Origin of the sequence: Actinomadura chokoriensis (assembly GCF_039529475.1) — a bacterium.
Taxonomy (GTDB): Bacteria; Actinomycetota; Actinomycetes; order Streptosporangiales; family Streptosporangiaceae; genus Spirillospora; species Spirillospora bangladeshensis.
On record NZ_BAAAMW010000001.1, the window covers coordinates 781,545 to 839,050 of the forward strand.

Sequence of the window (57,506 nt, forward strand, 5' to 3'; positions counted from 1 at the left end):
GCCGGTGCCGGTTACGCAGGGAGCGCTGGCGCTTCAGCCCGCGGTGCGGCCGGTGCGGGGGCCGGGGCTGCGGGTGGTGCGGCCCGGGGACGGGGTGGACGGCGAGGTCCGGGCCGTCGCCGACACCGCCGTACGGCTCGTCGTGGAGGTGCTGGCGGGGACGCGGCCCGCGCATCAGTTGTCGCTCGTGGCCGTCCCGGCGGTGTGCCGGGCGGTGTCCCCGCACGGCGGCGCGGCGGCGCGCGGAGGGCGGGTCGTCCCGCCGAAGGTGCTGTCCAGCAGGGTGCAGCGGCCGGCGCCGGCGGTGGCGGAGGCCGTCGCGGTCGTGGCCCTCGCCGGACGCGTCCACGCGCTGGCGCTGCGCCTGGAGCACGCGCGCGGGCGGTGGCGCTGCACCGCCCTGGAGACGACCGCCCCCTGACATGCGCGAAGCGGCCTCCCGGACGCCCGGGAGGCCGCTTCGCGGCAGTGCTGTCCGACTACTTGTTCTTGTTGCGCGGGTCGCCGTGGCAGCGCTTGAACTTCTTGCCCGAGCCGCAGGGGCACGGGTCGTTGCGGTTCACGCCCGCGTACTCGTCCTCGGTCTCCTCGCTGTGCAGCTCGACGCCGCCCTCGCCGTCCACGGTCGGGGCCGAGTACTCCAGCTTCTTCGGACGGGACGGCTTCTCCAGCCCCTTCGCCTTGATCACGGGGACCTCGTCGGCCTCCTCCACGTCGTCGGCGGCGGCCTCCTCGTCGTCCTCCGCGTCGGCCGCGGGGGCCGACTTGGCGACGGAGACGGGCGCGGCGCCGACGGTCGGGGCCTCCGGCTGGTCCTCGACCTCGACCTCGAGGTTGAAGAGGTAGCCGACCGACTCCTCCTTGATGCCGTCGAGCATCGCGTTGAACATGTCGTAGCCCTCGCGCTGGTACTCGACCAGCGGGTCGCGCTGCGCCATGGCCCGCAGGCCGATGCCCTCCTGGAGGTAGTCCATCTCGTAGAGGTGCTCGCGCCACTTGCGGTCGAGCACCGAGAGGATGACGCGGCGCTCCAGCTCGCGCATGACGTCCGAGCTGAGCTCCTCCTCGCGCTTGGCGTAGGCGGCCTGGGCGTCCTCGCGGATCCTCTCGGCGAGGGTCTCGGCGTCCAGCCCGGAGATGTCGCCGTCGTCGCCCTCGACCAGGTCCTCGACGGTGATGGAGATCGGGTAGAGCTGCTTGAACGCCTTCCAGAGCTTGTCGAGGTCCCAGTCCTCGGCGAAGCCCTCGCCGGTGGCGCCCGCGACGTAGCCCGCGACGACCTCGTCGATCATGCCGCGGATCTGCTCGGACAGGTCCTCGCCCTCCAGCACCTTGCGGCGCTCGGCGTAGATGACCTTGCGCTGCCGGTTCAGGACCTCGTCGTACTTCAAGACGTTCTTGCGCATCTCGAAGTTCTGCTGCTCGACCTGGCTCTGCGCCGACTTGATCGCGTTGCTGACGATCTTGGACTCGATCGGCACGTCGTCCGGGATGTTCAGCCGGGTCATGATCGACTCGACGCGGGCCGAGTTGAACAGCCGCATCAGGTCGTCCTCCAGCGACAGGTAGAACCGGGACTCGCCCGGGTCGCCCTGCCGGCCGGACCGGCCGCGCAGCTGGTTGTCGATGCGCCGCGACTCGTGCCGCTCGGTCGCGAGGACGTACAGGCCGCCGGCGTCGACGACCTCCTCGTGCTCGCCCTTCACGGCCTCCTTGGCCTTCTCCAGGGCCTCCGGCCAGGCCGCCTCGTACTCCTCGGCGTTCTCCAGCGGGTTCAGGCCGCGCTGGTGCAGCTCCAGGTCGGCGCGGAAGTCGGGGTTGCCGCCGAGCATGATGTCGGTGCCGCGGCCCGCCATGTTCGTCGCGACGGTGACGCCGCCCTTGCGGCCCGCCTCCGCGACGATCGCCGACTCCTGCTCGTGGTGCTTGGCGTTCAGCACCTGGTGCGGGATGCCGCGCCGCTTGAGCATCTTGCTCAGCTTCTCGGACTTCTCCACCGACGTGGTGCCGACCAGGACCGGCTGGCCCTTCTCGTGCCGCTCGGCGATGTCGTCGACGACGGCCTCGAACTTGGCCTGCTCGGTCTTGTAGACGACGTCCGCGACGTCCTCGCGGATCATCGGCTTGTTCGTCGGGATCGGCACGACGCCGATCTTGTAGGTCTTGTTGAACTCCGCCGCCTCGGTCTCGGCGGTGCCGGTCATGCCGGACAGCTTGTTGTAGAGGCGGAAGTAGTTCTGCAGCGTGATCGTGGCGAGCGTCTGGTTCTCGTCCTTGATCGCCACGCCTTCCTTGGCCTCGATGGCCTGGTGCATGCCCTCGTTGTAGCGGCGGCCGTGCAGGATGCGCCCGGTGAACTCGTCCACGATCAGGACCTCGCCGTTCATGACGACGTAGTCCTTGTCGCGCTTGTAGAGCTCCTTGGCCTTCAGCGCGTTGTTGAGGAAGCTCACCAGCGGCGTGTTCGCCGAGTCGTACAGGTTGTCGATGCCGAGCCAGTCCTCGACCTTCTCGACGCCGGACTCGGTGATGCCGACCGTGCGCTTCTTCTCGTTGACCTCGTAGTCGCCGGGGCCGTACTCGTCGACCTGGCCGGCCGTGCTGATCAGCTCGGCGCGCTTCATCCGCGGGACGATCTTGGCGAACTCCGAGTACCACTTGGAGTTCTGCTCGGCCGGGCCGGAGATGATCAGCGGCGTCCGGGCCTCGTCGATGAGGATCGAGTCGACCTCGTCCACGATCGCGAAGTTGTGGCCCCGCTGGACGCACTCCTCCAGGCTCCACGCCATGTTGTCGCGCAGGTAGTCGAAGCCGAACTCGTTGTTCGTCCCGTAGGTGATGTCGCAGTTGTAGGCCGCGCGGCGCTCGTCCGGGGTCATCTGCGGGAGGATGACGCCGACGTCCAGCCCGAGGAACTGGTGGACGCGGCCCATCCACTCGGCGTCGCGCTTGGCCAGGTAGTCGTTCACCGTGACCACGTGCACGCCGTCGCCGGACAGCGCGTTCAGGTAGGCGGGGAGCACACAGGTCAGGGTCTTGCCCTCACCGGTCTTCATCTCCGCGATGTTGCCGAGGTGCAGCGCCGCGCCGCCCATGATCTGGACGTCGTAGTGGCGCTGGCCGAGGACGCGCTTGGCGGCTTCGCGTGCGGTCGCGAACGCCTCCGGGAGCAGGTCGTCCAGGGACTCGCCGTCGGCGATGCGTTCCCGGTACTTGTCGGTCAGCTCGCGCAACTCGGCGTCGCTCATCTCGAGGAAGTCCTCCTCGATCGAGTTGACCTGATCCGCGAGCTTCTTGAGCTTGCGCAGGGTTCGTCCCTCGCCCGCACGAAGGATCTTGTCGATGACTGGCGGCACTCTCGAAGGCTCCTTGCAGATCGTGGTTCACCGCTCAAGGCGGCACGCACACCACACGTACGATGCCATCGTAGGCGAGACCCAGAATGGTCTAGGTCACTCCGCAGCGCAATCCACAGCGGGTTCCGTTTGACTTTCCGGGTCCCGGAGAGGATCTCTCACACCGCACAGGATGGGAGGCGCAATGTCAGAAGGGTCCCACGCCGGCCAGCCGAGCTCGTGGATCGCCGTCGGCATCATATTCGCCGGTTTCGTCGTCGGCGGCGTCGCGCTCTGCCTCGGCCCGATGTGGATCATGTTCTGGGTCGGCGTCGGCATCGTGGTCGTCGGTTTCCTGGTCAGCTGGATGGTCCACCTGTTCGCCGACGTGGTCGTGGACGCGCCGCGCGTCATCCCCGAAATCGTCGACTACTCGCTGTTCGGCGCACGCTCGGACAAGCGCCGCGGCGGCGACCAGGGCGAGATCCTCGACATCCCGGTCTCGACCGACACCGAGGACACCCCGCACGGCTGACCCCGGCGCCCCTCAGGCATCCCGTGGTGCCGCGCCCCTTTTTTCACGTTCTTTCAACACCCCTCCACCCCACCCGATTCCCCGCACAGCGCCCCCGAGGACGTCCAGCACCCCACGCCCTCGCACCGCCAGAGCACACCGCGACCGTGGGCCGCTGCCGGCAGGGAGACCGGGAACCCCAGGCCGCGACGGTCACCGGGCCGCCCGGACGAGCCGCCGACGGCCAGAACCCGGGAGCGATGGCGATCGCCGAGCGGCCAGCGCCCCAACGACCCAACGACCCAACGACCCAACGACCCCGACGTTGCCCACAGCACACGGCGACCGCGAGGTGCTGCCGCCGGCAGCTTGGTCGGCCCCAGGTTGCGACGGTCGCCGGGCGCCGGATGGGCTGTCGGCTGTCAGAACCCGGAGTGCTTGTGGTCGCGGGTGGTCGGGCGGGCTGCTGGTGGTCAGGCGGGGGTTGTGGCGGCCAGGGCGTTCTTCAGCAGGGCCGGGGGGAGGGGTGTGCGCTCTACGCGGACGTCGTCGCAGCCGACCCAGGCGGCGGCTCGCCAGAGGGCCGTGGCGAGGGCCGCCGCGGAGGACTCCGTGCGGGCCGCGGTTCGGGTGGCCCAGGGCTCCAGGGACGCCTGGCGGGCGATGAGGGTGCGTCCCTCGCGGGCGGGGTCGACGCGTCCGATGAGGCGGCCGCCGGCGAGGAGCGGCATCGCGAAGTACCCGTGGACGCGCTTGTCCTTCGGGACGTACGCCTCCAGGCGGTGGTCGAAGCCGAAGACGCGGGAGGCGCGGGCGCGGTCCCAGACGAGCGAGTCGAACGGGGAGAGCAGCGTGGTGGCATGCCTGCCCCTGGGCGGGCTTGAGAGCGCCTCAGGGTCGGCCCAGGCGGGCTGGGACCACCCGTCCACCCTGGCAGGGACGAGCCCGGTCGCCTCGATCACGCGGTCGACCTGGTCCTGCCTGATCCGGTAGTAGTCGGCGAGGTCGGCGCGGGTCGCGACACCCAGCGCACGTCCGGCACGGGCCACCAGCGCGGTCAGGCAGGCGTCGTCGTCCAGGTCCTGTGCGAGCAGTTCCGGCGGGACGGCGCGCTCGGCGAGGTCGTAGACGCGGCGCCAGCCGACCCGCTCGACGCAGACGACCTCGCCGATGTCCAGCAGCCACTCGATGCCGATCTTGTGGTCGCTCCAGTCCCACCACTCGGCGCTCGCCTTGGCGCCGCCCAGCTCCTTGGTGGTGAGGGGGCCGTCCGCCTTCAGGCGGGCGCGGACGTCGTCGCAGACGCCCTCCGGCACCTTGTGCCACCGCCACCCGCGCTCCAGGTAGGCGCGCCTCCGGAACGCGAACAGCGGCCAGTCGGCCATGGGGATCACAGACGCCGCATGCGCCCAGTACTCGAACGCCGGATACCCCGTGCTTCTGTCGGACGTGCCGGATCCACGCCTACCGCCTCCACCGGGCACGCCGCCGTTGATCTCGCCCTCAACGGACACGACACCGCCTCCACCGGGCACGCCTCCATTGGTCTCGCCTCCGCCGGGTGCGACACCGCCGCCGCCGGGCACGCCGCCGTTGCTCTCGCCTCCGCCGGGCGCGACACCGCCGTCGCCGGGCTTGGCTTGGCCTTGCTTCGGGCGGGCGCGTTCGCTCCGTCCGGCCCCGTTGGGGGCGCGCCGCTCGGTGGGGCGGGAGCCGTTGCCCCAGTAGGCGGCCTCGATGGCGGTGCGCTTCACCGGGCCCAGGCGCGCGTACGGCACCAGCTCGTGGGAGCGCGCGAGGACCGAGATCGTGTCGAGCTGGACGGCGCCGAGCCGCTCCAGCATCGCGGGGACCCCGCCCTTCGGGCGCGCGCCCAGGAAGCCCTGGGCGCGCAACTGGAGCCGCCGCGCGTCGTCCGCGCCGAGCCGGACCTCGTCGGACATACCTGTACCGGAAGCTGCCTCTACCACGCTCGCGATGCTACGGCACAACACCGACAAAACCGGATTGCCGGTCTCGCCCGCGTGCGAACGCCGGGCCGCCGCCCGGCCTGCGACGGGCCTCCGGCCGATCCCGCGGGGGCCGGCGGGGTGGTCAGGTGATCTCCAGGAGCTTCTCGCGGACGGCGTAGACGACGGCCTCCATCCGGGAGTGGAGCTGGAGCTTCTCCAGGATGTTGCGGACGTGGTTCTTCACCGTGTTCTCGGAGATGAACAGCTCGCGGGCGATCTCCCGGTTGCCGAGGCCGCGGGCGACGAGGCGCAGCACCTCCATCTCGCGCTCGGTGAGGCGCGGTGCGGGGACCTGCTGCGTCCGCTCCTCGCTGCGCTTGGCCAGCGCGGCGAACTCGGTGATCAGCTTGGACGCCATCGAGGGGCTGATCAGCGACTGGCCGCCGTACACCGCGCGGACCGCCTGCGGGACCTCGTCGATGGAGATCTCCTTGAGCAGGTAGCCGCTGGCCCCGGCCTTGATCGCCTCGAAGAGGTCCTCCTCCTCGTCGCTGATGGTCAGCATGACGATCTTCGCGCTGGGGGCGGCGTCCTTGATGGCGGTGCACGCCTCGATGCCGCTGCGGCGCGGCATCCGGATGTCCATCAGGACGACGTCGGGCAGCAGGTCGCCGGCCATCTCGACGGCCTCGTGCCCGTCGCCGCCCTCGCCGATGACCTCGATGTCGTCCTCGCCCTGGAGGACCATCTCCAGCCCCCGCCGGAACAGCGCGTGGTCGTCGACGATGAGCACGCGGATGGGGTCGGCCGCTCCGGGCGGCGGCGCCTCCCGGCCGGCGGGGGCGGCGTCGGCGCCGGTCGGACGGGGTACCGCCGCGGCGTCGCGAGGCTCGGGATTCTCGCTCACCAGAGTCGCGGCGTGGAGAAGACGCCGCTTCCCCCCTTCACTACTCAGCGATCTGGAATTACCGGAGGGTTGTCGTCCAACGGGATCGTCCTCGGGAACTTACGGGGTCCGGGGGCGATCCCGGGGGATTTCGGACCGGGGTGTCTCCCGATCAACCGCTGCGCGTCCCGGGAAGGTTCCCGGGACGCGCAGCGCCCGTGGATCGGCTGATGCGCCTTTTCAGATCATGACATGGTTCCGGCGGTGACGTGACGCGTCCACCCCATCACCGCGCCCTCCTCCGGCGGGCGGGAGGGCTCACTCTTCGACGAGCCTGATCACTCCGTAGTCCCAGCCTCTTCTCCGGTATACGACCGAGGGGTGCCCGGTGGCCTTGTCGCGGTACAGGAAAAAGTCGTGGCCGACGAGTTCCATCTCGAAAAGGGCCTGCTCGATGCCCATCGGCTCGGCCTTGTGGAATTTCTCGCGGACGACGAGGGGGCCGTCGCCGTCCATGGGGATCGGCACGAGGTTCTCGTCGCGGGAGACGGGCTCGGCCGGCGCCGGGGCCGCCTCCGCCGCTTCAGGGACGGGTTCGGGGAGCGCCTCGGGGAGCGTCTCCATTGTGGCGAGCTTGGCACGGCCCTTGCCGTTCTTGCCGTAGTTCTTCAGGCCGTGGCCCTTGCGCCGTTCGGAGCCGCGGCGCAGCCGCGACTCCAGCTTGTCGAGCGCGAGGTCGAGGGCGCCGTACCGGTCGTCGGCGGCGGCCTCGGCCCGGATCACCGGGCCGCGGGAGCGGATCGTGAGCTCCACCCGTTCGCGCTGGTCGGCCAGCCGCGGGTTGCGTTCCTCGGACACCTCCACATCAACGCGGATCACCTTCTGGTCGAGTCGTTCGATCTTGGCCAGTTTGTTGTCGACGTGCCGACGGAACCTGTCGTTGACCTCGGTGTGCCGGCCCCTAACGGTGATGTTCACGCGGGGACCCCCCTTCTCCCGGTTGCGCTGTCACCCTCCCCGGGACCCCTGCCGGTCCCGGACGGGCACCACAGGACGGTGGGTCGCACCCGCCCGGCCGACCTGGTCTTCGTCCCCACATCCGCCTGCTGAGGGGCTCGCGGCGCTCTCGCCACTACTGCCCTTCTCCCGGTTCGGGGGATGTCGGATCCCCCGATGGGGCAGGACTTACCTCTAAGGCGCACCGTGATCGGTCGACGAGAAGTCGCCTTACGTGGGCCGTTTCGCCTGCGCCTGGCATCGGCTAGCCGGACCGTCTGCCGTGCTCCTGACGAGCACTGCGATCCGACGCAACCACGGACCCGGGCGGGTGCCATGTCAGGAACGCTAACCCCTTACGCGACGAATGTCAGGGGGGTGGACGGAGGAAAAACTCACGGACCGTCATCGACGCCTGCCACAGCGGGTACCCCCACCCGCACCGGGACACCCCATCACCAGCCGTGAACCCCGGTGCGCAGGGCGCTCCCGCTCCCCGCACCCGCCCAGGTCAGCCCCGACTGGCCCCCAGGTGAGTTTGAGGAAAGCTCTACCCCCTCAACGACGCAATGTGACCCAAATAACCCCACCCACCCCCACAACCCTGACCAAGCCGGACACCCTCCAACTACTCCACGTAGCTAACCACCACCCCCCGCCTCAAAAGTGAAGAAAGTCACCATTCGCCCACCTCTACGGCTCACCTGGAACGGCGGCCGCTCACAGTCCGGCAAGACCGCCTGCACCCCTCGGCCACCCCAACGCCCCACCGGTAACGGCGCCACGGCGCGGCGGACGGCTCACCAGGGGCGGCGGCGGGGGGTGGCGGCGATGGTGGCCGCGCCGGTGATGGCCGCGCCTGCGGCTCGCAGGGCGCGTGCCGCTTCAGCCAGCGAGGCGCCGGTCGTGACCACGTCGTCGACCAGCACGACCTGGCGGCCGGCCACGTCGGCCCTCGCCTCGATGGCGCCGCGCAGGTTGGCCGCGCGCTGGTCTGCCGTGAGCCCGGCCTGGTCGGCGACACGACCGCGCTGCCGGAGGGCGTCCAGCATGGTCAGCGGCACGCCCTCCGCCCGCAGGCGCCGTACCGCGGCCTCGACCAGCCCCCGCAGGGGGTCATGTCCCCGCCGCCGCACGGCCCCCCGCCCCGAGGGCACCCACACCACGGTCGGCATTCGGACCGCGGCGTCGGCCATCACCGGCGCCGGCGCGGCCGGGCGGCCCCGGGGCAGTGCGTCGCTCGCAGCCGGAGGGTCGGGGCCCGGCGCGCTCCCGCGGCAGGCGCGCCGGTCCGGGGCGAGGGCGGCTTGGAGGGAGGTTGCCAGGGCCTCCCCCAGCGGGACGGCGAGGGACGTCCGGCCGCGTTCCTTGTAGGCGGCCAGGATCGCGCGCAGAGGGCCCTCATAGGCGGCCACCGTCCACAGAGGCGGGAGACCGGCCGGCGCGGCCCTGGCGGGCCGTGCGGACGCGCGGAGAGCCCTCCCGCACCCGTCGCAGAGCAGCACGGGCTGCTGCCCGCACCCCGCGCACCGCTCGGGCAGCAGCAGATCGATCAAGTCATCGAGAATTCCCACGCCCCCGACGATGCCGCCCCGCCCCGCCTCGCGTCCGTCACTCCCGCAACTGTGGATAACCGCCGTTATCCACAGTTGCGCACTTCGCTTCGCAAGCCCGGCGGACGGCACGATCCTGGATGCGGGTGTTCCGCCCGCGAGCGTTCAGCTCGGATTTCCGCTTCCCGCTCCGCCCGCTGCGAGACGGCTCGCGGGGTAGGTGGGGTCCTCAGCCGGGGTGGGGCGACCTGTCTCTCACCCGTCCGATGGGGGCGGCTTAGCGGGGATAGGCCGGGGTCCTTGGCTGGGGTGGGGTGACCCGTTTTCCGTGTGCTGGGGTGGGTTAGCGGGGGTAGGTGGGGTCCTTGGCGGGGGTGGGGCAGATCCAGGGGCTGTAGGAGTTGGTGGGGGTGCGTTGGCGGCAGATCTGGTCCTTGCCGGACGAGCGGGTGCCGATCAGGATCGGGGCGCCGGGGGCGGCGGCGATGGTGCGGGGTTCGCCGAGGGAGCCGACGCCCAGGGACGTGATGGCGCTGCCGCTGATCGGCATCAGGAACGGCAGGGTCTGCGAGTCGCGCTTCGCGCGGCCGAGGACGGCGAGGGTGCCGTAGTCGCGCCAGGCGAGGTCGACGGCGTCCTGGAGCTCGGAGCTGACCGGCAGGAACGAGCCGACGTCCAGGGAGCCGTCCGGGTCGTGGGCGATGCGGCCGAGCTGCACCTGGGGGCGGCCGTCGATGCCGGCGATCACGACGGCGCGGACGCCGTCGCGGGCGACGCGGAAGGCGAGAACCTCGCGGCCGCCGAGGCCCCAGTGGGCGGCGCGCACGAAGCCCTTGCCGGGGCGGCGCACCCACAGCCACGATTCGTCCTTCTTGGTCTCCACGACCCACAGAGTGCCGTCGCGGCTCCAGGACGGGGCGGTGAAGCGGGCGCCGTCGTGCGCGGTGAGCAGGACGCGGGGCGCGGGCGCGCCGGTGACGGGCGCGGCGACGAGGACCTGCGTCGCGTCGCTGCTCAGCCCGGCGAACTCCTGGTAGCCGGGCGAGACGGCGGGGCGGGACAGCCGCCCGGCGGGCCCGGTGACGACCGGCTGGGCGCGGTCGCCCTCCAGGGTGCCGAGGTAGCCGGACGGGCCGACGACGTAGGCGTTCTGGTGGGCGCCCTCCTGCGTCGCGCCGCCGTCCGGGGAGTTCTCCTCCCACGCGTTCACCGGCTGCGTGGCGTCCATGCCGTCGGGGACGACGGTCTCCCCCTCGATCCGCAGCCGCCACTGCTTGATCTCCGAGAGCTGCCGCATGGTCCAGCTGAGCTGCGCCGACATGCGCTCGACGTCGCCGCCGCGGGCCTGCCCGGTGAGGTCGACGGTGGCGACCTCCTTGTCGACCTGGACGCCGCGGCGCAGCCGGGTGCCCTCGGGGAAGGCGCTGTCGACGGCGCCCGACAGCCAGGAGGTGGGCCCGGCGAGCAGGGCCTGGACGAGCTGGGTCGGCAGCGACTGCCGGTTCGCGACCGGGAGGAACACCCCGTTGGGGACGAGGGTGTGCCGGTCCGGCGCGAAGAAGAAGAGGTTGACGGTGCGCATGGCGCGCTCCACGTCGTCCTTGGTGAGCAGCAGGCCCGACTTCTCGTCGCCGGGCAGGCCGGTGATGCGCCAGACGCCCTGCGGCGTCTTGGCGAGCTGGAAGGCGGCGTCGAAGGGCTTCGGGGCCGCGGTGTACTGGCCGTCGGCGGTGATCGTGCCGAGCTGGTCGCCGGTGATCCGGACGGTCGCCTGGTTCCCCGACTGCTTGATCACGTGCGGGTCGGTGACGCGGCTCGCGAGGACGGTCACGAAGGGCCGCAGCCCCGGGTTCCAGGACGTCTGCCCGCTCAGGTACATCTTCGCGACCTTGTGGCCGTCGTCGAAGCTGCCGGACGCGGCGAGGAACCCCGAGACGATCTCGGCGGGCCCCCAGTCGGGCCGCGGCTTGACCGGGATGAGCCGGACGTAGGGGTCGTCGACGCGTTCGGCGCGCTCGGCGGGCTTGCCGCTGACGACCTGCCCGCCGCTCGGCACGCTCGCGCAGCCGGCGCCGCCGAGGACGAGGACGGCCAGCGTCAGCAGGCCGGTGACCCGGTGGGCCCGGCGGGTCCGGCGGGCGCAGGCGCTCATTCGCCGGCCTCCAGTTCCGCGAACAGCGGCCGCGCGTCGCCGGCGCCGGGCGGGACGAGCGGCAGCGGCGAGCCGCGCAGCTCGGCCCCGGCGACGCGGGGCAGCGACAGGCGGAACTGGGAGCCCGCGCCGGGCTCCCCCCAGGCCTGCAGCCATCCGCCGTGGAGCTGCGCGTCCTCCCGGGAGATCGACAGGCCGAGCCCGGTGCCGCCGGTGGTGCGGGCGCGGGCCGGGTCGGCGCGCCAGAAGCGGTCGAAGACCATCTGCCCCTCCCCGGGCTTCAGGCCGACCCCGTGGTCGCGGACGGCGACGGCGACGGCGTCGCGGTCGGCGGCGACGGAGATGATGATGTCCTCCCCCTCGCCGTGCTCGACGGCGTTGACGACGAGGTTGCGCAGGATGCGCTCGACGCGGCGCCGGTCGACCTCGGCCATGCAGGGTTCGCCGGGCAGCTGCAGGACGACCTTGCTGCCCTTGCGCTCGGCGAGGCCCTGGATGTCGCCGACGACGCGCAGCACGAGGTCGCGCATGTCGAGGGACTCGGCGTCCAGCGTCGCGGCGCCCGCGTCGTGCCGGCTGATCTCCAGCAGGTCGGCGAGCAGCGACTCGAACCGCTCCAGCTGGCTCTGCAGCAGCTCGGCGGACCGTCCGACGGCGGGGTCGTCGAAGGTGTCGCGGTACTCGTAGAGCATGTCGGCCGCGATCCTGATCGTGGTCAGCGGCGTGCGCAGCTCGTGCGAGACGTCGGAGACGAACTGGCGCTGCACCTGCGACAGGTCCTCCAGCTCGCCGATCTTCTCCTGGAGGTTGGCGGCCATGTCGTTGAAGGAGCGGGCGAGGCGGGCCAGGTCGTCCTCGCCGCGGACCCTCATGCGCTCTTCCAGGCGTCCCGCGGCGAGTCTCTGCGCGCCCTGCGCGGCGAGCCGCACCGGGATGACGACCTGCCGGGTGACCAGCGAGGCGATCGCGGCCAAGAGCAGCACCAGGACGATGCCCACCCCGGCCAGGGAGCGGCTCACATTGGTGAGGGTCTGCTGTTCCTGCGTCAGCGGGAACAGGTAGTACAGCTCGAACTGGCCCGTCCGTCCGCCGACGATGAGGCCGCGCTCGTCGGCCCTGCCGCCGAGGTAGGAGAGCTTGCCGTAGGTGTACGCGCGCGAACCGGCCGGTGCCGTCTTGAGCTCTTCGCGAAGCCGCTTGGGGACGCTCTCCGGGCGCAGCTCGTTGGTCGTGTACCCGTCGAAGTACTGCTCGTTGGTGTCGCGGATGTAGACCTCATAGAGCCCGGACGGCCCGCTACGCGACTTCAACCGGTCGATCGTCGAGTTGAGCCTGCTGCCGTCCCCGGCGGAGTTGCCCAGGTCGCGCTGGACCTGCGCCAGGCCGTCGTCCAGTTGGAGCCGTGCCGCCTTGACCTTGCCGTCCATCAGCGCGGACGACATCTGCTGCATCAGGAACGCGCCCAGGATCGCCACCACGATCGCCGAGATGAACAGCGTGGAGGTGACGACGCGTACCTGGATCGACCGGCGCCAGCGCAGGTAGGCGGCGCCGATGGCGGAGCTCAGCACGCGCCGCAGCGCGATCAGCCCGCGCCGGACGTACCGGATCGCCCGCCTCATGTCGGCTTTCATGAGGGGTTCGCGAGGCGGCGGGCGGACCCACCCTGGGTCGGGACGTACTGGACGGTCATCGGCGTGTCACCGCAACGGGGAACGGGGCGCTGTGCCGGGGAAAGGGGAGGGAGCGGCGGGGGCTCAGGCGGGCCCGGCCTTGTAGCCGACACCGCGCACGGTGACGACGATCTCGGGACGCTCGGGGTCCTTCTCGATCTTGGCGCGGAGCCGCTGGACGTGCACGTTGACCAGCCGGGTGTCGGCCGCGTGCCGGTAGCCCCACACCTGCTCCAGCAGCACCTCGCGGGTGAACACCTGGCGCGGCTTGCGGGCGAGGGCGACGAGCAGGTCGAACTCCAGCGGGGTCAGCGGGATGTGCCGGTCGCCGCGCTTGACCGAGTGGCCGGCGACGTCGATGGTGATGTCGCCGATCTGCAGGGTCTCGGGCGCGGGCTCGTCGGTGCGGCGCAGCCGCGCGCGGACGCGGGCCACCAGCTCCTTGGGCTTGAACGGCTTGACGATGTAGTCGTCGGCGCCCGACTCCAGGCCGAGGACGACGTCCACGGTGTCGCTCTTGGCCGTCAGCATGACGATCGGCACGCCGGACTCGGCGCGGATCTGCCGGCAGACGTCGATGCCGTCGGCCCCCGGCAGCATCAGGTCGAGCAGCACGAGGTCCGGCCGGGTCTCCCGGAACGCCTCGAGCGCCTTGTCGCCGTCGTGCACGAACGAGGGTTCGAAGCCCTCGCCACGCAGCACGATGCCGAGCATTTCGGCGAGTGCGAGATCGTCGTCGACGACCAGTACACGTCCTCTCATGGCCCTCATCGTCACAAAATCGGGGTTCGGTGGAGTGGGGCGCGATGCTCCGGCGCCACCTTGCCAGGGAGAGATATACCTTGGCGTGCAAGGTTACCCGCGTTTGCGTCGTACATGGCTCCCCCGCATCGGGTGGGCGGCTCGGATCGTACAGGTGACTCCTCAAACCAGCGCAAGGTTGACATCCCGTACATGACAGGATGACCTGACCCGCTCAGAGACCGCAGGGAAACCGCACCGCTGGGAACGCAGGGAGCCGAGAATGCCGGGACCGGACGGCTGGGACGACGACGCCGACGCCACCGATGTGGTGCGGGGCGTCCCGTTCCGTCCCATGTCCGTCTCGGAGATGCTGGACGGCGCGATCGCCGGGATCCGCCGCCGGCCGCGCACCACGCTGGGCCTGTCGGTGGCGATCAGCACGGTGATCCAGGTGGCGAGCTCGGTCGCCGCGTACTTCTTCATCGGCGACGAGGCCCGCGACGAGGTCACCCCCGAGGTGCTGCTGGAGTCGCTCGGCGCGCAGGCCACCCTGACCGTGCTCGGGCTGGTGCTGTCGGCGTTCGGGATCCTGCTGATGGCGGGGCTGATGGCGCCGATCCTCGGCCGCGAGCTGGTCGGGCTGCCGATCGCGCCGCGGCAGGCGTGGCGGGACGCCCGCCCGCGCCTCGGACGGCTCGTCGGCACCGCGCTGGCCGTCATGGGCCTCTCGCTGGGCGCGCTGCTGCTGCCGGCCGTGCCGTTCTTCGCGCTGATCGCGGTGGACGCGCACCCGGCGTTCGGCGCGCTCGCCGGGATCTTCGGGTTCCCGGTCGGCATCGGCCTGATGGTGTGGCTGTACATCCTGTTCGTGCAGGCGGTCCCGGCGGTCGTCCTGGAGCGGCGGACGGTGACGGGCGCGCTGCGCCGGGCCGTCGCCCTGTCCAAGGGCCGCTGGTTCCGGACCTGCGGGACGCTGCTGCTCGCGCTGCTCGTGACCGTGTTCATGGGCTTCTTCGCGCTCCGCATCCCGTTCCTGTTCGTGCAGCTGGTCTTCTTCGGGGACGCGTCCGGCAGCGAGGCGACGATGGGCGCGCTCGCGGTCGACACGGCCGGCCGGATCGTCAGCTGGTCGGTGGTGCTGCCGTTCGACGCGGGCGTGATCGCGCTGCTCTACATGGACCGGCGGATGCGCCGCGAGGGCTTCGACCTGGAGCTGCGCAGCCGGGGCCGGTCCGCCGCCGCGATCACGGCCGCCGCCGCCGGAGCCGCCGGTGCCGCCGGTGCCGACCCGGGCGGCGCGCGCGAGGACGGGTTCATCGACCTCTGGCGGACCGATCCGGTGCCCGCCCGACCGTGGACGGGAGCGAACCCGTGATCCTCGACCCGATCGGCCGCGACGAGGCCCGCGAGCTGGCCCGCCGCGAGCTGGAGAAGCAGATCTACCAGCGCGACAGGCCGTCGATGCTGGAGCGCTGGTGGGACGAGTTCGCCGAGTGGCTGCAGGACCTGTTCAACCGGGCGCCGAACCCGGGGTCGCAGGGCAGCGGCGGCGGCTGGGTGTCCATCGCGATCATCGTGATCATCGCGCTCGTCGCGGTCGGGCTGGTGGTGTGGCTGATGTGGGGCCGGCGCAACCTCCGCTCCCGCACGGACCCGCTGCTGGACGAGGCGCCGTCCACGGCGCTCGACCACCGGGCGGCGGCCGAGCGGCACGCGGCGGCCGGGCAGTGGGCCGAGGCGATCCGCGAGCGGCTCCGCGCGATCGCCCGCGACCTGGAGGAGCGGGCGGTGCTCGCGGCGCGCCCCGGCCGGACCGCGGACGAGCTGGCGGCCGAGGCGGGCGAGGCCGTGCCGGAGCTGGCGGACGAGCTGGCGGCGGGCGTGCGGATCTTCGATGACGTCTGGTACGGCGACCGCCCGGGGACCGCGGAGGGGTACGCGCGGATGACGGACCTGGACGAGCGGCTGCGGGCGATGAAGCCGAAGCCGCTGGAGAGCGACGACCTCAGCCTGGCCGGGGCCGACGGGGACGGGGGCCCGCGGTGGTGACGCGGGCCCGGCCCGAGTCCGCGCCGGCCGAGCCGTCCGCGCGGCAGGTCGCGGGCCGCCGCTGGCGGTCGGCGCGCGGCGTCGTCGCGGTGCTGCTCGCGCTGGCCGTGATCGCGGTGATCCTGGCGGCGCTGCGCCCGTCGACGCCGCCGGAGGCGCTCGACCCCGAGTCGCCGAAGCAGGACGGCGCGCGGGCGCTCGCGGAGATCCTCCAGCAGCACGGCACCCCGGTGGTCGTGTCGCGGACCGTCCAGGACGCCCTCGTCGCCACCGAGCCGAACGACACCCTGGTCGTGACGCGCACCGAGCGGCTCACCGACGACGACCTGCGGATGCTGAGCGGGACGCAGGTCGATCTGCTCCTCGTCCGGCCGACGGCGTACGCGCTGGACGAGATCGCCCCGCAGGTGCGGCGCAGCGGCCCGAGCTTCGAGGAGACCGCCGCGCCGGGCTGCGCGCTGCCGGTCGCGTCCCTCGCCGGGACGGTCGCCTTCCACGAGTCGGAGACCTACGAGATCACCGGCCCGGGGACGGCGTGCTACCCGACCGAGTACGGCGGCGCCCGGGTCGTCCAGGTGTCGACCGGGTCCCGGACGGTCACCGTGCTCGGGTCGGCCTCGCCGCTGACGAACCGGCGGCTCGCCGAGGAGGGCAACGCCGCGCTCGCCATGAACCTGGCCGGGGCCGGCAGGACGACGGTGTGGCTCGTCCCGAACCTGCCGGAGCCCGGCGAGGCCGCCGGGCGGCAGTCGCTCGGCGACCTGCTGCCGTTCGGCGTCAAGCTGTTCTTCCTGGAGCTGCTGGTGGCGGTGCTGCTGGTGGCCCTGTGGCGGGCCCGCCGGCTCGGCCCGGTCGTCGCGGAGGCGCTGCCCGTCATCGTCCGGTCCGCGGAGACGGTCGAGGGGCGCGCCCGCCTGTACCGGGCCGGCCGCGCCCGCGACCGCGCGTCGGACGCGCTGCGCTCGGGCGCCCGCGAGCGGCTCGTCCCCCTCCTCGGGCTGCCCCTCGGCAGCGCGCAGGATCCCTCCGCCGCACAGGAGATCGTCGCGACGGTCGCCCGCCGCACGGCCTACGACGAGACGTACGTCGGGGCGGCCCTGTACGGTCCCGAACCCTTGGACGACGCCGGGCTCATCGCCCTCACCGACGTCCTCGACGACCTGGAAAGGCAGGTACGGCAGTCTTGAACACCCCTGTAGAGCTCGGGAAGGACGACGTGCCCGGCAGCGGGCCGGCCGCGCTGTCCGAGGAGGCCCGGCGGCAGGCCGAGACGGCCCGCGCGGCGCTGACGGCGCTGCGCGGTGAGGTCGCCAAGACGGTCGTCGGCCAGGACTCCGTGGTGACCGGCCTCGTCATCGCGCTGCTGTGCCGCGGCCACGTGCTGCTGGAGGGCGTCCCGGGCACCGCCAAGACGCTGCTCATCAAGACGCTGTCGCGGGCCCTCGACCTGGACTTCAAGCGCGTCCAGTTCACCCCCGACCTGATGCCCGGTGACGTCACCGGATCGCTGGTCTACGACAACCGGACGGCGGAGTTCGAGTTCCGCGAGGGCCCCGTCTTCACCAACCTCCTGCTCGCCGACGAGATCAACCGGACGCCGCCGAAGACGCAGGCGTCCCTCCTGGAGGCCATGGAAGAGCGTCAGGTCTCGGTAGAGGGCGCCGCGCGCGCTCTGCCCGACCCCTTCGTGGTGTGCGCGACGCAGAACCCGATCGAGTACGAGGGCACCTACCCCCTGCCCGAAGCCCAGCTCGACCGGTTCCTCGTGAAGCTGACCGTGCCCGTCCCCACGCGGGACGAGGAGATCGCCATGCTCCAGCGGCACGCGACCGGGTTCGACCCGCGCGACCTGTCGGCGGTGAAGGCGGTCGCGGGCGCGGGTGAGCTCGCCGCGGGCCAGGCCGCCGTCAGGACCGTCCACCTCGACCCCAAGGTCGCCGCCTACGTCGTGGACCTGTGCCGGGCGACCCGCCAGTCCCCGTCGCTGCAGCTCGGCGTCTCGCCGCGCGGTGCGACGGCGCTGCTGGCGACGTCCCGCGCGTGGGCGTGGCTGTCGGGCCGCGACTACGTCACGCCGGACGACGTGAAGGCGCTGGCCCGGCCGACGCTGCGGCACCGCGTCCAGCTGCGTCCCGAGGCGGAGCTGGAGGGCGCGACCGCCGACGGCGTGCTGGAGGGCATCCTCGCCCACGTCCCCGCCCCGCGCTGATGGCGCTGACCGGACGCCTGGGGCTGCTGGCCCTGCTCGGCGCGCTCGTCCCGCTGATCGCGCCGAGCTGGTGGACGCTGTTCGCGGTGTGGGGCGCCCTGCTGCTCGGCGTCGTCGCCGACCTCGCCCTGGCCGGGAACGTGCGGGCGCTGCGCTTCCACCGCGCGGGCGACACCAACGTGCGCCTCGGCGAGACCGCCCAGGTCGCGCTGATCGTGGAGAACCTCGGCCGGCGGCGCCTCAAGGCCAGGCTGCGGGACGTGTGGCCGCCCAGCGCGGGCGCCGCGCCCCGCACGGTCAAGGTCGACGTGCCGGCCGGTGAGCGGCGCCGCGTCGACATGGCGCTGACGCCGACGCGGCGCGGCGACCGCAAGGCCGTCACCGTCGTCGTCCGCTCCGTCGGGCCGCTCGGGCTGGCCGCGCGGCAGCTCTCCCGCTCCGCCCCCTGGACGGTGCGGGCCCTGCCTGCGTTCCCGTCCCGCCGCCACCTGCCGGCGAAGCTGGCGCGGCTGCGCGAGCTGACCGGCGCGCACGTCGCGCTGATCCGCGGGCAGGGCACCGAGTTCGACTCGCTGCGCGAGTACGTGGACGGCGACGACGTCCGGTCCATCGACTGGCGGGCCACCGCGCGGCGCGGCGACGTCGTCGTCCGGACCTGGAGGCCCGAGCGCGACCGGCGGATCTACCTGGTGCTCGACACGGGCCGCACGTCCGCCGGCCGGGTCGGCGACATCCCCCGGCTGGACTGCTCGATGGACGCGGCGCTGCTGCTCGGCGCCCTGGCGTCCCGCGCCGGCGACCGCGTCGACCTGCTCGCCTACGACCGGCGCGTCCGGGCCCGCGTGGAGGGCGCGTCCCGGACGGACCTGCTGCCCGCGATGGTGCACGCCATGGCCCCGCTGGAGCCGGAGCTCCTCGAATGCGACGCGGCCGGGATGGTGTCGACGCTGATGGCGCGCGTCCGGCAGCGGTGCCTGGTCGTGCTGCTGACCGAGCTGAACACGGCCGCGATGGAGGAGGGGCTCCTGCCGCTCCTGCCGCAGCTCACCGCCCGGCACCTGGTCATGATCGCCGCCGTGTCGGACCCGCGCGTCGGCGAGATGGCGTCCGCGCGCGGCGACCTCGCGGCCGTGTACGACGCGGCCGCCGCCGAGCGCGCCCGCGCCGAGCGCCACCGCCTCACCGCCGAACTCCGCGGCCACGGCGTAGAAGTCGTGGACGCCCCACCCGACGAGATAGCCCCCGCCCTGGCCGACGCCTACCTCGCCCTCAAAGCCGCGGGCAGACTCTGATCCGCCCGTCAGCCGGCGACGGGGGCGGTGTCGGGGCGGAGGTCGGCGTCGCCGGTCTCGCCCTGGCGGGTGGCGCGGCGGCCGAGGACGATCACGTAGCTGAGGAAGGCGGCCTCGGCGACGACGCCGATCGCGATGCGCAGCCAGGTGATGTGCACCCAGCCCGTCACGAAGCCCTCGATCAGGCCGGACACCAGCAGCACCGCGACGAGCCCGATCGCGATGCTGACGGCGGCGCGGCCCTCCTCGGCGAGGGCCTGGCCGCGGCGGCGCGGGCCCGGGTCGATGATCGTCCAGCCGAGTTTCAGGCCGCCCGCGACGGCCAGGTAGACGGCGGTCAGCTCCAGCAGGCCGTGCGGGAGGATCAGCCCGAAGAACACGTCGCCCTTGCCGTTCGCGAACATCAGCCCGCCGATCAGCCCCAGGTTGAGCTGGTTCATCAGCAGCACGTACACGGTCGGGATGCCGAGCAGGATCCCGAAGATCAGCGCGATCGCCGACACCCAGGCGTTGTTCACCCATACCTGGAACGCGAACGACGCCGCCGAGTGCTCGGTGTAGTAGTTGGCGAAGTCGTGGTCGACCAGCTCGCGGATCTCCTGCGGCGTGCCGATGCTCGCCTGCACCTCCGGGCTGTGCACCACCCAGATCGCGAGCGCGAGGGCGAGCAGGTTGCCGAGGACGGCGTTGCCGAGCCACCACCACTTCATCCGGTACGCGACGACCGGGAACGTCACGGTCGCGAAGCGGGTGACGTCCCGCCAGAGCGGCGCGTGGGCGCCGGCCACCGCCGCCCTGCCGCGCGCCACCAGCGACGACAGCCGGCTCACCAGCTGCGGGTCGGGCGAACTGGACCGGACGACCGACAGGTGCGTCGCCGTCCGCTGGTACAGCTCGACCAGTTCGTCGGCCTCGGCGCCCGATAGCCTGCGCCTGCGGTTGATGAGGTGCTCCAGGCGCATCCAGTCGGCGTTGTGCGCGGCCACGTAGGCGTCGACGTCCACCCGGCGAGACTAACGTGTCGGCTCACCGAACCGGCAAAATGGACCGACCACCCGCATTTGGAGGATCAGGACATGGCCGAACTCGTCACCGGCGAGGCCGTCGCGCTCGACATCCGCGTCGCGCGCCTGGCCAGCCGGGGCTGCGCCTTCCTGCTCGACCTGATCTTCCAGGTGGTGATCCTCTACATCGTCGTCTACGTCACCGCGATGACCTCGCTCGTCGCGGACGAGGCGTGGACGATCGGGCTGACGCTGGTCGGGACGGTCGCCGTCCTCGTCGGCTACCCGTGCGTGCTGGAGACGCTGCTGCGGGGCCGGACGCTGGGCAAGATGGCGGTCGGGCTGCGCGTGGTCGGCGACGACGGCGGGCCGGTCCGGTTCCGGCAGGCGCTCGTGCGGGCGCTCGCCGGGGTCATCGAGTTCTGGACGTTCTACGGCTCCCCCGCGCTGATCACCTCGTTCTGCAACCGGCGCGGCAAGCGGCTCGGCGACCTGTTCGCGGGGACGATCGTCATCAAGGACCGGGCCCCGGCGGCGGCGCTGTTCGGCCCGGTCGCGGTGATGCCGCCGCAGCTCGCCTGGTGGGCCCGCACGCTGGAGATCTCGATGCTGTCGGACGAGCTGGCGATGACGGCCCGGCAGTACCTGTCGCGGTTCTGGGAGCTGCTGCCGGAGGTGCGCGACTCGCTGGGCCAGCGGATCGCCTCCCAGGTCGTCGCCGTGATCAGCCCGCCCCCGCCGCCGGGGGTGCGGCCGGAGATCCTGCTGTCGGCGGTGCTCGCCGAGCGCCGGTACCGCGAGGAGGTGCGGCTCGCCGAGCGCCGCGCCCGCCGCATGCGCCGCCTCGGCCTGCCCGCCTGGGGGCCCGGCCCGGCGCCGGTTCCGGCGCCCGTCCCGGCGATGGCGGTCGCCGGGCCGCCGATGCACTACGGCCCCGTCCGGCCCGGCCCGCCCGCCCCGCCGCCGTTCAGCGCCCCCGCCCCGGGGCAGCCGCAGTTCCTGCCGCCCCAGAACTACGGCGCCGGCCCGTACCAGAACGTCTTGGGCCTTCCCCGCACGCCGGACGGCTCCTAGAATCCGAATAAATTTCGGGTTTTGGAGGCGGGATGCGCGTACGGACGGTCCTCGGCCGGATCACCCTCACGGCGACACTCGCCCTGACCCCCGCCTTCGTCACCGCCCCCGCCGCAGGCGCCGACACGGCCCCGCTCCCGGCGATCACCGACGACCAGGGCCGGACGCTGATTCTGCACGGGCTGAACACGTCGGGCAGCGCCAAGGGCCCGACCGGGCTGCCCTGGATCACCCGGGACGACGTCGTCCGGGAGGCGCGCGACCTCGGCACGAACTCCGTCCGCTACGTGCTCCAGTGGAAGAACATCGAACCGGAGCCGGGACGGTACGACGAGGCCCACCTGGACGACATCGCCGAACGCCTGGCCTGGTACCGCGAGCAGGGGATGCACGTCATCCTCGACATGCACCAGGACATCTACGGGCCCGCCGCCTGCAAGGGCGCGGGGGACGGCGCCCCGGCCTGGGCCACCATCACCGACGGCCTGCCCTGCACTCCGCAGGACCCATGGGTGCTCACCTACCTGCAACCGGCCGTACTGCGCGCCTACGACAACTTCTGGAACAACACCGGCAAGCACCCGGAACTGATGCAGCGCTACACGGCGATGTGGAAGCACGTCGCGGAGCGCTTCGCGCACGACCCCGCCGTGCTGGGCTACGACCTCATGAACGAGCCGTTCGGCGGGACGCGGCAGCTCGGTTTCTTCGAGGGCCCCATCCTGACGCCGTTCTACCAGCGCATCGTCAACGCGATCCGTGAGGTGGACGGTGACAACTGGGTGTTCGTGGAGCCGCAGGCACTCGGCCCCAACGAAGGGTCGGAGACGTCACTCGGCACGGTCCGCGACCCGCGTCCGGGTGGGCCGCGCATCGTTCTGGCACCGCACTTCTACCCCGGCGGGGTCGACCTGGGCGGCTCTTACGACGGCGTGGCGAAGCTGCTCGTCCAGGCGCAGTTCGCGCTGTGGAAGCGGAACATGCCCGCCGCCGCGCGGCGCCTCGACACCCCGATGTGGCTCGGCGAGGTCGGCGGCATGGGGCAGGGCGCGCCGGGCGCGGCCGACTTCACCGGCGACTGGCTCTCCATGGCGGACGAGCTGGGCATCGGCTGGGCGTACTGGTCGAACGACCCGGGCTCGTCCGGCGTCGTCGACGGCGACGGGAAGCCGACCCTGTTCACCAAGCTGCTGGCGCGCCCGTACCCGCGCGCCGTCGCCGGCACGTTGACCAAGACCTCCTACGCCGACGGCGCCCTGACCGTCGCCTGGCGCAACAAGCCCGGAGTGACCGGGCCCACGGAGATCTGGTTCCCCGTCACCCCGAAGGTCACCTCGACCGACCCCGGCGGGAAATGGTGGACGCGCTGGGACGCGGACCGGCACGTCCTCTCAGTGTGGGCCGACCCCGGAACGGCGTCCCACACCGTCACCGTCAAGCCCTAGCCCGGGAGGGTGCGGAGCCTGTCGTTGAGGGTCGGGCGGAGCTTCTTCAGGCACAGCACCGGGAGGTACGCGCCGTCCCTGGTCAGGTAGTTCGTGGCCTCGGACGGGCACTCCCGCTGCGTCCTCACGCGGCCGACGACCTTGGCGATGGCCAGGGTGGAGCCGCAGTCGGCCTTGTCCAGGTCGCCGACGTTGAACGAGGGGTCCTTGATGCAGTCGCCGGGCGACAGCACGCCGCCGCCGGGGCCGAGGCACACGACCGGCTTGGCGAGCTCGCCGCCGCCGAACGACCGCATCTTCATGACCTCGAGCGTCTTCGACGGGCAGGACTGCTCCGTGGCGACGCGCGCGACGACCTTCCCGTACCAGCCCGCCCGGGCGCACGGCTGCTCCATGCCGAAGCCGATCGAGCCGCTGCTCACGCAGTCGCCGGCGGACAGGAACGCGCCGCCCGCGCCGGGGTCGCCCGGATGCGGGCCCTTGAGGTTGCGGACGCACGCCTCGTAGTAGTGCTTGTCGGTGTCCTCGGCGCGGACGTTGGTGACGCCGTCCGTCCCGCCGGGGCAGTCCGGCTCGGAGCGGGACGTGTAGGTGAAGCCGGACGCCTCGCCCTCATCGGTGATCTTGATGATCTCGGCCTTGGCCGCGGCGTCGTCGCAGCCCACCCGGAGGCTCGCGGGGATGCGGTTCCCGTCGCCCATCCCGAAGCCCCTGTCGACGCACTGCTCCGCCTTCACCGGGCCGCTCGGCGCACCGCTCCCCTGCAGGAGCATGAACCCGGTCGCGCCGACGAAGAAGACCACCGCGGCGGCGATCACCACCCAGACGATCGGCGACGGCTTCCCGGCGCGCGGCGGCGGCGCCCCGAACCCGGGCTGCCCGTAGGGCGGCACCGGCGCCTCCGGCGGAGGGAACGGCCCGCCCGACGGCGGGATCCGCGCGCCCTGCGGCGCGAACCGCGGGCCCGGCGGCGGCGCGGGGCGCCCCTGCTCCTCCGGCCCGCCCGGTGGCTGCCCCTGCATGTCCGCCTCCTTGATCACGAAGGGGACAAAGGTATCGAATGCGCCCCATCGATGCGCCCGGTTCGGGACCGCCCTAGAAGTTGGGAGGCGTCTCCAGATCGGTGAGTTCGATGCCGGGTCCGGCCAGCAGGACGTCGCCGGCCAGATGGATCGTCTCCACCTCTCCCGTGGCCAGGTCCGTGACCTCGTACTCCTGGACGGGCAGGGGCGCCGTCTCGGTCTCGTAGGCGGACGTCCCGGCATGGCGCCAGCGCCACACGGTCGTCAGCGCCGAGAGGGACGCCCCGCTCACCTGGACGAGGCGGACGTCGGTCCGCGCGCCCTCGTCCAGCTCCAGCGAATGCGCGATCGCGACCAGGAACCCCGGCGAATCGGACACGAACCCCGCCGCGCGCTCGCCGTGCTCGGTGCCCGACTCCCCCGCCGCGCGCACCCAGGCCAGCTCGGGCCCGGCCAGGCCGCCGCGCAGCCACCAGCCGGGCGTGACGAGTTCGACGCGGATCTGCCGCCACCGCGCGTCCACGACGAGGTCGACGCGGACGCCGTCGTCCCGCCGGGACGTGTAGCGCCAGCCGCCGGGGCCGGGCGCGCACTGGAAGCGCTCCTCGACCCCCTCGTCCAGGTGCAGGTACGTCCCGGCCGGCATCAGGAGCCGATGCGCCAGGAGTGGAGGTAGTCCTCCTGGTCCGGGGTCAGCAGGTCGATGGAGATGGACATCGACGCCAGCTTGAGCCGGGCCACCTCCGTGTCGATCTCCTTGGGCACCTCGTGGACGGCCGCCGGCAGCGTCGCGTGCGACTTCGCGAGCCACGCGCACGTGAGGGCCTGGTCGGCGAACGACATGTCCATGACGGCGGCGGGATGCCCCTCCGCGGCGGCCAGGTTCACCAGGCGCCCCTCGGCGAGCAGGACCAGGCGCCGGCCGTCGGCCAGCACGTACTCGTCCGTCTGCGGCCGGATACCGCGGTGCACCTCGACCGCCATCTCGCTCAGCGCCCGCACGTCGATCTCGACGTCGAAGTGCCCGGAGTTCGCGAGGATGGCGCCGTCCTTCATCACCGCGAGATGGTCGGCGTTCACGACGTCGCGGTTCCCCGTGACCGTGATGAAGACGTCGCCGTCCGCGGCGGCCTCGGCCATGGGCCGGACGGCGAAACCCTGCAGCGCCGCATCGAGCGCCTTGACGGGGTCGATCTCGGTGACGACGACACGCGCGCCCAGGCCCCGGGCACGCTCGGCCAAGCCGCGGCCGCAGTATCCGAAGCCCGCGATGACGATGGTCTTGCCGGCCAGCAGCGTGTTCGTCGCGCGCACGATTCCGTCCAGCGTCGACTGGCCGGTCCCGTAGCGGTTGTCGAACATGTGCTTCGTGTCGGTGTCGTTGACCGCGACCATGGGGAACTTGAGCGCGCCCTCGCGCGCCATCTGGTGCAGCCGGATCACCCCGGTCGTCGTCTGCTCGCACCCCGCCTTGACCGTGCCGAGCAGGTCCGTCCGGTCGATGTGGAGCGTGTTGACGAGATCGCAGCCGTCGTCCAGCACGAAGTCGGGCCCGGTCTCCAGCGCCTGGTGGATGTGGGCGTAGTACCCCTCGCGGTCGGTCCCCGCCCGCGCGAAGACCTCGGCCCCGTACTCGTGCACGAGCGCCGCCGCGGTGTCGTCCTGCGTGGAGAGCGGATTCGACGCCGCCAGCGCCACACTGGCCCCGCCGGCCTGGAGCGTACGGATCAGCCCGGCCGTCTCGGTCGTCACGTGCATGCACGCCGCGACCTTGAACCCGTCCAGCGGCCGCTCTTCAGCGAACCGCTCCCGGATCTGCCGCAGCACCGGCATGCTCCGCTCGGCCCACCCGATCCGCTTGACCCCCTCATAAGCCAGCGAACCATCCGCGATATCGCTCATCTGCTCCCTCATGCGCACCTACATCAGCCACCGGCCCAGCCACCGCCGACCCTAAGCGCCGCGATTGCGTCCGAAGGCAGGATCGAGCCTGCGAGATCCTGATCGCGCAGCGAGCCGCTGGGCGAGGCGGAGCGATGCAGCAATCGCACGCGTCGCCCTTGGGGCAGGCACCCTCAGGCGCCTGCCCCAAGGGCAACGCAGAACAACTCAGTACCGGTAGTGGTCCGGCTTGTAGGGGCCTTCCACGTGGACGCCGATGTAGGCGGCCTGCTCCTTGGTGAGCTCGGTGAGCTTGACGCCGAGGGCGTCGAGGTGGAGGCGGGCGACCTTCTCGTCCAGGTGCTTGGGCAGGACGTAGACGCCGATCGGGTACTCGTCGGTCTTGGTGAACAGCTCGATCTGCGCGATGACCTGGTTCGTGAAGGAGTTGGACATCACGAACGACGGGTGGCCGGTGGCGCAGCCGAGGTTCATCAGGCGGCCCTCGGCGAGGACGATGATCGAGTGGCCGTCGGCGAAGCGCCACTCGTGCACCTGCGGCTTGATCTCGATCTTCTCGATGCCCTCGATCTTGGCGAGGCCGGCCATGTCGATCTCGTTGTCGAAGTGGCCGATGTTGGAGACGATCGCCTGGTGCTTCATCCGGCGCATGTGGTCGGCCGTGATGATGTTGAAGTTGCCGGTGGTCGTCACGAAGATGTCGGCCTTGTCGACGACGTCGTCCAGGGTGGTGACCTGGAAGCCGTCCATCGCGGCCTGCAGCGCGCAGATCGGGTCGATCTCGGTGACGATGACGCGGGCGCCCTGGCCCTTCAGCGCGTCCGCGCAGCCCTTGCCGACGTCGCCGTAGCCGCACACGACCGCGACCTTGCCGCCGATCAGCACGTCGGTGGCGCGGTTCAGGCCGTCGATCACCGAGTGGCGGCAGCCGTACTTGTTGTCGAACTTCGACTTGGTGACCGAGTCGTTCACGTTGATCGCCGGGAACGCGAGGGTGCCGGCCTTCGCCATCTCGTAGAGGCGGTGGACGCCGGTGGTGGTCTCCTCGGTGACGCCCTTGATCGCGGCGGCGGTCTCGGTCCAGCGGCCCGGCTTCTCGGCGATCGTGCGGCGCAGGGTGTCGAGGATGATGCCCCACTCCTCGGGGTCGTCCTCGGTGGCGGCCGGCACGGCGCCCGCCTTCTCGTACTCGGCGCCCTTGTGGACGAGGAGGGTCGCGTCGCCGCCGTCGTCCAGGATCATGTTCGGGCCGGTGCCGTCCGGCCACTGGAGGGCCTGGTCGGTGCACCACCAGTACTCTTCGAGCGTCTCGCCCTTCCACGCGAACACCGGGACGCCCTTCGGGTCGTCGGCGGTGCCGTCCTTGCCGACGACGATCGCGGCGGCGGCGTGGTCCTGGGTGGAGAAGATGTTGCAGGACACCCAGCGGACGTCGGCGCCGAGTTCCACCAGCGTCTCGATCAGCACGGCCGTCTGGATCGTCATGTGCAGCGAGCCCATGATCTTGGCGCCGCGCAGCGGCTTGGCGGCCGAGTACTCCTCGCGCACCGCCATCAGGCCCGGCATCTCGTGCTCGGCGAGCCGGATCTCCCGGCGCCCGAAGTCGGCCAGCGACAGGTCGGCGACCTTGTAGTCCATGCTTTCGTTGCTCCCTTGGTGATGGCGGCGCCGTCCGCGTGTGCGGGCCGGTACGCGAGGGCTTGACGCGTCCGTCGGACCGCGTCAACGCCGCGAGTCTACGGGCGGGCGGCGGGGGATGGCACGGCCGGACGCGACTTTCTGACACTGATTTGTCAGAATCGACCCATGCGCATCACGGAGGCCGCCCGGCGGCTCGGCACCTCGCCCCGCATGCTCCGCTACCGCGAGGCCCTCGGCCTGCTGCCCGCCACCCGGGAGGTGGCCCTGCGCGGGGGCGGCCACCGGCGGTTCGGGGAGGCCGAGCTGCGGGCCGTCGCGCTCGCCCTCGCGCTGGAGAAGCGCTACGACATCGGGCCGGCCGAGCTGGCGTTCGGGCTGCGCGTCCTGGCCGAGCCGCAGGTGCAGGCGCACGTCCGGGAACTCGGCGAGCGCATCGGCCGGCTGTCGGCCCCGCCGGCCCGCGCCCTCGATTTCGAGAAGGAGAAGGCAATGCGCCTTCTGCGCCGGCGATGATCGCTAGGATCCCGCCGTTACCGGAGGGAAGGCGGGCGGGTGCGTTCCATCGTCTACGGGATCGTCGGCATCGTCATCGGCGTCGGCCTCTTCATCGGGGGCGTCGCGTCGAGCGGTGACGACGAGGTGAAATGCGGCGGCCGGACGATGTCGCCCGGCGACACCTGCCGGACCGTCGGCAACGGCAGCTCGACCGAGCGCTCCTACGAGGAGCAGAAGTCCCAGAACGGCCGCGAGGCCGTGCTGATGATGATCTTCGGGCCGGTTGTGGCCATCGGCGGCCTGGTCTTCCTCGCCGGATCGTCACTCGGACGCCGCCGCCGCGTCCACCACCCCACCTACCAGCCCGCCCAACCCGGCTACGCGCCCGCCCAACCGGGCTTCGCCCCCGCCCAACCCGGCTACCCGCCCGCGCAGCCACCCGCCCAACCCGGCTACCCGCCCGCAGCACACCCGGGCCACGCACAGCCCGCGTATCCGCCCGCACCGCCCGCCGCGCAGCCCGGCTACCCGCCCGCGCCGCAGCCCGCTCATCCCGGCTACGGCTACGCGCCTCCCGCGTCGCCGCCGCAGCCTCCCGGCCACTACCCGCCGCCCGGCGGCCACCCGCCCTACCGCGGCTAGCGGCCGCCACCTCGTTGATCTGCGGCGTGTTGTTGTTTTCGGTGCCCTCATAACAACAACACGCCGCAGATCAACGCGCGCGCTAGTTCGCGGCGTTCTCTCCCGGTACCACCACGCCGGACTCGTACGCGAGCATCACGGCCTGGGCGCGGTCGCGCAGGCCGAGCTTGGTGAAGACCCGCGCCACGTGCGTCTTCACCGTGTGCTCGCTGACGACGAGGCGCTGCGCGATCTCCCCGTTGGACAGCCCGCCCGCGATCAGCACCAGCACCTCGGTCTCCCGCGCGGTCAGCGTCGCCAGCTCCGCCGGGGCCTGCGGGCGGTTGCGGCGCTGCTTGGTGAACTCGCGGATGAGCCGCCCGGTCACCTGCGGCGCCAGCAGCGAGTCGCCGCGCGCCACCACCCGGACGGCGGAGACCAGCTCGTCGGCGGTCGCGTCCTTCAGCAGGAAGCCGCTGGCGCCGACGGCGAGCGCGTCGTAGACGTACTCGTCGATGTCGAACGTCGTAAGGACCAGCACCCGGACGTTCTCGGCGCCCGGCAGGGCGAGGATGCGGCGGGTCGCCTCGATGCCGTCCATGCCGGGCATCCGGATGTCCATGACGACGACGTCGGGACGGTTGCGCTCGGCGATCCGGACCGCCTCGCGGCCGTCGCCGGCCTCGCCGATGACGGTGATGTCGTCCTGCGCGGCGAGCAGCGCGGCGAACCCGGCCCGCACGATCGTCTGGTCGTCGACGATCAGCACGTTGATCACGGCCGCCGCCCCACCGGTGCGGGGACGCGCGGGTCAGGGACGGCCGGGCGGCGCCTGCGAACCGTGTCCACGATGGGAATTCCCCTCCCTCGTCAGCGGAAGCTCGGCCTCCACCAGGAACCCGCCCTCGGCGGCCGGGCCGGCGGAGAACCGTCCGCCCAGCATGGTCGCACGTTCCCGCATCCCGAGGAGACCGTGCCCGCCGCCGGAGTCCGGCGCCTGCACGCGGGTGCGCCCGTCCACCGAGGTCGGGCCCGCGGGATCCAGTATCGCGGTACGGGAGCCGGGGGCCTCCCGGTTCAGCACCTGCGTCGGCGCGGACGCGCCGTCGTCGCGGACGCGGACGGCCAGCCGGTCCGGCAGGAACATCAGGTCGACGTGCACGCCGGCGCCGGGCGCGTGCCGCCGCGCGTTCGTCAGCGCCTCCTGGACGATCCGGTACGCCGACAGCTCGACGGTCGTGGACAGGTCGCGCGGGTCGCCGTGGACGGCGAGGTCGACCCGCCCGCCGGCGCCGCGGTGCTGCTCGATCAGGTCGGGCAGCCGGTCGAGGCGGGGCTGCGGGGAGTTCGCGGCGTCCGGCTCGGGCTTGGCGTCGGCGCGCAGCACGCTGAGCAGCCGCCGCATCTCCACCAGCGCCTCCCGCGCCGTCCTGGCGATCTCGGTGTACCCGGCGCGGGCCTCCGGCGACAGGTCCTCCATCGTGTACGGGGCGGTCTCCGCCTGCACCGCGATCATGGAGACGGAGTGCGCGACGACGTCGTGCAGTTCCCGGGCGATGCGGGCGCGTTCGCGCATGACGGCCTGCTCCCGCTGGACGGCGGTGAGCCGGGTGAGGGTCTCGTTGGTCCGCTCGGCGGCCTCGGCCTCCGTCCGCCCGGCGGACTCCACGACGCGCCGCGCGTCGCCGAGCCCGATCGCGGCGAGGACGGCGACGATCGGCGCGGGCCACGGGATCTCGTCGAGCGTCCCGGCGGCGAGGTAGACGACGGCGATCGTGGCGACGCTGCCGACCGCGAGGACGCCGGTCGACTGGCGGGGCAGCTGACGGCCCAGCGCGTACAGCGTGTACAGGGCGGCGAAGCTGGTCGTGACGAGCAGGATCTGCCCGGTGAGCAGGCTCGCCGCGACCGCGCTAAGCACGACTGCCGCGACCGGGCGCAGGTTCTCCCGGCGCCAGACGAGCGGGAGCGTCGCCGCGACCGCGAAGCCGCCGGCGAGACTGAGCGGGGAGTCCTCGCGCGGCGCCAGCTCGGCGAGCGCGGCGATCGCGAGCGCGAGGCCGGTCAGCGGGGCGAAGTACCAGGAGCCGACGACCTCCCGCCAGGTGTTGATCCACCGGGGCAGCGGCGCCGTCACTCCGCCCGGCGGGGCGCCCGCCGGAGCGCCGGGCGGCGTGCCGGGGGCGGGGCGGCGACCGGCGCCGCCGGTCAGCCGCGCGCCGAGCCGCACCGCCAAGGGCCGCAGCAGGGTGCCGATCCCGGTGAGGATCCACAGCAGCAGTTGCCCGACGCCCGCCACGATCCGGCCGGACAGCCGCCACGCGTGGTGCGCGACGGCTGGGCCGAACCCCGCGGGGTCGGGTCCGGTCCGGGCCTTGTCATCGGAGGTCACCCTTCAATAGTGACCGCTGGGGCGTGCGGTGGCCTCACCGCTCGGATGTATAGGGAGGAGGCGGGTCCACCTGGAGTACCACCCGGGTTCCCTCCTTAGGGGGGACGTCCCGGAGCGGCCAGCGCACGTAATGTCTTAACCGTGACCGCGACGGTGGCCATCGCCGACGTAGGGGGTTCGGCGAGGCCGCCGCGGTCACACCAGAACCGCCCGGTTTCAGGGGTCCGGGCGGGGACGCATGGGAAGCACCTCGCCGGACGGCCGCGGTCCGCTCTCGCGGACGCATTCGCCGGTCTCGCCTGGGCTGGGGTACGGCCGGCACTGCGGCGGCCGCCCGGCGAGGGGTCCCGTGTTCCTCGGAAGCGCGTGCGTCAGGATGTGGCCGGCGTCTCCGGGGTCTTCTCCGCGGCGGCGCCCTCGGCCCCGTCCGCCTCGTACAGCGCCGGCTCCAGATAGATCAGCTTCGCCTCGGGGACCTGCGCCCGGATCTTCGCCTCGGCCGCGTCGATGCCGCGGGCGACCTCGGCGGCGGTGTCGTCGTGGTGGACGGCGATCTTCGCGGCGATCAGCAGCTCGTCCGGGCCGACGTACTCGGTCCGCATGTGGATGAGGCGCTCGACCTCCTCGACCGACTCCAGCGCCGCGACGATGCGCCGCTCGGTGTCGGCGTCGGCGCCCTCGCCGATCAGCAGGCTCTTGGTCTCGATCGCCAGGATCGTCGCGACCGCGCCGAGCAGCACGCCGATCGCCACGGTGCCGACGCCGTCCCAGACGCCGTCGCCGGTGGCCACGGCCATCGAGACGCCGAACAGCGCGAGGATGAGGCCGACGAGCGCGGCGAGGTCCTCCAGCAGGACGACCGGCAGCTCGGGGGCCTTGGCACGGCGGATGAACGCCCACCACGACTGGTCGCCGCGGACGACGTTCGACTCCTTGATCGCGGTCCGGAACGAGAACGACTCCATGAGGATCGCGATGATCAGCACCGCGAACGCCCAGATCGGGGACTTGACCTCCTCCGGATGGGAGATCTTGTGGTAGCCCTCGTACAGCGAGAACGCCGCGCCGACGGTGAACAGGACGACCGCGACGACGAACGCGTAGAAGTAGCGCTCCCGGCCGTAGCCGAACGGATGCTCGGGCGTCCGGGCGCGGGAGGCGCGCTTGCGGCCGAGGAGCAGCAGCCCCTGGTTGCCCGAGTCGGCCACCGAGTGGATCGACTCCGCCAGCATCGACGACGAACCGGTGAACGCGAACGCGACGAACTTCGACGCCGCGATCCCGAGGTTGGCGGCCAGCGCGGCGACGATGGCCTTTGTTCCACCCTCAGCACTCATCTAGTAATCCTCGCTCTGAGCTCTTCCATGGCAGGCGTCGGCGTCGGATCCACGCCGAGCGCGATAGCCAAGTAAACCGCGACATAGTCCGCCAGTGCGATCAGTGTCGCCATTCTCTCCAGCGGGTGCTCGCCCTCGGCGCGGACCTCGGTGACCGCCACGCCCCGGTCGCGGGCCATCGCGGCGGACGCCTCGCACCGCAGCCGCACCCGCGGATGCTCCTCCACGTCCCGCAGGACGACGAGGTGCAGGCCGTGCTCCGGCTCGTCCACGCGGTCGCGGAAGAAGTCATCGGGGTCGGACGGGGAGCCGCCGCCCGCGAAGAAGCCGTCGAACGTCATCAGCTGGTCGTGGCCGGTCTGCGGCACCTCGCCGAAGACCGCCGGGTACTTGGCGTTCGCGTTGAGCTGGCCGCACAGCCGGTACGCCGCCGTCGCCGCGACGGCCGACGAGCCCCACACCAGCGGCACGTCGCCGGCGAGATCGAGCGCGATGCGCTTGGCGGGGTTGACGAACGGTTCGCTGGACGGACGGCACCGGTGCGCGACGTCCTCCAGCAGGGCGGCCGTGGACTCCAGCACCGCGTCGGGCACGTCCGCGAGCCGGAGCGTGCGCGCGGCGAGGACCAGCGGGACCGCCAGGCCCCACAGCGCCGATCGCGGCTGCCCCGCCGACCGCACCGGGACGAACACCCCGCGCGTCTGGGCGGCGAGGTCGGCGAGCGGCGAGCCGGGCGCGCCGGTGAACATCAGGCGGCATCCGCGCCGGGCCGCCTCCGCGGCGACCTCCAGGGTCTCCTCGGTGCTCCCCGACCCCGACACCGCGATGACGAGGTCGGCGGCGCCGACCCAGCCGGGCAGCCGGTAGCCGCGCACCGTCGACACGGGGACCGCGCAGCCCGCGCCGCACACCGCCGCGAGCACGTCGCCCGCGACGCCGTCGGCGCCGCTCCCGGCGACCACGACCGCGCGGGGCCGGCCGTCCTCGGCCAGCGCCGCGACGCCCGCCTCGGCCGCCGCCCGCTGCGCCTCGCGCACCTGCGCCGCCGACGAGGCGACCTGCCGCAGCATCCCGCCGGGATCGGCGGCCTCCGCCGCCTCGCCGTCCTCCAACCGTGAGGGATCGATCCCCGCGCTCATGGCCTCGCCTTCGCTCGGCGGCTCGGGGCGCTTTCCCGGCGTCGGCTTCCCTCGTCGCTCGTTCCTCGCTCCTCAGCCCGGCCGGCGCCGCGCCCCGAGCGGCTCACGAGGCGGGGGCCCTGGCCTCGTCGACGAGCAGGACGGGGATGTCGTCGCGCACCGGGTAGGCGTAGCCGCACGAGCCGGTGCACACCAGCTCGTCGGCGCCCTCGTCGGCGCGCAGGTCGCCGCCGCAGTTCGGGCAGGCGAGGATCTCCAGCAGCCAGGAGTCCAGCTTCATCGTCATGGCAGCGTCACTTCTCCCTACAGTCGGTCTTTCCCGGGCCGGTCACGTGTCCCTGACCAGGGCCAGGACCTCGTCGCGGACCGCCGCCATGGTCGCCTCGTCGCCGGCCTCCGCGTTGAGGCGCAGCAGCGGCTCGGTGTTGGACGGGCGGAGGTTGAACCACCAGCCGGCGGACTCGTCGCCGACGGTGAGGCCGTCCAGTTCGTCCATCTGGACGCCCGGCCGCCCGGCGAAGGCGTCCTTGACCTTCGCGGCGGCCGCGTCCTGGTCGGCGACCTCGCTGTTGATCTCGCCGGACGCGACGTAGCGGGTGTACTCGCCGAGCAGCTCCGACAGCGGCCCGTCCTGCTCGCCGAGGGCCGCGAGGACGTGCATCGCCGCCAGCATGCCCGAGTCGGCGAACCAGAAGTCGCGGAAGTAGAAGTGCGCCGAGTGCTCGCCGCCGAACACCGCGCCCGTCTCCGCCATCGTCTGCTTGATGAACGAGTGCCCGACGCGGGTGCGGACCGGCGTCCCGCCGTGCTCGGAGATGATCTCCGGGACGGCCTTGGACGTGATCAGGTTGTGCACGATCGAGGAGCCCGGGTGCTTGGCCAGCTCCCGCGTCGCGACCAGCGCGGTGATCGCGGACGGGGAGACGATCTCGCCGCGCTCGTCCACCACGAAGCAGCGGTCGGCGTCGCCGTCGAACGCGAGCCCGATGTCGGCGCCCGTCTCGCGGACCTCGGCCTGCAGGTCGCGCAGGTTCTCCGGCTCGATCGGGTTGGCCTCGTGGTTGGGGAAGGTGCCGTCCAGCTCGAAGTACATCGGCACCAGGTCGATCGGCAGCCCCTCGAACACCGATGGGACGGTGTGCCCGCCCATGCCGTTGCCCGCGTCCACGACGACCTTCAGCGGCCGGATCGACGACAGGTCGACCAGCGTCTTGAGGTGCTCGGCGTAGCCCTTGAGGATGTCGCGCCGCGACACGGTGCCCGGCTCGCCGCCGTAGGCGGGCACGCCCTTCTCGATCATCTCGCGGATCTCGCCGAGGCCGGTGTCGCGGCCGACCGGGCGCGCCCCGGCGCGGCACAGCTTCAGCCCGTTGTACCGGGCGGGATTGTGGCTGGCGGTGAACATGGCGCCGGGCAGGTCGAGGCTGCCGCTGGCGTAGTACAGCATGTCGGTGGAGCCGAGCCCCGCCTCGATCACGTCCGCGCCCTGGGACGTCGCGCCCCGCGCGAACGCCTCCGACAGCGGGCCGGACGACTCGCGCATGTCGTGCGCGGTAACGATCGCGCTCGCCCGCGTCACCCGCACGAACGCCGCCCCGGCCGCCTCGGCGATCGCGGGGTCGAGCTCGTCCGGGACGACGCCGCGGATGTCGTACGCCTTGAAGATCTTGCCGAGGTCGCCCACTCCTGCTCCCTGTCCGAAGAACCCGTGCCTGAAGGCACTCCCTGTCACCAGACCCTGTGCCCTGAGAAACCGGGTTCACGAGCCTACCGGGAAGGACGGGCGCGACCGGCCCCGGCGCTACTCCTGGCCGGGCTGGGTGGCGGCGGGCTCGGAGCGCAGCACCCGCAGGTGGCCGCGGCGGCCGACCTCGGTGCCCTGGCCGACCGGCTCCTCGCCGGGACCGGGGGCGGGCCGCGCGGCCTCGCGGACGGCGTCGGCGAGGGCCTCCAGGTCGTCCGCGCTGGGCTCGGTCTCCTCCTCGACGGGGAGGCGCACCAGTTCCCACCCCATCGGGGCGGTGAGCCGCTCGGAGTGCTCCGCGCACAGGTCGTAGCAGTGCGGCTCTGCGTACGTGGCGAGCGGCCCGAGGACCGCGGTGGAGTCACGGTAGACGTACGTGAGCGTGAACACTGCGGGCGCCTTGCAGGCGGTGCGGGAGCAGGTGCGGACGGGGCTCACGATGGCTGACCGTACCTCCCTCCCACCGGCTCCGCCACCACCCCGGCGCACGTGTCGCCGTTACCGGGCGATTTCCGGGGCAACGGCTACATTCCGTATGGTCTCGTACTCTCACCGTGGGTGCCGGACGCCCGCGTGACCTCGCGCGTCCTCGTGCGGGTTCGCGGCTCGCCGAGGGGCGGCCGCGGCCACGGAGGTAGGCTGGACGCGTGCGATCCCGTGTGGCAGGCGTACGGCGCCGCGATCGGCACGGTCGCGGCCTCCGTGGTCCTCTGACGCCCCCGCAGGCGCCGGTCTCGCGGACCCGCGCGGAGCGGTTCGACGACCTCGTCGACGACGAGGTGCAGCGGCTGGTCCAGCGCTGGGGGCGGGAACTGGCCCAGGTCGAGTTCACCGTCGAGGAGGTGCCCGACGTCGCCCCCTGGTTCGACGGCCCCGTCCCGCTCGTCCGAACGCTTCCGGCCGACGGCGGTCCGCCGGTGCGGATCGTGGTGTTCCGCCGTCCGGTCGAGGCACGGGCCTCCGGCGATGCGGAGAAGGCCCGCATGGTCCGCGACCTGCTGGTGGAGGAGGTCGCCGACCTCCTCGGCATCTCCCCCGAGTCGGTCGACCCCAGCTACGACTTCCCGGACGACGACTAGGGCGGCGACCAGGGCTGTCAGGGCGTCAGGGCGGTCTGGGAGTCGGCGGCGTCCGGCAGGTGCAGGGTCGTCGCGGCCGGCACGATCGGCAGGACGGTGAACAGATAGTCGTCGCCCTTGCCCTTGGACAGGACGCGGGACGCGTACACGGGCGCCGAACCCGCCCTCGGCGTGATCACGACGGCGTAGGACGCGTCGCCCTTGGCGGGCGGGGCCAGTTCGGTCTCCACGGTGCGTCCGGCCGGGATCTTCACGTCCTGCGGCGCGCTCTTCCCTCCGGCGTTCATCGTGACGACCTGCACGGTCGCCGCACCGGACGGGGCGGTGAGGATCAGCGACGCGTCGAACCGGTTGTCGGCGACGACGCCCGGTCCGGACGCGGCGAGCGGCGCCGTGGCGGTGCCGTAGGCGACGTCGGCGCCGCGGTCGGCGGCGAACCCGGCGAGGATGGGCCGGTCGGCGACGAGCCGGACGGCGGCGGCCTTCCCCGACAGCGCGCCGGTGAGCGGAACGGACGTCACGGTCTGCGCGGGGGCGTCCAGGACGTCCTGCCCCTGCGGGGCGAACGCGCCGCCCGACGTGATCACCTGGACCCGGATGCGGGCGTCGGCCTCGCCGGGGACCGACACCAGCAGCCGGCGCTGCCCGTCGCCGCCCGGCACGCCGGGGACGAGCACGGACGTCGCGGGCCCGCGCGACTGGGGCAGCCACTCGATGCCCTTCTCCTTCGCGACCCGGGCGCGCAGCGACGCGGCGACGCGGCCGCTGGTGGTGCGCACGCGCAGGGCGAGGTCGGCGGCGCCCTCGACGACGCCGGCGAGGCCCTCCGCCGAGTCGCCGATCCTCACGATCCGGGTGGTGTAGGGCTCGACGCGCGTGCCGCGCCCCTCCGGGGTGTCGAGCGGCCCCTCGCCGGACAGGGCGGTGAGGTCCACGGACGCGGGCTGCGCGTCGACGTTGGTCAGGTAGAGGTCGAGTTCGTCGGTGCCGACCGGGCCGGGGCCGAGGAACCACAGGTCGGTGCCGGGCGCCGCGCAGCGGGCGCCGGCGAGGCCGCGGTCGGGGCCGCCGCTCCAGTGCGTGGTCTGCTCCGCCTCCAGCCCGGCGGCGAGGGCACCGCTGGCACGGACGGTGTAGGAGTTCTCGCCCGTCTTCGTGTCCTCTTCCCAGCCCTGGCCGGGCGAGGTCATGGACCCGAGGGGGGAACCGCCTTTCGTCGGCGTCATGTCCACGCGTCCGCCGCCCTTCTGGGAGAGCGACTGGACGGCCAGCCGCCCGCCCTCGTGCCCCGGGCAGACCATCACGGCGTGCGTGACGGGCGCCCGACGGCCCTTCTCGGACGCCTCGCCGGGGCGGGAGAACGTCGCCGCCCCGTACAGGGCCGCGACGGCGACGAGCATGAGAGCGGCCGTGGCGTAGCGCATGCCGAGGAGGCGCAGGACCTTGTCCATGGTCAGGACACCTCCTCGGGGCTCGGTTCCTTCGGCGGTTCCAGTGCCGGGGGCGTCCCGTGCTGGACGTGGGCGCCGGTCGCGCGGCGGCGTCCACGGCGTCCTCCGCGTCCTCCGCGCCGTCCGCGGCGGCGCCGCTCCCGGTCGCCGGTGAACACGAGGGTGTCGGCCTGGGCGCCGGGCAGGGCCAGGACGAGCACGACCAGGACGGCGATGCCCTGGATGACGACCCACGTGTGCCGCATGGACATCGACCGTGCCAGCTTGAACTCGCCGCCGGCGGGAGGGATGTCGTAGCCCTGCGCCCAGCCGTCGACCGTGTGCGCCTTGAGTTCGCGGCCGTTCAAGGTGGCCTTCCACCCGTCGTCGGCGGGTTCGGCCAGGAGGAGGGTGCGTTTGCCCGTTCCCGCCGGGATCTGCACGCGGGCGTTGATCCGCCCCGCCGGGAGCGGCGTGACCGTGGAACCTTGCATGAGCATCATCCGGGCGGACGTCAATTGCAGCCGCCACACCGCGAACGTGTTCGTCCGGCTCAGGCGGGTCAGCTCCGGCGACGCGTCCAGGACCTTGGTGATGGGGTCCTTCTTGGGGTGCGGCACCAAGAGGTACTGGACGCCCATCCGGGTCAGTGCGGGGCCGTCGTCGCCTTCGCGTCCCGCGGCCAGGCCCTCGACGAGGTCGTCCATGCGGTCCTCGGCCTCGTCGCCCGCCGTGATCTCCGATTCGCCCAGTGTCGGACGGTCGTCCCTGAGGATCGTGTAGGAGATCCGCCCGGTGGGCTCCCTGTGCAGGACGAGGGTCCGCGGGCCGCCGGGCGCGTGGAGGAACACGGGCACGGTGTCGGGGTCGAGCTTGCCGAGCGGCCCGCCCGCGCCGCCGGCCACCCAGAAACCGGCCGCCAGCAGCGGCGCGGACAGCGCGGCGGCCAGCACGACCGCCCCGCCCGCCCGGTAGACCAGGTGCTTGCCGGCGGCGACCTCGGCGGCCCGCTGGACGGCGGCGGTCGCGGCGAGCAGCACCCCGGCCCCCGCGAAGATCAGCGCCGCGCCCGGCCACACCGGTGCCGCGTCCGCGCCCTTGGTGACGGTGGCGGCGCTGGTCAGCACGGCGACGAGCAGCCCGAACACGGCGAGCAGCCAGCCCGCGAGGACGCTGCCCCGGCGGCTGCGCAGCGGCAGCGCCAGCACGGCGACCGCGAGCAGGCCCGCGAGCGCCCACCGCGCGGGCGTTCCGGGGCCGCCCGGGTCGAGCGCCAGCAGGTCGGCGGCGGTCGCGGGCTCGACGTACCGGTTCAGGCCCGCCTCGGTGAGCAGGCGGGACGGGTGCAGCAGGAGCCCGGCGGCCCACGGCAGCATCAGCAGCGGCGGCACGGCGAGCGCGATGGCGAGGTCGCGGCGGCCCTGCCGGTGCGCGGGGCGGTCGAGCAGCGCCCACACCATCCCCGCCATCAGCACGGCGATGAGCCAGACGAGCGGGACGAACGCGGTGGCGACGGCGAGCAGCAGCGCGACCGTCCAGGCGGCCCGCGCCGCGCGCTTGCGGCGCGTCCGGGGGTCGAACCGGGCGGCCTCCGCGCGCGGGAACCCGTAGACGCGGGCCGCGTACAGGCCGATCAGCGGGAGCAGGACGAGGACGACCGCGGTCCCGAGGCGTCCGCCCGCGATGGCGCCGGTCGCGGCGGGCAGCAGCGCGTACACGGCCGCGAACCACACCCGGACGGCGGCGACGGGCACGCGGCGCCCGGCGGCCGCGCGGGCGCGGCGGCCCGTCAGCGCCGACTCGGTCACCAGCAGCCGGGACGCGCGGTAGGCGGTGAGGCCGGCCAGCGGCACGCTGCCCAGCAGCAGGATCGACACGACCAGCCACGGTTTGCCGAGCAGGACCGTCGACAGCACCGCGAGGACGCCGACGTACGGCGGGCTCCCCGCGTCCGTGCCGAGCCCCACCGGATGCCAGCCGGACAGGTACTGCTCCCACAGGTCGCTCGCGCCGCCGCTCCACGCGGGCACGAGCGCGCCGCCGCCGAGCCGTCCCGCCGCCGTGAGCAGGTCGCGCTCCGCGACGACGGCGACGGCGGTCAGCGCGAGGACGAGCAGGACCCCGGGCCGGGCGAGGAACCGGCGTACCGGGCCGGGCTCGTCGGCTGTGAGGTCCTCTTCCTCGCGCTCGTGCTCGTGGGCGGCGAGGTACTCCGACACCGCCTCGGCGGCCCGGCGGAGCACCAGCCAGCGCGGCTGGAAGCGCCGGATGCTGCGGTACGCGCGGGTCCGGCCGTCCGCGCGGGCGGCCCGCGCCCGCCGCAGCCGCCCCGGATCGCGCAGCACGTCCGCGAGCGCGCGCAGCTCCTCGCGCGCCGCGCCCGGCCGCTTCGTGGCCACCAGGAACAGCGCGTGCGCCAGCGACGCCCACACGTTGCGGGCGAGGGCGCGCAGCATCGCGGGGAGCGGCTGGTTCGCGAGCAGCGTGAACAGCGCGTTGCGGCGGTCGCGGCGCGCCGGATGCTCCGCCGTCATGCCGATCTCGCGGACGCCCCGGCGGGCCGCCTCCGCGTGGTACACGACCGCGTCGGTCGCCGTCACCACCCGGTGCCCGGCCGCGTGCGCCCGCCAGCAGAAGTCCAGGTCGTCGCGGAAGATGCCGTACTCGACGTCGAAGCCGCCGAGCCGCTCCCACACGTCCCGGCGGACCAGCATCCCGGCGCTGCCGACCGCGAGGACGTCCCGGACGCCGTCGTGCTGGCCCTGGTCGAACTCGTCCTTGTCGAGGCCGCGCTCGCGGCGCCCCGCCGTGTCCACGGTGACGCCGACCTCGCGCAGGACCCGCCGGTCGTCCCAGTCGCGGACCTTCGGGCCGAGCACCGCGATGTTCGGGTCGGTGCCCGCCGTCCGCAGCAGCTGCGCGAGCGCGTCGTGGGCGGGCGCCGAATCGTCGTGCAGCAGCCAGACCCACTCGGTCCTCGGGTCGCCCGGCTCGTCGTCCGGGACGGGCGCGGACGCGGCGTCCTGCCGGAGCGCCTCCGCGACCGCCTCCCCGTACCCGGTCGTGCGCGGCAGCGTGAGGACCTCGCCCGCCCCGACGACCTCCGCGAGCACGGCCGGCCCGCGGTCGCGGCTCCCGGTGTCCACGATCACGACGCGCTGCGCGGGCCGCGCCTGCGTGAGCAGCGCCTTCAGCGTCTCCGGAAGCCACCGCGCCCCATCATGGGCGACGAGGACCGCCGTGACGACGTGGCGATCGACAGAGGGGGCCAATGATCGCTCGATCTGTGCGGACGACAGGGTCGTGGCGGAAAAGTACAGCAGCCGTGCCGGCCCCGGGGCCGGCACGGCTGCTTACTGTACGCGCGGCCGCGCGGGGCACGCTCCGGATCCACCGAGATCCGGGCGCGCGGCCGAGGCGTCCCGCCGTCCTAGACGGCCTGCCGCTTCAGCTTGCGCCGTTCCCGCTCGGAGAGTCCCCCCCAGATGCCGAAACGTTCGTCGTGCTGCAGCGCGTACTCAAGGCACTCCGTACGCACCTCGCACGCCCGGCACACCTTCTTGGCCTCGCGAGTCGAGCCGCCCTTCTCCGGAAAGAACGCCTCCGGGTCCGTCTGCGCGCACAGGGCGCGCTCCTGCCAGCCCATCTCTTCGCCGTCTGTGCCGTGCGCCAGCGGGATGACCACCTCGCTCACAGCGCACCTCCCTGCCCGTGGAACCCCCTGGTCAATGCCTTCCCTCCGGTTCCTTCCCCCGAGAAGGCATTGAAACTACACGGACGAAATTACACGCGTGCAGCGACTGCCCCGTCAAGCCGGAGAGCATTCCTGGGCGACAAAACGGGTTATGCCGGGACGACCTTTCGCTGAAGATCGGTTAATCCGGCGGCCGGCGGCGCGCCGCGATCACTGCGGAGGCGTCGGACGGTTGTCCCGGTACCAGTCGCCGCCCTGATCGGCGCCCGGCGCCGGCTGCGTGCCCTGCGGACCCTGGTCCTGACCGGAGCCGCCGTAGGCGCGCGTCCACTCGCCCATCTCCTCCTGGTCGGCCGCCGGCTGCTGCTGGGCCTGCTGGCCCTGCTGCGGCTGCTGGCCGGCCTGGTAGCCGCCGCTCTGCGCGCCGTACTGCTGGTAGTCCTGCTGCCCGTACTGCTGCGGCTGGCCGTACTGCTGCTGCCCGTACTGCTGCTGGGCCTGCTGCCCCTCCGCGCCCGGCTGCTGCCCGTACTGCTGGTACTGCTGCTGCCCGTACTGCTGCTGCTCGAAGCCCTGCTGCTCGAAGCCCTGCTGGCCGTACTGCTGCTGCTGGCCGTACTGCTGCTGGCCAGGCTGCCCCTGCTGGTATCCGAAGTCCGGGTAGCCCTGCTGCATCTGCTGGGGCTGCGGGCGCGGCGGCTGCATCCCCTGGAACACGGTGAAGACGAACCAGCCGCCCGCACCGACGACGGCCAGCTTCCCTGCCCCTTCCAGGAAGGCCGACAGCTTCGTCAGCGCCGAGATGTACTCGGAGTCGGCGAGCATCCCGCTCAGCCACGAGATCACCCCGAACAGGGCGATGCCGCCGAGGACGCCGAGCGCCCCCATCGTGATCGTCCGCGCCTGCGGCGTCGGGGTCTCCCCCCACGTCACCAGGGCCACCGCCAGGACGAGGACGCCGACGAGCGCGATCTGCAGGAACGTCCCGCCCTGCGTCTCGCCCAGCGCGCGGCCGGTGAACGAGCCACCGCCGCCGAGAAGGGAGATCAGGCCCGCGAGCAAGTGCAGTCCCGCCGCGGCGAGCAAAACCCAGGCGGCCGGTTCGCGCAGGCGCTGGACGGCTTCCTTGTTCACGGTGAATTCTCCAGACCGAGGCAATGCATTACACCGCAAAGCTTTGCATAGAGTCGCCCGGACGAGCGACCCCCACGCCCCCGTCCGCGATCCCGCGCCCCGCTCGCGTCCCGTCCGTGCCCTGTCCGTGCGCTGTCCGGGCCCTGTCCGCGCCGCCGGGCATGCCCGCTCGGGGCGCTGCGGGCGGGCAGCGCCGTAGGGTTGTGGGCATGAAGATCGTGTGTCTGGCGGGCGGGATCGGCGGGGCCCGGTTCCTGCGGGGGCTGCGGGGGGCGGCTCCGGAAGCGGAGATCACCGTCATCGGGAACACCGGGGACGACATCTCGCTGTTCGGGCTGCGGGTCTGTCCCGATCTCGACACCGTGATGTACACGCTCGGCGGCGGGATCAACGAGGAGCAGGGCTGGGGGCGGGCGGACGAGACGTTCACCGTCAAGGAAGAGCTCGCCGCCTATGGAGTGGGCCCCGCCTGGTTCGGGCTCGGGGACCGGGACTTCGCGACGCACATCGTGCGGACGCAGATGCTCGCGGCCGGGTACAAGCTGTCGGCCGTCACCGAGGCGCTGTGCGATCGGTGGAAGCCGGGGGTGCGGCTGATCCCGATGACCGACGACCAGGTCGAGACGCACGTGGTCATCGAGGACGACAAGGGGCGGCGGGCGATCCACTTCCAGGAGTGGTGGGTGCGGCTGCGGGCGTCCGTCCCGGCGCTGTCGATCGCGGCGGTCGGTGCGGAGGACGCCAAGCCGGCGCCCGGGGTGCTCGCGGCGATCGAGGCCGCCGATGTGGTGCTCTTCCCGCCGTCCAACCCGGTGGTGAGCATCGGGACGATCCTGGCGGTGCCCGGTATTCGGGACGCCATCGCGGCGAAGACCGTGGTGGGAGTTTCGCCGATCATCGGCGGGGCGCCGGTGCGGGGAATGGCCGACGCCTGTTTGACTGCGATCGGGGTTGAGACGTCGGCTCTGGCGGTCGCCGAGCTTTACGGGCTCGGGCTGCTCGACGGGTGGCTCGTCGACTCGGCCGACGCGGATGTGCGGGTCGAGGGCATCGAGGTGCGGTCGCGGCCATTGCTGATGAGCGATGAGGGCGCGACGGTCGATATCGCGCGGGCCGCGCTCGATCTCGCGGTCGAACTCAAGCGGGCGGAGGACGACGAGTGAGGATCGAGGTTTTCGGCATTCCGGGGCTTCCCGAGGTGGCCGAGGGCGACGACATCGCCGCGCTGGTCCCCGCCGGTCTGGTCGCGGACGGGGACGTGCTCGTCGTCACGTCCAAGATCGTGAGCAAGGCGGAGGGGCGGGTCCTGGTCGCGGACGACCGGGAGAAGGCCATCGACGCCGAGACCGTGCGGGTCGTCGCGCGGCGGACGCATGCGCGGGGCGAGACCCGGATCGTGGAGACGCGGCAGGGGCTCGTGCTCGCGGCGGCCGGTGTGGACGCGTCCAATACCCGGCCCGGAACGGTGCTTTTGCTGCCGGAGGACCCTGACGCTTCGGCGCGGCGTATTCGTGCCAGGGTGCGGAAACTCGCCGGTGTCGATGTGGGCGTCATCGTCTCCGACACGCTCGGGCGGCCCTGGCGGAATGGGTTGATCGACTCCGCCATCGGGGTCGCCGGGCTGGACCCGCTCAGTGATCTGCGCGGGCGCGACGACTCTTACGGCAACCGGCTCGATGCGACCATCACGGCCGTGGCCGATGAGATCGCCGCCGCGGGTGAATTGGTCAAGGGGAAGCTCGACGGGGTGCCGATCGCCGTTGTGCGGGGGCTTGCCGGGCTCGTGACCGATGGGGACGGGCCGGGTGCGCGGGCATTGGTCCGTCCACCCGCCGAGGACATGTTCCGGTTCGGGTCTGCGGACGTAGTGCGTGCGCGGCGGACGATCCGGGAGTTCACCGAGGAGCCGGTGGACCCGGCGGCCGTGCGGCGGGCCGTCGGTGCCGCGATCACCGCGCCGGCGCCGCACCACACGACGCCGTGGCGGTTCGTCCTGCTGGAGTCGGCGGAGTCCCGGACGCGGCTGCTGGACGCGATGCGCGACGCCTGGGAGGCCGACCTCCGGCGGGACGGGTTCTCCGAGGAGTCGATCACCAAGCGGCTCCGCCGCGGCGACGTGCTGCGGCGCGCCCCCTACCTCGTGGTGCCGTGCCTGGTGATGGACGGCTCGCACGACTACCCCGACGAGCGCCGGTCGCGCGCCGAGCGGGAGATGTTCGTGGTGGCGGCGGGCGCCGGCGTGGAGAACCTCCTGGTCGCACTGGCCGTGGAGGGCCTCGGTTCGTGCTGGGTGTCGAGCACGATGTTCTGCCGCGACGTGGTGCGCGAGGTGCTCGACCTGCCCGACGACTGGGATCCGATGGGCGCGGTAGGAGTCGGTCATGCGGCCGCGCCGCCGCGGGAGCGTCCGGCCCGGAGCGCCGACGCGTTCATCGAGGTGCGCTGAGCGGGAATAGATCCGGGGCGGCCGGGGCTGGCCCCATTGCGGGACCCCGGCCGGGCGCGAATTATGACGATTGGCATAGAGTGCCCGCATGGACGCCACGAGCTCCGCTCTTCGCCGGGCCCTGGCCCGCGCGCGTGACGGCAAGACACTGGACCGATCCGAGGCCACCACACTGCTGCAGGCCCGCGGGGCGCAGCTCGACGATCTGCTCGCCCACGCGGCCCGCATCCGGGACGCCGGTCTGGAGGCCGCCGGCCGCCCGGGCGTCATCACCTACAGCCGCAAGGTCTTCATCCCGCTGACCCGGCTCTGCCGGGACCGCTGCGGGTACTGCACGTTCGCGACCGTCCCGCACAAACTGGACTCGCCGTACCTCAGTCCGGACGAGGTGCTGGAGATCGCGCGGCGCGGTGCGGAGATGGGCTGCAAGGAGGCCCTGTTCACGCTCGGGGACCGTCCCGAGGACAGGTGGAAGCAGGCCCGCGAGTGGCTCGACGCGCACGGCTACGACGACACGCTGTCCTATGTGCGCGCGATGGCGATCCGGGTGCTGGAGGAGACCGGGCTGCTGCCGCACCTGAACCCGGGCGTGCTGACGTGGCGCGACTTCCAGCGGCTCAAGCCGGTCGCGCCGTCCATGGGCATGATGCTGGAGACGACGGCGACGCGGCTGTTCAGCGAGCGGGGCGGGCCGCACTTCGGCTCGCCGGACAAGGACCCGGCCGTCCGGCTGCGCGTCCTGGAGGACGCCGGCCGCACGAACGTGCCGTTCACGACGGGCATCCTGATCGGCATCGGCGAGACGGTCGAGGAGCGCGCGGACGCGATCTTCGAGATCCGGCGGACGATGCGGGAGTACGGGGCGATCCAGGAGGTGATCGTCCAGAACTTCCGCGCGAAGCCCGACACGAAGATGCGCGACACGCCCGACGCGGAGCTGGCGGAGCTGGCCGCGACGATCGCGGTGACCAGGCTCATCCTGGGGCCGAAGGCGCGCGTGCAGGCGCCGCCGAACCTGGTCGCCGACCAGTTCGCGCTGATGCTGCGGGCGGGGATCGACGACTGGGGCGGGGTCTCGCCGCTGACGCCCGACCACGTGAACCCGGAGCGGCCGTGGCCGCAGATCGACGAACTGGCCGAGCGGACCGCCGACGCCGGGTTCACGCTGCGGGAGCGGCTGACGATCTACCCCGAGTACGTGCGGCGGGGTGAGCCGTGGCTCGATCCGCGGCTCATCGGGCATGTCGCCGCTCTCGCCGACCCCGCGACCGGGCTGGCTCGGGAGGACGCGGTGCTGGAGGGACGCCCGTGGCAGGAGCCCGATGGCGGGTTCGAGGCGTCCGGGCGCACCGATCTGCACACGTCGATCGACACGACCGGGCGGACCAGCGACCGGCGGGACGACTTCGACGAGGTCTACGGGGACTGGGACGCGCTGAAGGAGCGCATGTCCGCGCCCCAGCGATTCGACGCCGACGTCAAGGCCGCTCTCGCGCGCGCGGAGCAGGACCCTGCCGGGCTGTCGGACGATGAGGCGCTCGCCCTTCTGCACGCCGACGGGCCCGAACTCGACGCGCTGGCCCGGCTGGCCGACGACCTGCGCCGGGATGCCGTCGGCGACGACGTGACGTACGTCGTCACGCGGAACATCAACTTCACCAACGTCTGCTACACCGGCTGCCGGTTCTGCGCGTTCGCGCAGCGGCGGACCGACGCCGACGCCTACACCCTGTCGCTGAGCCAGGTCGGGGACCGGGTGGACGAGGCGTGGGCGGCCGGCGCCACCGAGATCTGCATGCAGGGCGGCATCCACCCGGATCTGCCCGGGACTGCCTACTTCGACCTCGCGCGTGAGGTGAAGCGGCGCGCGCCTGACATCCACCTGCACTCGTACAGCCCGATGGAGGTCGTGAACGGCGCGTCCAGGACCGACCTGTCGATCCGGGAATGGTTGCAGGCCGCGAAGGAGGCCGGGGTCGACTCGCTCCCGGGGACGGCCGCCGAGATCCTGGACGACGACGTCCGGTGGGTGCTGACCAAGGGGAAGCTGCCCACCGACCAGTGGATCGAGGTCGTCACCACCGCGCATGAGGTGGGCATCCCGACGACGTCCACGATGATGTACGGGCACGTCGACACTCCGTCGCACTGGGTCGCGCACATCAAGCTGCTGAGGTCGATCCAGGAGCGGACGGGCGGGTTCAGCGAGTTCGTGCTGCTGCCGTTCGTCCACCACAACTCGCCCATCTATCTGGCGGGGCTGGCCCGGCCTGGGCCGACCGTCCGGGAGAACGTGGCCGTCCATGCCCTGGCGCGGATCCTGCTGCACGGCGCGATCCCCAACATCCAGACGTCGTGGGTGAAGCTGGGCGATGAGCTGTGCACGCGCGTCCTGCAAGGGGGCGTGAACGACCTGGGCGGCACGCTGATGGAGGAGACCATCAGCCGCATGGCCGGGTCGGAGAACGGGTCGTTCAAGCCCATCAGCGACCTGGAGGAGATCGCCCGGCGCGCGGGGCGTCCGGCGAGGCAGCGCACGACCCTGTACGGCGAGGTCCCGGCGGAGCGCCTGGAGGCGTCCCGGCGGACCGACGGAATCGGCCATTTCGGCCACCTCCCCCTGACCCCCCTCTCCCGTTGACCTGCGGCGTGTTGTTGTTATGGGAGCCCTCATAACAACAACACGCCGCAAGTGAACGCACGGTCCGGTATGACGGACGCGTGGACAAGGAACGGCGCGCGTGGTGGGGGCGTCCGGCGGTCTGGGCCGCCGGAGCGCTGCTGCTGTCGGGCGCCGGAGGCGGCGCGTGGGCGTCCGGCCTGTTCTCCGCACCGGCCTGCTCGGGCGCGCCGGTGCGGATCACCGTCACGGCGCAGCCGGAGATCGCGCCCGCGCTGAGCGATGTGGCGTCCCGCTTCAACGTGGAGAAGCACCGGGTGGGCGGGCGCTGCGTCCACGCGCGCGTCCGGCCGGTCGCGCCCGCCGCCTTCGAGTCGGGTGACGTGGACGCGTGGGTGCCGGAGTCGTCGCTGTGGCTGAGCATCGTCCGCGAGCGCGGGGACACGTCCGTCCCGCAGTTCGCCCAGTCGGTGGCCTCGACACCGGTCGTGCTGGCCACGACCCGTCCGGTGAAGGACGAGCTCACGGACGCCGACGTCGACATCAGCTGGAAGCTTCTGCGCAAGGCCGAGGCAGGCGGAATCCCCCTGGACCGGATCGCGGCCGACCCGAGCACAGGCATGACCGGCACCATCGCCATGCTCGCGGTCGAACAGGTCGACAAGGACGCCGGCGTGGCCGAAGCACTCCGCAAGGACGGCGGCTCAACGGCGACCTTGGCCGGACTGGTCGGCGCCGAACGGTTCAACCGTCCACTGGCGGTCACCACAGAGCAGGCAGTGGTCGCCTATAACGAAACCCACCGTCCGAACCCGGTCGTGAGCCTCATGCCGGACGAAGGCACGCTCATGCTCGACCACCCCTATGCCGTGACCACAAGAGACACGCGCCGACGTGACGCGGCAGAGGCGTTCCAAGCGGCACTGGGCACGCGCTCGGCCCGCGACATCCTGCAACGTGCGGGCTTCCGCACGCCCCGCGGCACCCTGGCCGCCGCGTACGCCCGCGAGTACGGCCTTCCGGAGAAGGCGCCGAAGTCGCTCAGGCTGCCGACCCGCAAGGAGATCGACGAGGCGCTCTCGTCCTGGAAGACCTGATCAGGGGGCACCGCGCAGGCAGCTCGGCCGCCGCTCGACCAGGGCGTCCGCCGACTTGCGCAGTTCGGCGAGGACCGCCTGCACCGACGGCCTCACCTCGGCGCCCACCCGCGTCCACAGGACCATGCGGCGGTCGACCGGGGCGTCGGCCACGTCCCGGACGACGATGCCCTCCTCCCGCTCGGCGAGCGCCAGGTCGGGGATCAGGCACACCGCCCCGCCGGACGCGACCATCGCGAAGATGATCAGCAGGTCGTTCGACCGGTAGCGGACATCGGGCCGGAACCCGCCCAGCTCCACGCACGTCCGCTCCAGCAGATCGGCGTGGTTCGTCCCGACATGCCCGGTCACCCACGGCGACTCCGCCAGATCGGCCAGCCGCACCGGAGCGCCGCTGAGCGCCAGCGGGTGGTTCTCCGGCAGCGCGACCCGCATCATCTCCGTGACGAGCACCTCGGACGTCAGCTCGGGCCTGCGGGGGCGCGGCAGATGCGAGTACTCGTCCGTCAGCACCACATCGATCTCCTGCAGCACCAGCGCCTGCAGGACCCGGTGGAACTCCTCGTCCAGGACGTCGACGACCAGGTCCGGATACTGGCCGGCCAGCCTCGGCAGCGCGGGCGCCAGCACATGCAGCAACGCCGTCTGGAACCCGACGAGCCGCACGACCCCGGCGACCCGCCCGCTCGCCGCGACCGTCGCCTCCTCGGCCCGCTTGGCCCCCGCCAGCAGCGTCTCGGCGTGCTCGGCGAGCACCTCCCCCGCCGTGGTCAGCCGCAGCCGCCGCCCGACCCGCTCCACCACCGGGACGCCGACGTCCTTCTGCAACTGGGCGAGCTGCTGCGACACCGCGGACGGCGTGTAACCGAGGGCGTCGGCCACGGCGCCGAGCGTCCCGCGCAGCTTGAGTTCGCGGAGCACCCGCAATCGTCCGAGATCCAACATCGTGAAGTGATTCTTACACAATCCCTCCAGGAACGGTCGCTGGACCTGAACGTTGGACGGAGTCAAACTGTAGGTGCGACGGAAAGAGGCGGACACCCCGGCTCCACCGATCGCCCCGCGCGGGAACGCCCCTCAGCGATCCCAAAGGAGCAAGACCATGCTGTACGTGCTCGGCATCATCATCGCCCTCGCCGTCCTCGGCCCCCTGTTCGGCGCCGACAGCCGGGACGGCCTCGACTGGACCCCGAACAACTTCTGGCTGCGCCGCCGCACGGCCGTCGACCCGGTCAGAACGACCGGTAGTCCCGCACGGCCAAACGGGGGCCGCGCCTCGGCGGGCGCCTCCCGGACGATTCCAGCAGCCGGGTGACCCGGTACCGATGACCGGCGTAGGGCTCCAGCAGTTCCAGCATCCCGGCGTCGTCGACCTTGCGGCCCGCCAGCGCCCAGCCGACCAGGCCGGGCAGGTTGTAGTCGCCCACGGAGACGGCGTCGGGATCGCCGACCGCCCGCTGCCGGATCTCGGCCGCCGTCCAGACCCCGATGCCCGGCAGCGACCTGAGCCGCGCCTCCCCGGCGTCCTCCTCCAGCCGCTGCGCGACCCGCGCGGCCCCGATGATCGTCCTCGCGCGGACGGCCTCCAGCCCGGACCGGTGCCACTCCCACGAGGGAATCCGGACCCAGACCCCCGGCGGCGGCGGAACCCGCATGTGCGGCGCCCCCGGCGCGGGCTCCCCGAACCGCCGCAGTAGGTACCCCCACCCGCGCCAGGCCTCCTGCGCGAGCACCTTCTGCTCCATGACGGCCGGCACGAGCGCCTCGAAGACCCGCCGCGACTTCCCGATCCGCAGCCCCTCACGCCGGCGCGCCTGCTCCCGGACGACGTCATGCCGCGCGACGAACCCGTCCGGCTCATCGTCGACGCCGAGCAGCTCGGGCACCCCGTCCAGCAGCCAGTCGGCTCCGGGGCCCCAAGCCGTGGCCTGGACAACGTCTCCGACCCGCCAAAGCCGCAACGTCCCAGGCCCCTCAGGCGTGTAGGACGCGCGCCAAACAGACCCGTCCCGCTCGACCCGGAACGCGGGATCATGCGGCCCGCGTTGATGCGGCGAGACCGTCCCGTGAAGATCGAGCGGCCACGGCGGCCGCCACTCCCGAACCCGGCCGGGGAGACGCCCAGCGGTCTTCTCCCCGGCCGCACGGGCGGATGGCGTACCGGACGGCACGAGAGCCACCGACCACCCACCGTCCACTCGACCGTCCGCACTGCGCGCTGCCGCGCCCCAGTGTGCCACCACCGGGCAAACTGGACGCATGAGCGGCAAAGAAGTCCTGCTCTTCGTGTTCAGCCTGCCGGTCCCCTCCTCGGTCTTCATCTACTTCCACACCCGGCGCAGCGAAAAAGAGAAGCAGAAGGCCGGGAGGCGGCCCACGACGCCTTCGTCAACGCACTCCCCTACTACCGCCGCGCCGAACTCCACTACATCCGGCAACGCCTCGAACACCCCGGCACCCAGGCCGCCCGCGACGCGCACTCGGCATCTTTCCGCGCGCGCTCGGCCGCCCAGAGCGAGGTGTACCGAGTACGGATGGAGTACACCGATCCGCGCATCCTGATGCTGGTGGAGCGGGCGTTCGAACTCACCGGCCAGATCCACTACGCGGAAACGCCGGAACAGGCCGCCCAGGACGCGGCCGAATCAATCCAGGCGCTCCGCGACTTCACCGCAGGATGTGCCATCCCTTGAGCGCAGCGGCGCCTCGCTCGCCCAAGGGCACGGACCTTGGCGTGGTGCCGGTTGAACAACTTCTTGCGTTTCCCCAGCCTGCGATGCCTCTTGCGCTTGTAGGGAGTACCGACCGCGCCGCCCGCTCCGGCATACCCCTTGTCGGCGTAGCAGGCGATCGCCCGGGCCGTCAGGGCATCGATGATGCCGTGCTCGCGGGCGGCGGTCAGATCATGAGTGGACCCCGGCAGGCCGGCGTGCCCAGATCAGCTCGCCGTGCGGATCGGTGAGGAACTGGACGTTCACGCCATGGCGGCGGTGTTTGCCCGAGTAGTGGAGCCGGTCGGCTGCGAACGCCGCCGCCGGGCGGGCGAAGGTCTCGTTGCGGCGCAGGTGCACCAGAACCAGCGGCGCCTGGTGGCCCGGCGGCAACCGCCGCCACCGTGACCCGACCCGGTACCGATGCCCGCGGATCAGATCGGCCACGAACGTGCGGGCCGAGCGAGACAGATCGAGGGCAGCGCCATAGAACAGCATCGGAGCTCTAGGGGGTCAAGATCGTCGCAAATCTCGATCTACCAGGAGCTCTCTCCTTGTCGCTCACGGCGCGCGGGACGCAACCGGCCAGTGACCTGCGGACTCAGGTTGGAATGGCCTCCCTGACCGCACATCGGCGGGTTGCGATGAACGCAATGAAGTAGAGCATGACTGCCCAACGCAGGGCCCCGCTGCTCGTCCGGGGTGTGGTCATGCGGCCTGGAGCCAGGGTGGTGGGCGGCCGGGTTCGGGAAGGGTTCTGATCCCGGGTGGGTGGAGGCGGTAGGCGTAGCGGCCGTCCGGGGCTCTGGTGATGTGGAGCCGGTCCGGGTGGGTGTGTTTGTAGCGGTTGTGCCAGCCGCAGGTGAGGGCGAGCTGGTCGATGTTCGTGGGGCTTCGCCCCAGGGCCCAGCCGTGGACGTGGTCGACCTCGCATAGCGTCCCGGGCACCTCGCACCCCTGCACCGCGCACGTGGAGTACAGCGTCTCCAGGACCTGGCGTTGCGCGCCGGTGGCGAATCGGACCCGGTGCCCGAGGTACAGCGGGGTGTGCCCTCGCCCGAGCAGCAGCGGTGACACTCCGGCTGCCAGTGCGATGCGGCGGGCCTGCTCGGCGGGGATGGATGTCCCGTCGGCCAACCGCGCGGGTGCGGTGCCGCCGGTGAGGGTGTCCAGGTCGCAGATGACGGTGACCTTGGTGGCCTTGTGCCCGCCCGACAGGACTGAGGTGAGCGCGGCCGCCGTCCGTTCGGACAGGTCGCGGTGGTCGTCGGTCCCGGCGGGTTTGGCCAGCGGGGCCAGGGTGCCGTCCCAGATGGCGGCGTCTTCGGCGTTGAGCCAGCCCTTGATGTAGCGGCCGCCGTCCAGGGAACGGGTCGAGTCGATCCACGACCGTTCGTACCCCCGCGCCGCCTCGTCCGGGGGCTGTTCGGTGCCGTCGCGGTCGGCGATCACCTCGCGGATCCGCTTGCCGAAGGAGGCGACCTTCCCGGCGGAGAAGCCCTGGTCGACCATGCCCAGCAGAATGCCCTCGGCCTTGCCGCAGTCATCGTCGTCGAGGCGGGTGACCGCTTCGGCGATGGTGGCGGCGTATCCGGCCGACAGTTCACCGGCCGCCCACCGCTGCGAGACCTCCGCCAGGCGGTGCCGTTGGCGGGCCATGGTCAGCCGCTCTTTGGCGCGGGTCTCGCGCATGCCCAGGCGGGACCGCAGCCAAGAGCGGGTGGAGGGGAAGCCCCACCGCTGCACCTCCCGCGCACCGTCCACCACGCCGATGAATCCGGCGAGGGCGGCCTCGTGCAGGTCGGTGGCGGTGGCGAGGGTCTCGGTGAGTTCCATGCACGCCGCCGCCGATTCGGGGGCGGCACGGGAGGCGAGTTCGGCGGCGATCGCCGATGCCGCGTTCACCAATTCCATGGTGGACGCGGCATCGAGGTCGACCGCGATTGAACCCATACCCTTATAATATCCGACCGAACGCCACCCCATCCATTCCGAACCGAAATTCGATCCATGATTCTTTAGCTTCCCGCAAAAGGCCCATTTCGGGCATTCCATTTGCCGGTGCGGGCTTGCGCGTGTTGCGTGCGTTGTTTGTTTCTTGGAGGGGTGGGGGCGGCGCGTCGGGCAGAGGGCAGGCGGAGCCTGCCCGATGAAAGCTGCACTCAGGGGCCGCAGAGGCTCCGAAGTCAAGGGTGGCCGAAGGCCATCGCGAAGCGACGCCGAAGGCGCCCTTGACTTTGGAGGGGCGGCCCCGTACGCAGCGCCGCCCCCACCACAATTCCACGAACGCAGAACAGGCCATGCGGATTATTCGGCAACGCCTCGAACGCTCCCGCACCAGGCCGTGCTCAGCGGGGATCAGGACGCTCGGCAAGACTCAGAGGTCGTATGCACCCTGCTTGATCTGCGACACCAAGACCGCCCACGCATCCCGCTCTATGGCCAGGACGCCACCGTCCGGGTTCTTGGAGTCTCGGACAAGGCGCTGAGAGCCGAAGGTACCCGCCTCGACGCAGCCGTTTCCACCATTGCTGTAGCTGCTCTTGCGAAAGACGACCCGCCCAATATCAACCCTGGCCATCTTCCTCCTCCTTGCGATCATTGCTTTGCCAGACGGTCGAGCATGACCCGTGAGTCCTCTGGGCTCAGAGCCATCGCCTGCATCTGCTCGAACGCCAGGGAGTAGGTGAGCACCTCCTCATCGCTTTCAATGTACAGAGCGCTCGTCATGTTCTCGACATACACGACGTCTGGGGTGAATCTCTCGGGGAAGCCCATGATGGTGAACGTGCCCACCGCGCCAGGGTGAGCACCGGCAGCAACGGGCATGACCTGGAACATCACGTTCGGAAGAGCCGCCAGCTCGACGATGCGGCGGTACTGGTCCCGCATGATGTCGGGGTCGCCGATGACCCAGCTGAGCGTCGCCTCGTCCAAGATCGCCCAAAGACGGGCCGGCTCATCGCGTTCGAGCCATGCCTTCTGACGCTCCATGCGGGCGGCGACGCGGCGTTCGATGCCTTGCGGTGAGGCGAACCGCTTCAGGGTGGATTTGATCACCTGCTCCGCGTATGCCTCGGTCTGCACCAGGCCGGGCAGCAAGCCCAAGGTGTAAGTGCTGAGCCACTCGGCCTCAGCCTCAAGGCCCATGTATGTGGCGTAGTCGGCAGGCAGGCTTTTGGCATAGGCGTCCCACCAGCCGCGCTGCCTCGCCGTCCTGGAGAAGCTGACGAGCGCGTCGAAGCGCGCTCCCGTCACCCCATAGAGGGTCAAGAGATCCTGCACCTCGGCTGCGCTCACGCGACGGAGGGCGTTCTCGACCCGCGACAACTTCGCCTTGTTCCAGCCGAGCCGGTCGGCGGCCTCCTCAAGGGTGAGGGAGGTCGATGCCTCGCGCAGCCTCTTCAACTCACTGGCGAGGCGGCGCTCTCGGACTGTCGGAGGTCTGGGCGTCATGCAGTCGATCGTGATCGCTCCGTAGCCCCCTCGTGCGCGTGGCGGCTGCCCGGGGACGACAGCGGACCCGCGACGGCACGGCGGCTCGTCCGGAACACCATGACCGAACTGCGGCTCGACCCAGACGTGATCGAGGACGGCGAACTCGCCGTGTCCGAGACCGCCACCAACGCACTACGACACGCCAGATGCCCGCGAAGCGACCAGCCGCCCACCCCACCCGAACTGTGGATCTGGGCCCGGACCGTCCCCTCCCCTCAACTCATCGTCTCGGTCTTCGACGGCGCCCGCACGTCCACGCCGCACACCTCCGGGGCCGGGCTGCTGGACGAACACGGCAAGGGCCTCGAACTCGTCCGCCAAGTGACCGCCGCCTGGGGCACCAACCCCACCCGCTCCCGCATCGACCCCGCGTCCGTCCCCGGCAAGACGGTCTGGTTCGCCCTCCCGCTCCCCCACGACTGGCCCGGACTGCACTACCGCATCCACCCCGAAACCGCCGCACACCACCTGCTCCTCAACCTCAACCACCGCGGCTTCCAAGGCACACGCACCACCACCGAAGACGGCCTCTCCGTCCTCCTCCTCCCCACCCTCAACGTCTGGGTCCACCGCCGCACCTTCTGCTGGTGGTCCACCCCCCACCGCTACCTCCGCCGCCCCCTCATCGACCTCCAAGAAACCACCGAACTCCTCATCCACCACCTCGAAACCACCCCCGCCTGCTCCCCCACCCCGCGCTGAGGTCACCGGAACTCGGGCCGTTACGGGAACGTCCATGGGATCTTTGAGAAGCGGGCGGAGCACAGGGTTGGGAGCTGTTGGTGGACGCGACGTCGAGCACACACGTCGTCGAAATGCGGCCCGGCGTCGTGATCAAGCGGTACCGCTCGCGCAGCAACGACGAACCTCAACGCGAGTGGCGGGCACTGACCCTGCTCCATGAACACGCTCCAGGCATCGCACCCGCACCGATCAGCGCCGACCTGGATGCGAAGCCGCCGACCGTGGTGATGTCCCGCCTGAACGGCACTCACCTGAAGTGTGGGCCTGTTGCGGAGTTGGCCGCGGCCGTGGCCAGCGCGGTCGCGCGCGTCCAGGAGGCGATCCCCGTGCACACGTTGGCGGATTTGCCTCCCCGTGCGGGGCATCCGCTCGAACTCCTGCACCAGGTTCGGACGTGGTGCGCGGCAGCTCAACGTCCCGCCAACGACCCGACCGTGACCGACGCGCTCCGCGGGGCGGACGCCTGGCTCAGGCAGCCCGCGCTGGACGCCATGCTCGGACGTCCGATACGGCCGGTGTTCGGCACCGGCGACGGAAACCTGGCCAACTTCCTCTGGGACGGCACCGAAGTCCGCCTCGTGGACTTCGAGTACTCCGGCCGTAGCGATCGTCCCTACGAGCTGGCCGAACTGGCCGAGCACATCTCGGTGCAGACGGCGAGCGGGCCCGGCATGGAGTACGTCCTGGAACGCTTCGACCTGGACTCAGCGGAAGTCGATAAGCTCAAGAACTGCCGGCGCCTTCTCGCCGCGTTCTGGCTGCTGAGGACCATGGACAGCGACAGGGGCGATCCGCGGATTCGCGCGGAAGTCCTGGCGGGCCAGGCGACCCGGCTGCTGACGTTGCTCGACCAGCGAGATCCGTGACCGTCAGAAGTCGATCGCGGCCGCCACAGGCAGGTGGTCGCTGCCGGTGGCGGGCAGCGTCCACGAATTCACCGGCTCGACGCCTTTGACCAAGATCTGATCGATGCGCGCCACCGGGAACGTCGCCGGCCAGGTGAAGCCGAAGCCGCCGCCGGCCGTCTCCTGGGTCGAGCGCATCTGCGAGGTGAGGCCGGCGAACGCGCGGTCGTCCATGGTCCCGTTCAGGTCGCCGAGCAGTACCACCCGCTTTTCATGCTCGGCAGCGATGGCCTTGCCCAGCGCCTGCGCATTCCTGTCACGGTGGACCGTCCAAAAGCCCGCCCTGGGATTCACACGTGCAGACCCCAGATGGGCCACGTACACCGCCAGCGGCCCGTGGTCGGTGGTCACCGTGGCACGCAGCGCGCGGGCGTAGCTCGCCTTGACGTCCGCCGGCTTGGTGGCCGCCAGCGGGCCGTAGTCCGTCTGGATGTCGACCGGCCGGACGTCCGACAGCGGAAGCCTGCTCCACAGCCCGACCGTGCCCAGCACCGCGTGGTGCGGGTAAGCCTCCGCCAACTCCTTTTCATATGTGCCCTGGGCCTGCTGGGTCAGCTCTTCCAGTGCCAGCACGTCCGCGCCGGACGCGGCCAGGGCGCGCGCGGTGCCGGACGGGTCGGGGTTGTCGGCACGTACGTTGTGACTGGCCACGGTGAGATCGCCGCCCGAGCCGGACTTGTCGCCGAGCAGCCCACCGAAGCCGAGCAGCCCACCGAAAAGGTGCAGCCACACCACGACCGGCACCAGCAGCGCGGCGACGGCAGAGGCGGAGCGGCGCCACAGCGCCCCGGCCAGCAGAGCCGGGACGAGCAGGCCGAACCACGGCAGGAACGTCTCCACGAGGCTGCCGAGGTTGCCGATCCGGTTCGGGATGTTCGCGTGCAGCAGCATGAACGAGCCGAGCAGCAGCGCCAGCGCCGCAAGGACCCGGCCACGCTTCCAGGGCCCCGGCCGCGCGGCGACCCGAATCACCCGGC

The 57,506-nt window shown here is 72.2% G+C and carries 50 protein-coding genes and 1 pseudogene (1 of these 51 only partly in view); 19 read left to right on the forward strand and 32 right to left on the reverse strand.

All coding sequences use genetic code 11. The annotated features are described in order from the left end of the window. Positions 1 to 4 precede the first annotated feature (4 nt). Positions 5 to 421, forward strand: a complete 417-nt coding sequence (locus ABFX46_RS03735) for an Rv3235 family protein (protein ID WP_346039904.1) — start codon at positions 5 to 7, stop codon at positions 419 to 421. Positions 422 to 479: 58 nt separating this feature from the next. Here the strand turns inward: ABFX46_RS03735 and secA are convergent, their stop codons facing one another. Beyond that, entirely contained in the window at positions 480 to 3,356 is a 2,877-nt protein-coding gene (gene secA, locus ABFX46_RS03740) for a preprotein translocase subunit SecA (protein ID WP_346039905.1), read from the reverse strand. A 184-nt stretch (positions 3,357 to 3,540) separates the two neighbouring features. On the opposite strand from secA, the gene ABFX46_RS03745 reads away from it, so the two are divergent. Continuing rightward, a complete protein-coding gene (locus ABFX46_RS03745) occupies positions 3,541 to 3,870 on the forward strand; it encodes an HGxxPAAW family protein (RefSeq protein WP_346039906.1) in 330 nt (109 codons plus the stop codon). A gap of 452 nt (positions 3,871 to 4,322) precedes the next feature. Here ABFX46_RS03745 and ABFX46_RS03750 read toward each other — a convergent pair whose 3' ends face one another. From ABFX46_RS03750 to mtrA, 7 genes are all read right to left on the reverse strand, one after another. Beyond that, positions 4,323 to 5,792: a winged helix-turn-helix domain-containing protein gene (locus tag ABFX46_RS03750; RefSeq protein WP_346039907.1), complete on the reverse strand. Its 1,470-nt coding sequence runs from the start codon at positions 5,790 to 5,792 to the stop codon at positions 4,323 to 4,325. Between the two features lie 151 nt (positions 5,793 to 5,943). Beyond that, positions 5,944 to 6,708: a response regulator gene (locus tag ABFX46_RS03755; RefSeq protein WP_163063984.1), complete on the reverse strand. Its 765-nt coding sequence runs from the start codon at positions 6,706 to 6,708 to the stop codon at positions 5,944 to 5,946. Positions 6,709 to 7,005: 297 nt separating this feature from the next. Further along, positions 7,006 to 7,665, reverse strand: a complete 660-nt coding sequence (gene hpf, locus ABFX46_RS03760) for a ribosome hibernation-promoting factor, HPF/YfiA family (protein WP_163063983.1) — start codon at positions 7,663 to 7,665, stop codon at positions 7,006 to 7,008. An 818-nt stretch (positions 7,666 to 8,483) separates the two neighbouring features. After that, entirely contained in the window at positions 8,484 to 9,257 is a 774-nt protein-coding gene (locus tag ABFX46_RS03765) for a ComF family protein (protein ID WP_346039908.1), read from the reverse strand. Between the two features lie 322 nt (positions 9,258 to 9,579). After that, on the reverse strand, positions 9,580 to 11,388 hold the full coding sequence (locus ABFX46_RS03770) for an LpqB family beta-propeller domain-containing protein (protein ID WP_346039909.1): 1,809 nt from the start codon (positions 11,386 to 11,388) through the stop codon (positions 9,580 to 9,582). Further along, complete coding sequence (mtrB, locus tag ABFX46_RS03775; RefSeq protein WP_346039910.1) at positions 11,385 to 13,010, reverse strand: MtrAB system histidine kinase MtrB; 1,626 nt, start codon at positions 13,008 to 13,010, stop codon at positions 11,385 to 11,387. Before mtrB ends, ABFX46_RS03770 begins: the two co-directional genes overlap by 4 nt. Positions 13,011 to 13,145: 135 nt before the next feature. Next, positions 13,146 to 13,823: an MtrAB system response regulator MtrA gene (gene mtrA / locus ABFX46_RS03780; RefSeq protein WP_021598338.1), complete on the reverse strand. Its 678-nt coding sequence runs from the start codon at positions 13,821 to 13,823 to the stop codon at positions 13,146 to 13,148. A gap of 262 nt (positions 13,824 to 14,085) precedes the next feature. On the opposite strand from mtrA, the gene ABFX46_RS03785 reads away from it, so the two are divergent. The 5 genes from ABFX46_RS03785 to ABFX46_RS03805 are packed head-to-tail and all read left to right on the forward strand — an operon-like array spanning position 14,086 to position 19,355. Beyond that, positions 14,086 to 15,180 (forward strand): hypothetical protein, encoded by a 1,095-nt coding sequence (locus ABFX46_RS03785; RefSeq protein WP_346039911.1) that lies wholly within the window; start codon positions 14,086 to 14,088, stop codon positions 15,178 to 15,180. Further along, positions 15,177 to 15,854, forward strand: coding sequence for a DUF4129 domain-containing protein (locus ABFX46_RS03790; RefSeq protein ID WP_346039912.1), 678 nt, complete (start codon positions 15,177 to 15,179; stop codon positions 15,852 to 15,854). The genes ABFX46_RS03785 and ABFX46_RS03790 overlap by 4 nt, the downstream gene beginning before the upstream one ends. Beyond that, positions 15,848 to 17,041, forward strand: a complete 1,194-nt coding sequence (locus tag ABFX46_RS03795) for a DUF4350 domain-containing protein (RefSeq protein ID WP_346039913.1) — start codon at positions 15,848 to 15,850, stop codon at positions 17,039 to 17,041. Before ABFX46_RS03790 ends, ABFX46_RS03795 begins: the two co-directional genes overlap by 7 nt. A gap of 53 nt (positions 17,042 to 17,094) precedes the next feature. Continuing rightward, positions 17,095 to 18,063, forward strand: coding sequence for an AAA family ATPase (locus ABFX46_RS03800; RefSeq protein ID WP_428831210.1), 969 nt, complete (start codon positions 17,095 to 17,097; stop codon positions 18,061 to 18,063). Continuing rightward, positions 18,063 to 19,355: a DUF58 domain-containing protein gene (locus ABFX46_RS03805; RefSeq protein WP_346039914.1), complete on the forward strand. Its 1,293-nt coding sequence runs from the start codon at positions 18,063 to 18,065 to the stop codon at positions 19,353 to 19,355. Before ABFX46_RS03800 ends, ABFX46_RS03805 begins: the two co-directional genes overlap by 1 nt. Positions 19,356 to 19,363: 8 nt before the next feature. Here ABFX46_RS03805 and ABFX46_RS03810 read toward each other — a convergent pair whose 3' ends face one another. Further along, entirely contained in the window at positions 19,364 to 20,359 is a 996-nt protein-coding gene (locus ABFX46_RS03810) for a stage II sporulation protein M (protein WP_346039915.1), read from the reverse strand. Between the two features lie 72 nt (positions 20,360 to 20,431). Between ABFX46_RS03810 and ABFX46_RS03815 the strand changes: the two genes are divergently transcribed. Together ABFX46_RS03815 and ABFX46_RS03820 are read left to right on the forward strand one after the other, a co-directional pair. Then, entirely contained in the window at positions 20,432 to 21,433 is a 1,002-nt protein-coding gene (locus ABFX46_RS03815) for an RDD family protein (RefSeq protein ID WP_346039916.1), read from the forward strand. Positions 21,434 to 21,465: 32 nt separating this feature from the next. Continuing rightward, on the forward strand, positions 21,466 to 22,878 hold the full coding sequence (locus ABFX46_RS03820; RefSeq protein WP_346039917.1) for a cellulase family glycosylhydrolase: 1,413 nt from the start codon (positions 21,466 to 21,468) through the stop codon (positions 22,876 to 22,878). On the opposite strand, the gene ABFX46_RS03825 is transcribed toward ABFX46_RS03820, so the two are convergent. The 4 genes from ABFX46_RS03825 to ahcY (ABFX46_RS03840) form a co-directional block, all read right to left on the reverse strand. After that, positions 22,875 to 23,900, reverse strand: a complete 1,026-nt coding sequence (locus ABFX46_RS03825; protein ID WP_346039918.1) for an LppU/SCO3897 family protein — start codon at positions 23,898 to 23,900, stop codon at positions 22,875 to 22,877. The genes ABFX46_RS03820 and ABFX46_RS03825 overlap by 4 nt on opposite strands. A 73-nt stretch (positions 23,901 to 23,973) precedes the next feature. Continuing rightward, positions 23,974 to 24,546, reverse strand: a complete 573-nt coding sequence (locus ABFX46_RS03830; RefSeq protein WP_346039919.1) for a hypothetical protein — start codon at positions 24,544 to 24,546, stop codon at positions 23,974 to 23,976. After that, positions 24,546 to 25,802: an adenosylhomocysteinase gene (ahcY, locus tag ABFX46_RS03835; RefSeq protein ID WP_346039920.1), complete on the reverse strand. Its 1,257-nt coding sequence runs from the start codon at positions 25,800 to 25,802 to the stop codon at positions 24,546 to 24,548. The genes ABFX46_RS03830 and ahcY (ABFX46_RS03835) overlap by 1 nt, the downstream gene beginning before the upstream one ends. A 207-nt stretch (positions 25,803 to 26,009) precedes the next feature. After that, entirely contained in the window at positions 26,010 to 27,440 is a 1,431-nt protein-coding gene (ahcY, locus tag ABFX46_RS03840; protein WP_346039921.1) for an adenosylhomocysteinase, read from the reverse strand. Positions 27,441 to 27,608: 168 nt separating this feature from the next. Here ahcY (ABFX46_RS03840) and ABFX46_RS03845 point away from each other — a divergent pair, with 168 nt between their 5' ends. Further along, positions 27,609 to 27,956, forward strand: coding sequence for a MerR family transcriptional regulator (locus tag ABFX46_RS03845; protein WP_346039922.1), 348 nt, complete (start codon positions 27,609 to 27,611; stop codon positions 27,954 to 27,956). A gap of 39 nt (positions 27,957 to 27,995) precedes the next feature. After that, positions 27,996 to 28,580 (forward strand): hypothetical protein, encoded by a 585-nt coding sequence (locus ABFX46_RS03850; RefSeq protein WP_346039923.1) that lies wholly within the window; start codon positions 27,996 to 27,998, stop codon positions 28,578 to 28,580. An 82-nt stretch (positions 28,581 to 28,662) separates the two neighbouring features. Here ABFX46_RS03850 and ABFX46_RS03855 read toward each other — a convergent pair whose 3' ends face one another. The 7 genes from ABFX46_RS03855 to ABFX46_RS03885 all read right to left on the reverse strand — a co-directional run bounded on the left by ABFX46_RS03855 (position 28,663) and on the right by ABFX46_RS03885 (position 35,609). Further along, positions 28,663 to 29,337, reverse strand: coding sequence for a response regulator (locus tag ABFX46_RS03855; RefSeq protein ID WP_131944272.1), 675 nt, complete (start codon positions 29,335 to 29,337; stop codon positions 28,663 to 28,665). Between the two features lie 33 nt (positions 29,338 to 29,370). Beyond that, positions 29,371 to 30,951: a sensor histidine kinase gene (locus tag ABFX46_RS03860; RefSeq protein ID WP_346039924.1), complete on the reverse strand. Its 1,581-nt coding sequence runs from the start codon at positions 30,949 to 30,951 to the stop codon at positions 29,371 to 29,373. A gap of 371 nt (positions 30,952 to 31,322) precedes the next feature. Beyond that, the gene (locus ABFX46_RS03865) at positions 31,323 to 32,288 is read right to left on the reverse strand and encodes a cation diffusion facilitator family transporter (protein ID WP_346039925.1); all 966 of its coding nucleotides are present in this window, start codon (positions 32,286 to 32,288) and stop codon (positions 31,323 to 31,325) included. Next, positions 32,285 to 33,427, reverse strand: coding sequence for an SIS domain-containing protein (locus tag ABFX46_RS03870; RefSeq protein ID WP_346039926.1), 1,143 nt, complete (start codon positions 33,425 to 33,427; stop codon positions 32,285 to 32,287). Before ABFX46_RS03870 ends, ABFX46_RS03865 begins: the two co-directional genes overlap by 4 nt. Positions 33,428 to 33,530: 103 nt before the next feature. Next, a complete protein-coding gene (locus tag ABFX46_RS03875; protein WP_131944268.1) occupies positions 33,531 to 33,713 on the reverse strand; it encodes a Trm112 family protein in 183 nt (60 codons plus the stop codon). Positions 33,714 to 33,755: 42 nt separating this feature from the next. Further along, a complete protein-coding gene (locus ABFX46_RS03880) occupies positions 33,756 to 35,111 on the reverse strand; it encodes a phosphomannomutase/phosphoglucomutase (protein WP_346039927.1) in 1,356 nt (451 codons plus the stop codon). A 117-nt stretch (positions 35,112 to 35,228) separates the two neighbouring features. Continuing rightward, positions 35,229 to 35,609 carry a DUF3499 domain-containing protein gene (locus ABFX46_RS03885; protein WP_131944266.1) on the reverse strand — a complete coding sequence of 127 codons (381 nt, stop codon included), beginning with the start codon at positions 35,607 to 35,609 and terminating at the stop codon, positions 35,229 to 35,231. A 209-nt stretch (positions 35,610 to 35,818) separates the two neighbouring features. On the opposite strand from ABFX46_RS03885, the gene ABFX46_RS03890 reads away from it, so the two are divergent. Further along, positions 35,819 to 36,250, forward strand: coding sequence for a metallopeptidase family protein (locus ABFX46_RS03890; protein ID WP_346039928.1), 432 nt, complete (start codon positions 35,819 to 35,821; stop codon positions 36,248 to 36,250). A 17-nt stretch (positions 36,251 to 36,267) separates the two neighbouring features. Here the strand turns inward: ABFX46_RS03890 and ABFX46_RS03895 are convergent, their stop codons facing one another. The 4 genes from ABFX46_RS03895 to ABFX46_RS03910 form a co-directional block, all read right to left on the reverse strand. Continuing rightward, positions 36,268 to 37,701 (reverse strand): DUF5719 family protein, encoded by a 1,434-nt coding sequence (locus ABFX46_RS03895; protein WP_346039929.1) that lies wholly within the window; start codon positions 37,699 to 37,701, stop codon positions 36,268 to 36,270. 2 nt (positions 37,702 to 37,703) lie between these two features. Next, a complete protein-coding gene (locus ABFX46_RS03900; protein ID WP_346039930.1) occupies positions 37,704 to 40,952 on the reverse strand; it encodes a glycosyltransferase in 3,249 nt (1,082 codons plus the stop codon). Positions 40,953 to 41,110: 158 nt separating this feature from the next. Continuing rightward, positions 41,111 to 41,326 (reverse strand): WhiB family transcriptional regulator, encoded by a 216-nt coding sequence (locus ABFX46_RS03905; RefSeq protein ID WP_171064042.1) that lies wholly within the window; start codon positions 41,324 to 41,326, stop codon positions 41,111 to 41,113. Positions 41,327 to 41,584: 258 nt separating this feature from the next. After that, a complete protein-coding gene (locus ABFX46_RS03910; protein ID WP_346039931.1) occupies positions 41,585 to 42,508 on the reverse strand; it encodes a hypothetical protein in 924 nt (307 codons plus the stop codon). 209 nt (positions 42,509 to 42,717) lie between these two features. Here ABFX46_RS03910 and cofD point away from each other — a divergent pair, with 209 nt between their 5' ends. From cofD to ABFX46_RS03930, 4 genes are all read left to right on the forward strand, one after another. Continuing rightward, a complete protein-coding gene (gene cofD, locus ABFX46_RS03915; RefSeq protein ID WP_346039932.1) occupies positions 42,718 to 43,671 on the forward strand; it encodes a 2-phospho-L-lactate transferase in 954 nt (317 codons plus the stop codon). After that, positions 43,668 to 44,954, forward strand: coding sequence for a coenzyme F420-0:L-glutamate ligase (locus tag ABFX46_RS03920; protein WP_346039933.1), 1,287 nt, complete (start codon positions 43,668 to 43,670; stop codon positions 44,952 to 44,954). The genes cofD and ABFX46_RS03920 overlap by 4 nt, the downstream gene beginning before the upstream one ends. Before the next feature lie 88 nt (positions 44,955 to 45,042). After that, positions 45,043 to 47,595: a bifunctional FO biosynthesis protein CofGH gene (locus tag ABFX46_RS03925; protein WP_346039934.1), complete on the forward strand. Its 2,553-nt coding sequence runs from the start codon at positions 45,043 to 45,045 to the stop codon at positions 47,593 to 47,595. A gap of 80 nt (positions 47,596 to 47,675) precedes the next feature. Beyond that, the gene (locus tag ABFX46_RS03930) at positions 47,676 to 48,671 is read left to right on the forward strand and encodes a substrate-binding domain-containing protein (RefSeq protein ID WP_346039935.1); all 996 of its coding nucleotides are present in this window, start codon (positions 47,676 to 47,678) and stop codon (positions 48,669 to 48,671) included. Here the strand turns inward: ABFX46_RS03930 and ABFX46_RS03935 are convergent, their stop codons facing one another. Then, on the reverse strand, positions 48,672 to 49,592 hold the full coding sequence (locus tag ABFX46_RS03935; RefSeq protein WP_346039936.1) for a LysR family transcriptional regulator: 921 nt from the start codon (positions 49,590 to 49,592) through the stop codon (positions 48,672 to 48,674). Positions 49,593 to 49,903: 311 nt separating this feature from the next. Next, positions 49,904 to 50,632 (reverse strand): DNA-3-methyladenine glycosylase family protein, encoded by a 729-nt coding sequence (locus ABFX46_RS03940; RefSeq protein WP_346039937.1) that lies wholly within the window; start codon positions 50,630 to 50,632, stop codon positions 49,904 to 49,906. Between the two features lie 573 nt (positions 50,633 to 51,205). Here ABFX46_RS03940 and ABFX46_RS03945 point away from each other — a divergent pair. Further along, positions 51,206 to 51,364 carry a hypothetical protein gene (locus tag ABFX46_RS03945; protein ID WP_346039938.1) on the forward strand — a complete coding sequence of 53 codons (159 nt, stop codon included), beginning with the start codon at positions 51,206 to 51,208 and terminating at the stop codon, positions 51,362 to 51,364. A gap of 86 nt (positions 51,365 to 51,450) precedes the next feature. Here ABFX46_RS03945 and ABFX46_RS43405 read toward each other — a convergent pair. The 5 genes and pseudogenes from ABFX46_RS43405 to ABFX46_RS03965 form a co-directional block, all read right to left on the reverse strand. Then, a pseudogene (locus ABFX46_RS43405) lies at positions 51,451 to 51,594 on the reverse strand (IS5/IS1182 family transposase); the annotation flags it as partial. Beyond that, entirely contained in the window at positions 51,575 to 51,880 is a 306-nt protein-coding gene (locus ABFX46_RS03950) for a hypothetical protein (protein WP_346039939.1), read from the reverse strand. The gene ABFX46_RS03950 and the pseudogene ABFX46_RS43405, both read right to left, overlap by 20 nt. Before the next feature lie 210 nt (positions 51,881 to 52,090). After that, positions 52,091 to 53,335, reverse strand: coding sequence for an HNH endonuclease signature motif containing protein (locus ABFX46_RS03955; RefSeq protein ID WP_346039940.1), 1,245 nt, complete (start codon positions 53,333 to 53,335; stop codon positions 52,091 to 52,093). A gap of 424 nt (positions 53,336 to 53,759) precedes the next feature. Further along, complete coding sequence (locus ABFX46_RS03960; RefSeq protein WP_346039941.1) at positions 53,760 to 53,963, reverse strand: DUF397 domain-containing protein; 204 nt, start codon at positions 53,961 to 53,963, stop codon at positions 53,760 to 53,762. A 17-nt stretch (positions 53,964 to 53,980) separates the two neighbouring features. After that, positions 53,981 to 54,838: a helix-turn-helix domain-containing protein gene (locus tag ABFX46_RS03965; protein WP_346039942.1), complete on the reverse strand. Its 858-nt coding sequence runs from the start codon at positions 54,836 to 54,838 to the stop codon at positions 53,981 to 53,983. Between the two features lie 45 nt (positions 54,839 to 54,883). Here ABFX46_RS03965 and ABFX46_RS03970 point away from each other — a divergent pair, with 45 nt between their 5' ends. Together ABFX46_RS03970 and ABFX46_RS03975 are read left to right on the forward strand one after the other, a co-directional pair. Further along, a complete protein-coding gene (locus ABFX46_RS03970) occupies positions 54,884 to 55,582 on the forward strand; it encodes an ATP-binding protein (RefSeq protein ID WP_346039996.1) in 699 nt (232 codons plus the stop codon). 80 nt (positions 55,583 to 55,662) lie between these two features. Next, positions 55,663 to 56,490 (forward strand): phosphotransferase family protein, encoded by an 828-nt coding sequence (locus ABFX46_RS03975; RefSeq protein WP_346039943.1) that lies wholly within the window; start codon positions 55,663 to 55,665, stop codon positions 56,488 to 56,490. A gap of 3 nt (positions 56,491 to 56,493) precedes the next feature. Here ABFX46_RS03975 and ABFX46_RS03980 read toward each other — a convergent pair whose 3' ends face one another. Beyond that, positions 56,494 to 57,506 carry the 3' portion of an endonuclease/exonuclease/phosphatase family protein gene (locus ABFX46_RS03980; protein ID WP_346039944.1) on the reverse strand. The gene runs 142 nt beyond the window's last position, so 1,013 of the gene's 1,155 nt are visible here — the last part of the coding sequence; its start codon lies off the right edge, out of view; it ends in the stop codon at positions 56,494 to 56,496.

Excerpts from the sequence above, each read along its gene's own strand:
- ABFX46_RS03805 (WP_346039914.1), top strand. The coding sequence starts at position 18,063 with ATGGCGCTGACCGGACGCCTGGGGCTGCTGGCCCTGCTCGGCGCGCTC.
- ABFX46_RS03925 (WP_346039934.1), top strand. The coding sequence starts at position 45,043 with ATGGACGCCACGAGCTCCGCTCTTCGCCGGGCCCTGGCCCGCGCGCGT.
- ABFX46_RS03750 (WP_346039907.1), bottom strand. The coding sequence starts at position 5,792 with ATGTCCGACGAGGTCCGGCTCGGCGCGGACGACGCGCGGCGGCTCCAG.
- ABFX46_RS03950 (WP_346039939.1), bottom strand. The coding sequence starts at position 51,880 with ATGCTGTTCTATGGCGCTGCCCTCGATCTGTCTCGCTCGGCCCGCACG.
- ABFX46_RS03845 (WP_346039922.1), top strand. The coding sequence starts at position 27,609 with ATGCGCATCACGGAGGCCGCCCGGCGGCTCGGCACCTCGCCCCGCATG.
- ABFX46_RS03955 (WP_346039940.1), bottom strand. The coding sequence starts at position 53,335 with ATGGGTTCAATCGCGGTCGACCTCGATGCCGCGTCCACCATGGAATTG.
- ABFX46_RS03825 (WP_346039918.1), bottom strand. The coding sequence starts at position 23,900 with ATGCAGGGGCAGCCACCGGGCGGGCCGGAGGAGCAGGGGCGCCCCGCG.
- mtrA (WP_021598338.1), bottom strand. The coding sequence starts at position 13,823 with ATGAGAGGACGTGTACTGGTCGTCGACGACGATCTCGCACTCGCCGAA.
- ahcY (WP_346039921.1), bottom strand. The coding sequence starts at position 27,440 with ATGGACTACAAGGTCGCCGACCTGTCGCTGGCCGACTTCGGGCGCCGG.
- ABFX46_RS03895 (WP_346039929.1), bottom strand. The coding sequence starts at position 37,701 with ATGGACAAGGTCCTGCGCCTCCTCGGCATGCGCTACGCCACGGCCGCT.
- ABFX46_RS03965 (WP_346039942.1), bottom strand. The coding sequence starts at position 54,838 with ATGACGCCCAGACCTCCGACAGTCCGAGAGCGCCGCCTCGCCAGTGAG.
- ABFX46_RS03745 (WP_346039906.1), top strand. The coding sequence starts at position 3,541 with ATGTCAGAAGGGTCCCACGCCGGCCAGCCGAGCTCGTGGATCGCCGTC.
- ABFX46_RS03875 (WP_131944268.1), bottom strand. The coding sequence starts at position 33,713 with ATGACGATGAAGCTGGACTCCTGGCTGCTGGAGATCCTCGCCTGCCCG.
- ABFX46_RS03865 (WP_346039925.1), bottom strand. The coding sequence starts at position 32,288 with ATGAGTGCTGAGGGTGGAACAAAGGCCATCGTCGCCGCGCTGGCCGCC.
- ABFX46_RS03960 (WP_346039941.1), bottom strand. The coding sequence starts at position 53,963 with ATGGCCAGGGTTGATATTGGGCGGGTCGTCTTTCGCAAGAGCAGCTAC.
- ABFX46_RS03905 (WP_171064042.1), bottom strand. The coding sequence starts at position 41,326 with ATGGGCTGGCAGGAGCGCGCCCTGTGCGCGCAGACGGACCCGGAGGCG.
- ABFX46_RS03785 (WP_346039911.1), top strand. The coding sequence starts at position 14,086 with ATGCCGGGACCGGACGGCTGGGACGACGACGCCGACGCCACCGATGTG.
- ABFX46_RS03830 (WP_346039919.1), bottom strand. The coding sequence starts at position 24,546 with ATGCCGGCCGGGACGTACCTGCACCTGGACGAGGGGGTCGAGGAGCGC.
- ahcY (WP_346039920.1), bottom strand. The coding sequence starts at position 25,802 with ATGAGCGATATCGCGGATGGTTCGCTGGCTTATGAGGGGGTCAAGCGG.
- ABFX46_RS03815 (WP_346039916.1), top strand. The coding sequence starts at position 20,432 with ATGGCCGAACTCGTCACCGGCGAGGCCGTCGCGCTCGACATCCGCGTC.
- cofD (WP_346039932.1), top strand. The coding sequence starts at position 42,718 with ATGAAGATCGTGTGTCTGGCGGGCGGGATCGGCGGGGCCCGGTTCCTG.
- ABFX46_RS03770 (WP_346039909.1), bottom strand. The coding sequence starts at position 11,388 with ATGAGCGCCTGCGCCCGCCGGACCCGCCGGGCCCACCGGGTCACCGGC.
- ABFX46_RS03820 (WP_346039917.1), top strand. The coding sequence starts at position 21,466 with ATGCGCGTACGGACGGTCCTCGGCCGGATCACCCTCACGGCGACACTC.
- mtrB (WP_346039910.1), bottom strand. The coding sequence starts at position 13,010 with ATGAGGCGGGCGATCCGGTACGTCCGGCGCGGGCTGATCGCGCTGCGG.
- ABFX46_RS03945 (WP_346039938.1), top strand. The coding sequence starts at position 51,206 with ATGGAGTACACCGATCCGCGCATCCTGATGCTGGTGGAGCGGGCGTTC.
- ABFX46_RS03870 (WP_346039926.1), bottom strand. The coding sequence starts at position 33,427 with ATGAGCGCGGGGATCGATCCCTCACGGTTGGAGGACGGCGAGGCGGCG.